The organism is Glycomyces tenuis DSM 44171, from assembly GCF_000427885.1.
Taxonomy (GTDB): Bacteria; Actinomycetota; Actinomycetes; order Mycobacteriales; family Micromonosporaceae; genus Glycomyces; species Glycomyces tenuis.
Window position 1 is genome coordinate 1 of record NZ_ATYW01000011.1, and the last position, 57,671, is coordinate 57,671.

General features: G+C 70.6%; 44 protein-coding genes, 1 tRNA gene and 2 pseudogenes (1 of these 47 running past the window's edge). 20 read left to right on the forward strand and 27 right to left on the reverse strand.

Annotation, left to right across the window (positions count from 1 at the left end; translation table 11 throughout):
* From YWW_RS30395 to YWW_RS36910, 4 genes are all read left to right on the forward strand, one after another.
* The coding region (locus YWW_RS30395) for a LacI family DNA-binding transcriptional regulator (RefSeq protein WP_035704545.1) at positions 1-1,001 on the forward strand (1,001 nt) is incomplete at its 5' end.
* A 514-nt stretch (positions 1,002-1,515) separates the two neighbouring features.
* Entirely contained in the window at positions 1,516-2,820 is a 1,305-nt protein-coding gene (locus YWW_RS0114045; protein WP_026930617.1) for an RICIN domain-containing protein, read from the forward strand.
* A gap of 124 nt (positions 2,821-2,944) precedes the next feature.
* The gene (locus YWW_RS30400) at positions 2,945-5,287 is read left to right on the forward strand and encodes a rhamnogalacturonan lyase family protein (protein WP_051815839.1); all 2,343 of its coding nucleotides are present in this window, start codon (positions 2,945-2,947) and stop codon (positions 5,285-5,287) included.
* A 249-nt stretch (positions 5,288-5,536) separates the two neighbouring features.
* Positions 5,537-7,345, forward strand: coding sequence for a BNR-4 repeat-containing protein (locus YWW_RS36910; protein WP_081687453.1), 1,809 nt, complete (start codon positions 5,537-5,539; stop codon positions 7,343-7,345).
* A 342-nt stretch (positions 7,346-7,687) separates the two neighbouring features.
* Here YWW_RS36910 and YWW_RS0114065 read toward each other — a convergent pair whose 3' ends face one another.
* The 4 genes from YWW_RS0114065 to YWW_RS37785 all read right to left on the reverse strand — a co-directional run bounded on the left by YWW_RS0114065 (position 7,688) and on the right by YWW_RS37785 (position 11,276).
* Complete coding sequence (locus YWW_RS0114065) at positions 7,688-8,230, reverse strand: rhamnogalacturonan lyase family protein (RefSeq protein ID WP_211228562.1); 543 nt, start codon at positions 8,228-8,230, stop codon at positions 7,688-7,690.
* A gap of 243 nt (positions 8,231-8,473) precedes the next feature.
* The gene (locus YWW_RS0114070) at positions 8,474-10,651 is read right to left on the reverse strand and encodes a family 43 glycosylhydrolase (RefSeq protein ID WP_081687454.1); all 2,178 of its coding nucleotides are present in this window, start codon (positions 10,649-10,651) and stop codon (positions 8,474-8,476) included.
* Between the two features lie 184 nt (positions 10,652-10,835).
* Positions 10,836-11,123 (reverse strand): hypothetical protein, encoded by a 288-nt coding sequence (locus YWW_RS36475; RefSeq protein WP_156037707.1) that lies wholly within the window; start codon positions 11,121-11,123, stop codon positions 10,836-10,838.
* 30 nt (positions 11,124-11,153) lie between these two features.
* Positions 11,154-11,276, reverse strand: a complete 123-nt coding sequence (locus YWW_RS37785; RefSeq protein WP_281171006.1) for a hypothetical protein — start codon at positions 11,274-11,276, stop codon at positions 11,154-11,156.
* A 117-nt stretch (positions 11,277-11,393) separates the two neighbouring features.
* On the opposite strand from YWW_RS37785, the gene YWW_RS0114080 reads away from it, so the two are divergent.
* Positions 11,394-11,777: a hypothetical protein gene (locus YWW_RS0114080; RefSeq protein ID WP_026930620.1), complete on the forward strand. Its 384-nt coding sequence runs from the start codon at positions 11,394-11,396 to the stop codon at positions 11,775-11,777.
* Between the two features lie 1,934 nt (positions 11,778-13,711).
* Here YWW_RS0114080 and YWW_RS0114090 read toward each other — a convergent pair.
* Positions 13,712-15,730: a soluble NSF attachment family protein gene (locus YWW_RS0114090; protein ID WP_026930621.1), complete on the reverse strand. Its 2,019-nt coding sequence runs from the start codon at positions 15,728-15,730 to the stop codon at positions 13,712-13,714.
* 114 nt (positions 15,731-15,844) lie between these two features.
* Positions 15,845-17,128 (reverse strand): annotated as a pseudogene (locus YWW_RS30415) (endonuclease Q family protein); the annotation flags it as partial.
* 147 nt (positions 17,129-17,275) lie between these two features.
* Here YWW_RS30415 and YWW_RS0114100 point away from each other — a divergent pair.
* Positions 17,276-17,884 carry a dihydrofolate reductase family protein gene (locus YWW_RS0114100; RefSeq protein WP_026930622.1) on the forward strand — a complete coding sequence of 203 codons (609 nt, stop codon included), beginning with the start codon at positions 17,276-17,278 and terminating at the stop codon, positions 17,882-17,884.
* A 66-nt stretch (positions 17,885-17,950) separates the two neighbouring features.
* Here YWW_RS0114100 and YWW_RS0114105 read toward each other — a convergent pair whose 3' ends face one another.
* From YWW_RS0114105 to cobA, 9 genes are all read right to left on the reverse strand, one after another.
* The gene (locus YWW_RS0114105; protein WP_051325805.1) at positions 17,951-18,364 is read right to left on the reverse strand and encodes a hypothetical protein; all 414 of its coding nucleotides are present in this window, start codon (positions 18,362-18,364) and stop codon (positions 17,951-17,953) included.
* 103 nt (positions 18,365-18,467) lie between these two features.
* Positions 18,468-18,995, reverse strand: a complete 528-nt coding sequence (locus tag YWW_RS30420) for a hypothetical protein (RefSeq protein ID WP_051325806.1) — start codon at positions 18,993-18,995, stop codon at positions 18,468-18,470.
* Between the two features lie 9 nt (positions 18,996-19,004).
* Positions 19,005-19,220 (reverse strand): DivIVA domain-containing protein, encoded by a 216-nt coding sequence (locus YWW_RS35115; protein WP_035700929.1) that lies wholly within the window; start codon positions 19,218-19,220, stop codon positions 19,005-19,007.
* Positions 19,221-19,313: 93 nt separating this feature from the next.
* Complete coding sequence (locus YWW_RS30425) at positions 19,314-21,443, reverse strand: transglutaminase TgpA family protein (protein WP_051325807.1); 2,130 nt, start codon at positions 21,441-21,443, stop codon at positions 19,314-19,316.
* Positions 21,440-22,615 (reverse strand): DUF58 domain-containing protein, encoded by a 1,176-nt coding sequence (locus tag YWW_RS0114125; protein ID WP_035700921.1) that lies wholly within the window; start codon positions 22,613-22,615, stop codon positions 21,440-21,442. Before YWW_RS0114125 ends, YWW_RS30425 begins: the two co-directional genes overlap by 4 nt.
* Positions 22,612-23,634: an AAA family ATPase gene (locus tag YWW_RS0114130; protein ID WP_051325808.1), complete on the reverse strand. Its 1,023-nt coding sequence runs from the start codon at positions 23,632-23,634 to the stop codon at positions 22,612-22,614. Before YWW_RS0114130 ends, YWW_RS0114125 begins: the two co-directional genes overlap by 4 nt.
* Before the next feature lie 14 nt (positions 23,635-23,648).
* Positions 23,649-26,270 (reverse strand): fibronectin type III domain-containing protein, encoded by a 2,622-nt coding sequence (locus tag YWW_RS34135; RefSeq protein WP_155830179.1) that lies wholly within the window; start codon positions 26,268-26,270, stop codon positions 23,649-23,651.
* Between the two features lie 230 nt (positions 26,271-26,500).
* Positions 26,501-27,589 (reverse strand): DUF1611 domain-containing protein, encoded by a 1,089-nt coding sequence (locus YWW_RS30435; protein WP_051325810.1) that lies wholly within the window; start codon positions 27,587-27,589, stop codon positions 26,501-26,503.
* A 227-nt stretch (positions 27,590-27,816) separates the two neighbouring features.
* Positions 27,817-29,013: a uroporphyrinogen-III C-methyltransferase gene (gene cobA, locus YWW_RS0114145; RefSeq protein ID WP_245595428.1), complete on the reverse strand. Its 1,197-nt coding sequence runs from the start codon at positions 29,011-29,013 to the stop codon at positions 27,817-27,819.
* Positions 29,014-29,230: 217 nt separating this feature from the next.
* Between cobA and YWW_RS0114150 the strand changes: the two genes are divergently transcribed.
* Positions 29,231-31,399, forward strand: a complete 2,169-nt coding sequence (locus tag YWW_RS0114150; RefSeq protein WP_081687455.1) for a transglycosylase domain-containing protein — start codon at positions 29,231-29,233, stop codon at positions 31,397-31,399.
* 129 nt (positions 31,400-31,528) lie between these two features.
* Here the strand turns inward: YWW_RS0114150 and YWW_RS0114155 are convergent, their stop codons facing one another.
* Complete coding sequence (locus YWW_RS0114155; RefSeq protein WP_026930628.1) at positions 31,529-32,683, reverse strand: RNA-guided endonuclease InsQ/TnpB family protein; 1,155 nt, start codon at positions 32,681-32,683, stop codon at positions 31,529-31,531.
* 93 nt (positions 32,684-32,776) lie between these two features.
* Entirely contained in the window at positions 32,777-33,544 is a 768-nt protein-coding gene (locus YWW_RS30440) for an SURF1 family cytochrome oxidase biogenesis protein (protein ID WP_081687456.1), read from the reverse strand.
* Positions 33,545-33,580: 36 nt separating this feature from the next.
* Between YWW_RS30440 and YWW_RS0114165 the strand changes: the two genes are divergently transcribed.
* A complete protein-coding gene (locus YWW_RS0114165; RefSeq protein WP_026930629.1) occupies positions 33,581-34,921 on the forward strand; it encodes a dipeptidase in 1,341 nt (446 codons plus the stop codon).
* Positions 34,922-34,970: 49 nt separating this feature from the next.
* Here YWW_RS0114165 and YWW_RS0114170 read toward each other — a convergent pair whose 3' ends face one another.
* Positions 34,971-35,981, reverse strand: coding sequence for a M48 family metallopeptidase (locus YWW_RS0114170; protein ID WP_051325813.1), 1,011 nt, complete (start codon positions 35,979-35,981; stop codon positions 34,971-34,973).
* A gap of 398 nt (positions 35,982-36,379) precedes the next feature.
* On the opposite strand from YWW_RS0114170, the gene YWW_RS0114175 reads away from it, so the two are divergent.
* From YWW_RS0114175 to YWW_RS34140, 3 genes are all read left to right on the forward strand, one after another.
* Positions 36,380-36,453 (forward strand) — tRNA-Arg (locus tag YWW_RS0114175).
* A gap of 355 nt (positions 36,454-36,808) precedes the next feature.
* Positions 36,809-37,612, forward strand: a complete 804-nt coding sequence (locus YWW_RS0114180) for an alpha/beta fold hydrolase (protein ID WP_026930631.1) — start codon at positions 36,809-36,811, stop codon at positions 37,610-37,612.
* Positions 37,613-37,700: 88 nt separating this feature from the next.
* Positions 37,701-38,465 carry a DUF7019 family protein gene (locus YWW_RS34140; protein ID WP_051325814.1) on the forward strand — a complete coding sequence of 255 codons (765 nt, stop codon included), beginning with the start codon at positions 37,701-37,703 and terminating at the stop codon, positions 38,463-38,465.
* A 6-nt stretch (positions 38,466-38,471) separates the two neighbouring features.
* Here the strand turns inward: YWW_RS34140 and YWW_RS0114190 are convergent, their stop codons facing one another.
* From YWW_RS0114190 to mshB, 3 genes are all read right to left on the reverse strand, one after another.
* Positions 38,472-39,137 carry an MgtC/SapB family protein gene (locus YWW_RS0114190; protein ID WP_026930632.1) on the reverse strand — a complete coding sequence of 222 codons (666 nt, stop codon included), beginning with the start codon at positions 39,135-39,137 and terminating at the stop codon, positions 38,472-38,474.
* Between the two features lie 40 nt (positions 39,138-39,177).
* Positions 39,178-40,968, reverse strand: coding sequence for a thiamine pyrophosphate-requiring protein (locus YWW_RS0114195; protein WP_026930633.1), 1,791 nt, complete (start codon positions 40,966-40,968; stop codon positions 39,178-39,180).
* A 73-nt stretch (positions 40,969-41,041) separates the two neighbouring features.
* A complete protein-coding gene (mshB, locus tag YWW_RS0114200; RefSeq protein ID WP_026930634.1) occupies positions 41,042-41,923 on the reverse strand; it encodes an N-acetyl-1-D-myo-inositol-2-amino-2-deoxy-alpha-D-glucopyranoside deacetylase in 882 nt (293 codons plus the stop codon).
* Between the two features lie 208 nt (positions 41,924-42,131).
* Between mshB and YWW_RS0114205 the strand changes: the two genes are divergently transcribed.
* The 3 genes and pseudogenes from YWW_RS0114205 to YWW_RS0114215 form a co-directional block, all read left to right on the forward strand.
* Positions 42,132-42,938: a hypothetical protein gene (locus YWW_RS0114205; protein ID WP_026930635.1), complete on the forward strand. Its 807-nt coding sequence runs from the start codon at positions 42,132-42,134 to the stop codon at positions 42,936-42,938.
* 14 nt (positions 42,939-42,952) lie between these two features.
* A complete protein-coding gene (locus tag YWW_RS30450) occupies positions 42,953-44,875 on the forward strand; it encodes a fumarate reductase/succinate dehydrogenase flavoprotein subunit (RefSeq protein ID WP_035700899.1) in 1,923 nt (640 codons plus the stop codon).
* Positions 44,872-45,621 (forward strand): annotated as a pseudogene (locus YWW_RS0114215) (succinate dehydrogenase/fumarate reductase iron-sulfur subunit); the annotation flags it as partial. The gene YWW_RS30450 and the pseudogene YWW_RS0114215, both read left to right, overlap by 4 nt.
* A 445-nt stretch (positions 45,622-46,066) precedes the next feature.
* Here the strand turns inward: YWW_RS0114215 and YWW_RS0114220 are convergent.
* Both YWW_RS0114220 and YWW_RS0114225 read right to left on the reverse strand, forming a co-directional pair.
* Positions 46,067-46,336, reverse strand: coding sequence for a type II toxin-antitoxin system Phd/YefM family antitoxin (locus YWW_RS0114220; RefSeq protein WP_026930637.1), 270 nt, complete (start codon positions 46,334-46,336; stop codon positions 46,067-46,069).
* A 42-nt stretch (positions 46,337-46,378) separates the two neighbouring features.
* Complete coding sequence (locus tag YWW_RS0114225) at positions 46,379-46,936, reverse strand: TetR/AcrR family transcriptional regulator (RefSeq protein WP_211228563.1); 558 nt, start codon at positions 46,934-46,936, stop codon at positions 46,379-46,381.
* 85 nt (positions 46,937-47,021) lie between these two features.
* Here YWW_RS0114225 and YWW_RS0114230 point away from each other — a divergent pair, with 85 nt between their 5' ends.
* The 3 genes from YWW_RS0114230 (at position 47,022) to YWW_RS0114240 (ending at position 49,369) form a co-directional block, all read left to right on the forward strand.
* Complete coding sequence (locus YWW_RS0114230) at positions 47,022-47,432, forward strand: hypothetical protein (RefSeq protein WP_026930639.1); 411 nt, start codon at positions 47,022-47,024, stop codon at positions 47,430-47,432.
* Between the two features lie 47 nt (positions 47,433-47,479).
* On the forward strand, positions 47,480-48,553 hold the full coding sequence (ychF, locus tag YWW_RS0114235; protein WP_026930640.1) for a redox-regulated ATPase YchF: 1,074 nt from the start codon (positions 47,480-47,482) through the stop codon (positions 48,551-48,553).
* Positions 48,554-48,655: 102 nt separating this feature from the next.
* Positions 48,656-49,369 carry a hypothetical protein gene (locus YWW_RS0114240; protein ID WP_026930641.1) on the forward strand — a complete coding sequence of 238 codons (714 nt, stop codon included), beginning with the start codon at positions 48,656-48,658 and terminating at the stop codon, positions 49,367-49,369.
* A 19-nt stretch (positions 49,370-49,388) separates the two neighbouring features.
* Here the strand turns inward: YWW_RS0114240 and YWW_RS30455 are convergent, their stop codons facing one another.
* On the reverse strand, positions 49,389-49,748 hold the full coding sequence (locus tag YWW_RS30455; RefSeq protein ID WP_051815829.1) for a 4a-hydroxytetrahydrobiopterin dehydratase: 360 nt from the start codon (positions 49,746-49,748) through the stop codon (positions 49,389-49,391).
* Between the two features lie 447 nt (positions 49,749-50,195).
* Here YWW_RS30455 and YWW_RS0114250 point away from each other — a divergent pair, with 447 nt between their 5' ends.
* A complete protein-coding gene (locus YWW_RS0114250; RefSeq protein ID WP_245595429.1) occupies positions 50,196-50,585 on the forward strand; it encodes a (deoxy)nucleoside triphosphate pyrophosphohydrolase in 390 nt (129 codons plus the stop codon).
* Here the strand turns inward: YWW_RS0114250 and YWW_RS0114255 are convergent.
* Entirely contained in the window at positions 50,582-51,754 is a 1,173-nt protein-coding gene (locus YWW_RS0114255) for an alanine racemase (RefSeq protein ID WP_051325816.1), read from the reverse strand. The two genes, YWW_RS0114250 and YWW_RS0114255, sit on opposite strands and share 4 nt — an antisense overlap.
* 36 nt (positions 51,755-51,790) lie before the next feature.
* Between YWW_RS0114255 and YWW_RS0114260 the strand changes: the two genes are divergently transcribed.
* Both YWW_RS0114260 and YWW_RS0114265 read left to right on the forward strand, forming a co-directional pair.
* Positions 51,791-52,198, forward strand: a complete 408-nt coding sequence (locus YWW_RS0114260) for a RidA family protein (protein ID WP_026930644.1) — start codon at positions 51,791-51,793, stop codon at positions 52,196-52,198.
* 28 nt (positions 52,199-52,226) lie between these two features.
* Positions 52,227-53,819: an N-acyl-D-amino-acid deacylase family protein gene (locus YWW_RS0114265; RefSeq protein WP_026930645.1), complete on the forward strand. Its 1,593-nt coding sequence runs from the start codon at positions 52,227-52,229 to the stop codon at positions 53,817-53,819.
* Positions 53,820-53,884: 65 nt separating this feature from the next.
* Here YWW_RS0114265 and YWW_RS30460 read toward each other — a convergent pair whose 3' ends face one another.
* Positions 53,885-56,608, reverse strand: coding sequence for a S8 family serine peptidase (locus YWW_RS30460; protein WP_051325817.1), 2,724 nt, complete (start codon positions 56,606-56,608; stop codon positions 53,885-53,887).
* A gap of 248 nt (positions 56,609-56,856) precedes the next feature.
* Positions 56,857-57,671, reverse strand: partial view of a S8 family serine peptidase gene (locus YWW_RS30465; protein ID WP_051325818.1) — the 3' end only. 2,521 nt of this gene lie beyond the right edge of the window; 815 of the gene's 3,336 nt are visible here — the last part of the coding sequence; its start codon lies off the right edge, out of view — the gene reads right to left on this strand; its stop codon occupies positions 56,857-56,859.

Consider the following 57,671-nt stretch of genomic DNA (forward strand, 5'->3'; position numbering starts at 1 on the left):
TGGCACGGAAACGACCGACGATCAACGATGTCGCGGCGGCCTCGGGTGTCTCGCGCGGCACGGTCTCGCGCGTCCTCAACGAGAAGGGGAACGTCTCGCTGGCGGCCGAGACGGCGGTGCGCAGGGCCGTGGCCGAGACCGGCTACGTCGTCAACCGCGCCGCCCGCAGCCTCAAGACCAACCGCACCGGCTCGATCGTCATGGTCCTGTCCGAACCGCAGGAGCGGCTGTTCGAGGACCCGAACTTCAGCGTGCTCATGCGCGTGGCCACGAACCAACTGGCCGAGCGCGACATGTCGCTGGTGCTCATGGTCGCCGGCGACGACGGCGGCCGCGACCGCGTGGCCCGCTACCTGCGCGGCGGCCACGCCGACGGCGCCCTGCTCATCTCGACTCACTCCGGCGACCCGCTCCTGGAGGCCATCGAGCGCTCGGACGTGCCCGCCGTCGCCTGCGGCGCCGTGCTGGGCCGCGAATCGGTCATCCCCTACGCCGCGGCCGACGACCGCGGCGGCGCCCGCGCCATGACCGAATACCTGGTGGCGCGGGGGCGCCGCAGGATCGGCATGATCACCGGCCCGCTCGACACGCCCGGCGGCTCGCTCCGCCTCGAAGGCTTCACCAGCGTCCTGGGCCGCAGGGCCACCAAGCAGATGGTCGTCCACAGCGATTACAGCCAAGCCGGCGGCGAGGCGGCCATGCGGCGGCTGCTGGAGACCGTCCCCGACCTCGACGCGGTCTTCGTCGCCTCGGACCTCATGGCCGCCGGAGCGCTCCAGGTCCTCCACACCGCGGGCCGCCGGGTGCCCGACGACGTGGCCGTGGGCGGCTTCGACGACTCGGCCGTCGCCACCGCCACCAGGCCGATGCTGACGACGGTGCGCCAGCCGCTGGCGACGGTCGCCGAGGAGACGGTCCGGCTCCTCACCGCCCTGCTCGACGACGAGCCGGTCGAGCCCGTCGTCCTGCCGACCGAACTGATCATCCGCGAGTCCGCCTGAACAGGCGGCGCCTCCGACGATAATCGTTCACAGCCTCGCGAGAAGCCGAGGCGGAACATCTTGACTGTATATTGACGTATGGCTATACTTCATTTTAATGGGATCGTTCACAGCCGGAGCCGAACACAGCCGACGGGAAGGAAGGGCGCCGACCGGCCTCCGGACCCGCGATCCAGTGGCCCGACCGCCAGCGCCCTGAAGCCCGGCACGCGATTTCCGCGGGGCTGAGGCACAGGCGAACCCGCCGATGGGACGACACTCCCAGGCGCGTGAATGCCGCCGTCGGCCCTACAGGACGGGCGTGCGGCGCCAACGGCCACTTCGCCGCAAGCGCGGATGCGGCACCGGTCCATGCGGCTTCACGGCCGCGCGGGAGCCCCTCCGGGCTGGGATCGATTTCAAGGCTGGGACGGCCCGCCGCTCGATCCGAAGGCCACTCGACGAGTTCACCACCGTGAGCCGCCTGTCATACGAACGGTTCACACCTCTCACGTCTCTTACACAAGGAGCCACCATGTCAATGCAACGACGGACCTTCCTCGGCCTCGGTGCGGCCGGCGCGCTGGGAGTGGGCGCCTCCCTGCTCGGCGCCGGCCAGGCCCTCGCCGACCCCGCCCCAGCCGACCCCTTCGCCGTGGGCGTGCGCCGGTATGACTGGTACCGGGGCTCGCGCCCGTGCACCACCTACGTCTACTACCCGGCCACCGGATCCCCCGGCGGGAACCCGGTCACCGACGCCCCGGTCGCCGACGGCGTCTTCCCCGTCTACAACTACACCCACGGCTGGGGCAGCAGCCCCCAGAACTCCCTGTTCTTCATCCGACCACTGGCCGCGGCGGGCTTCATCGTCCCCGCCCCCCACTTCAGCTACGACGGCGCCGGCGAAGTCTACAGCGGCGAGCCGTCGAAGGACGTCTCCGAGATCATCACGCAGACCCTCGCCCTCAACGCGAGCGGACCGCTCGCCGGGCACATCGACACCGAGATCGGCGTGGGCGTCTCGGGCCACTCCCTGGGCGGCATGACCACCCACGGCCTGCTGACGGCCTGGCCCGACAGCCGCATCGTCTCGGCCAACCCGCAGTCGTGCGAGGACATGGGCACCCCCGCCACCTCGATCACGGCCAAGGTCGTGTTCGTCCACGGCGACCGCGACGACCTCACGCAGTACGACTCGGCCCGCCAGGCCTACAACGAGATCACCTGGCCCAAGGCGTTCCTCACCTTCGTCGGCGGCAGCCACACCAGCTTCTGGGGCGACGACCGCTTCCCCAACACGGTCGTGGACTGGGCGCGCTGGAGCATGTACGGCGACACCGCCGCCCGCGACCGCCTCCCGGCCGACGCCGCCGGTTCGAACACCCGATGGGAGGCCGAACTGGGCGAAGGACCATCCGAACCCACCGGCCTCTACCGCCTGACCGCCCGGCACAGCGGCAAGTACGCCGACATCGACGCGATCTCCACCGCGGCCGGGGCGGGGCTGATCCAGTGGTCACCGACCAGCCGGACCAACCAGCAGTTCGAGTTCATCGACGTCGGCGACGACCACTACCGGATCAAAGCCCGCCACTCCGGCATGGTCCTGCAGGTGGCGAGCAACACCAGCGGCGCCGACATCACCCAGCAGCCCGAATCCGACGCCGCGAGCCAGCAATGGCGCATCGTCGAGCACGGCGGCGGCACCGTCAGCCTCATCAACAGAGCCTCGGGTCTGGCCATGGACGTGTGGGAGCACTCGACCGCAGACGGCGCCCGGATCTCCCAATACACCTACACCGGCAACGACAACCAGCGCTTCACACGGCAAGCCGTCTGACCCGCGACCACGTCGCTACAACGATTCAATCCCATCCGGCGACGGCGGCGCACGGCCTCCCGGCATCCAGTGCCGACGCCGTCACGGTCGGGCGATCCATAACCCACTACGCATGGAGCGATCAATGCGCCTTTCCCCCACCCGACGGCTGCACACGCTGTCGGCCCTAGCAGCGGCCCTCGTGGTGGCCGTGACCTTCCTCTTCTTCTCACCGTTCGGCGCCTCGGCCGCCCCCGACACCACCGCCTGGTATGTCATCCAGTCGCGTTCCTCGGGCCTGGTCTTCGAGATCGAAGGCGCCTCTGCCAGCACCGGTGCCGAGCTCGTCCAGTCCGACCGCACGGACGCGCACAGCCAGCAGTTCCGGTTCCTCGACGCCGGCGGCGGCTACTACCGCATCCAGGCACGGCACTCGAACCTGGTGCTCGACGTCTGGGAGCAGAACCCCGACAACGGCGCCACCATCGCGCAGTACACCGACCAGAACGGCACCAACCAGCAATGGGAGGTCCAGGAGTCGGGCGGCTACGCCACGTTCGTGAGCCGCTTCTCCGGCAAGGCGCTCGACGTGTGGGAGAAGTCGACCACCGCGGGCACCCGGATCAGCCAGTACACGCCCAACGGCGGCACGAACCAGCAGTTCCAGCTCATCCGCGTCGACGGCGGCGACCCCACCGATCCCCCGACCACCGGCGATCCCGGCGACCCCGGTGAAGGCGGCGACGGCCGCTACGAGGCCGAGGCGCTGACGCGCGGCGTGACCGTGGTGCCTTCGGGCGAAGGCAACCTCGTCAGCTGGCGCCTGCTGGGCACCGACGATCCGGACACGGCCTTCAACGTCTACAAGGACGGTGCTCTGCTCAACGGCTCGCCGATCACCGGCGCCACCAACTACCTCGACACCGGCGGGTCCGCGGGCTCGCAGTACACCGTCCGGGCCGTCACCGACGGAAACGAAGGAGCCGAGGCGGGCACCGAGGCGCGGTTCAACTCCAGCGGCTACTTCGACGTCCCGATCCAGCGCCCCGCCGGCGGCAGCAATCCCTCGGGGTCGTACAGCTACGAGGCCAACGACACCTCCGCGGCCGACCTCGACGGCGACGGCACCTACGAGCTGATCGTCAAGTGGGACCCGACCAACGCGCACGACAACGTCCACGAGGGCTACACCGGGAACGTCTACCTCGACGCCTACCGCCTCAACGGCGAACGGCTGTGGCGCATCGACCTGGGCCGCAACATCCGGGCCGGGGCGCACTACACGCAATACCAGGTGTACGACTACGACGGCGACGGCGCCGCCGAACTCGCGGTCAAGACCGCCGACGGCACCCGCGACGCCAACGGCACGGTCATCGGCGATGCGAACGCCGACTACCGCGACTCGAACGGCCGCATCCTCGCCGGCCCGGAGTTCCTGACCATCTTCAACGGGCCCACCGGCGCCGCGATGGACACCGTGAACTACCAGCCGGCCCGCGGCAGGGTCTCGGACTGGGGCGACGACTACGGCAACCGCGTCGACCGGTTCCTCGCCGGCACGGCCTACCTCGACGGGGAGACCCCCTCGATGATCTTCGCGCGCGGCTACTACACGCGAAGCGTGATCTGGGCCGTGGACTGGAACGGCACCGACCTGACCACCCGCTGGGTCTTCGACTCCGACGACGAGGGCAGCCAGTACGAGGGCCAGGGCAATCACAATCTCTCGATCGCCGACCTGGACGGCGACGGCCGCCAGGACATCGTCTACGGCGCCATGGCCGTCGGCTCGGACGGGCAGCCGCTGTGGAACACCCGCATGGGCCACGGCGACGCGCTGCACGTGACCGACCACGTGCCCGGCAACCCCGGACAGGAGGTCTTCATGCCCGGCGAGTGGCCCAGCATGCCCTCGACCCGCCTGGTCGACGGCGACACCGGGTCGATCATCATGCAGACCCCCGTGGCCGACGACGACAACGGCCGCGGCGTGGGCGCCAACGTCTACGCGGGCAACTCGGGTTCGGAGTACTGGTCATCCCTGGTCAGCGGCCTGCGGAACGCCTCGGGCTCGAACATCGGGTCGAAGCCGAGCTCGACCAACTTCCTGTGCTGGTGGGACGGCGACGGGGAGCGCGAGCTGCTCGACGGCACCCGCATCAGCAACTACTCCCCCGCCCAGACGCTCCTGGACGGCTCGGGAGTGACCTCGAACAACGGCTCCAAGTCGACGCCGGCGCTGTCGGTCGACCTGTTCGGCGACTGGCGCGAGGAAGTCATCTGGAAGACCTCGAACTCCTCGGCCCTGCGGATCTACGCCACGCCGTACGAGACCGATCTGCGCATCCCGACGCTGATGCACGACATCCAGTACCGGGTCGCGATCGCGTGGCAGAACACCGGCTACAACCAGCCGCCGCATCCGAGCTTCTACATCGGCTCGGACGTCACCGACTACCCCTGGCCCGACATCCACACCCCATGACCACCCACAGGCCCAGGTGCATGTGCCGGTGCGCCGGGGGTCCTGCGGTGGAGCGAGGCGGAGCCGTCAGGGTCCGCCTCGCACTCCGCACTTCCGCACCGCACTCGCGGAGAAGCCCGCGACCACGACGCTGAACCGCAACCGCAGGACCGTCGACGGCACCCGGCCCCGGCTGAGGACCGCTCAAGCGGCGAGAACCAACGCCGCGCGAATCACGCATCGAGGAACAGATCGACAAGGAGGTCTACAATGGATCGAATCAGAGTCTTGCACGGGATGCTCGTCGCCGCGTTGACGGCATTGCTCGCCTTCGTCGCGGTTCCCGCGTCGGCGGCCGCTCCGTCGCTCGGACCGCCGAGCGTCACCACGCTCACCACCGACGGTCGCACGGCGTTGACGTACACCGGCTACATGAACGGCGAATCGTTCCAACAGGACGGCATCACCACATTCGACGACTGGCAGTACACGGCCTGGTGGGACCAGGACGGCTACGTCAACCTGGCCCGCCGCGCGGTCACGGCGAACTCGTGGCAGACCGTGCGCCTGACCGACTACCGGACCACCTCGACCGACTCGCACAACACGATCTCGATCGGCATCTCCGGTCAGGACGGCACGATCCACCTCTCCTTCGACATGCACAACTCGGCCTTGAAGTACCGCAAGTCGATCGCGGGGATGGCGACCTCACCGTCGACCGCGGACTGGTCGGCGGCGAGCTTCGGCGCCGTGTCGAACAGCCTTGCCGGACAGCGCCTGTCGCAGGCGACCTACCCGCGGTTCTTCCGCTCCCCGGACGGCGTGCTGCAGATGAGCATCCGCACGGGCGCCAGCGGCTCGGGCGACCTGGTGCTCTTCGAGTACCGGAACGGCGCCTGGACGTACCTGGGCGAGTTCCTCAACGGGACCGACGCCGACAACAACGCCTATCTCTTCGGCATCGAATACGACGACACCGGGCTCGACGACAGCGACCTGCTGCACGCCACCTGGACGGTGCGCGAGACGCCGAACGCCAGCACCAACCACGACATCTACTACGCCTACAGCAAGGACCAGGGCCGCACCTGGCGCGACAACGACGGCAACGTGGTGGCGACGACCGGCTCGGATCCGCTCATCGCCGACGACTCCGGACTGCGCGTCGTCGACATCGGACAGAACCGGGGGCTCATGAACCAGGAGTCGCAAGTGGTCGACAGCGCGGGCAACGTCCATGTGCTCGCCTCGCACATGCCGCCCTCGTCGTCGAACGACGGCGACTTCGACAACGCGCGGAGGAAGTCCGTGCTGGTCCACTACTGGCGCGACAAGCCCAGCAAGGAGTGGAACCGCCAAGTGCTGACGTATACGGGTGTCATGACCCGCGCCGACATCGGCGTCGACTCCGGCGACAATCTGTACATCGCCAGTGGCAACTCGGCCACCAGGAGACTGAGCGTCTACACCGCCTCGCAGTCGTCCGGTTGGACCGATTGGGCCATCCGCTACACCTCGAGCGTGGAGTACTACTCCGACCCGCTGCTCGACCACACCCGGCTCGCCGTCCACGACGTCGTCTCGGTCTTCGCCCCCCGATACGGCGGCAGCCGGATCGAGGTGCTGGACTGGGCGACAGGACAAGGCGGCGGGAGCCGGGTCTCGGACATCGCGAACCGGAATTCGGGCAGATGCATGGACGTGGTCGGCGGCTCGACCGAGAACGGGGCCGAGATCATCCAGTGGGACTGCCACGGCGGACCCAACCAGCAATGGGAGCTCCGCGACGTCGGCGGCGGCCACGTCCAGATCGTCTCCCGGCATTCCGGCAGGTGCCTCGACGTCGACGGCGCCTCGACGGCCGACGACGCCAGGGTCATCCAGTGGACGTGCAACGGCGGCACCAACCAGCAGTGGGAGCTTCGAGACGTCGGCGGCGGCCATATCCAGCTCGTGGCGCGGCACTCGGGCAAGTGCCTCGACGTGATCGACTCCTCGACCGCGAACGGCACCCGGCTGCGGCAACACGACTGCTCGAGCGGCACCAGCCAACAGTGGAGCCTGCAGACCCTCTAGAAACCGATTCCGCACTTGGAGCGATCATGCGAACATCTGGAAATCGACGGCTCACGAGCCTGACGAGCACTCCGATCAGGCACCGCGGTCGTGCGCGCAGCGCAGTGGCAGGCGCCGGATGTGGCGCTCGACCGACGGCGGCTCGTCGTGGCGGCGGGTCCGGGACTTCGCGGAGGCCGACGCCGTGGGCTTCGGCAAGGGCCATGGACGGCGCGGCCATCCGGTGGTCTGCGCCTCGGCGAAGGACGGGCCGGCCCCGCGGCCGGATGCCTTCGTCGGGCGCGGCGAGCTTGGCGGACCCGCCGCGCCGTCATGTCCCCGTGCCGTTCCGGTCCTAGTCGATCAGTAGGTGATGTCCGGTCTGGCGGGGGTGTCCATGTCATGGCCGAGGAAGTAGTCGACGTGGTGGGACTGCATGTAGCCCTTGACGGTCATGTCGTTGCGGTAGGCGGGGTTGTGCGCCAGGGTGTACAACCTGATGTCGGTCGGCCGGTCGGTGGTGAACACGATCAGCTCGTCGTACTCCCCGTTCGGCAGCACGACCTCCTCGCGCCACTCGCCGAAGACGTCGCCGCCGTCGAAGCCCCAGGCCGTCATCATGAGGTTGAAGCCGCCGTCGCCGAAGGTGACGCCGTCGGCGATCCTGACCGCGACCTCGGCGAAGCCGTCACTGTCGAAGTCGTAGACGGTGACCCCGTCGTTGTGGCCCACGTCGATCGTGGACGAGCCGCCCTCGATGTTGTTCTGGTTCGTGCTGTTGTGGCCCATGTCGACCTCCCGTAGGAATTCGCCGTCGCTCGAGTAGGCCTCGATCGACTGCGGGGAGGTCTGGCGGTCCACCACGTAGTCGTAGGCGCCGTCGCCGTCGAGGTCGCCGACCCACACGAACTGGATCGTGCCGCCGTCGCGCAACGGAATGCGGACGGCCGGAAGGCCTCGGACACGAGGACTCGCATCGCCTCGGATGACATGTACTCGATGTACCTGCCGATGGCCGTTTCACTGAACGACATGGACGAAACAGCGGCGGGCGCGATGTTGGAGAGCTCTGGGAAGATTCGACCGGTTGATCCCGGAGGCTGCGGTGAGGCGGAGGCGAATCCACCTCACCGCAGTCTCCGGTGGCGGCTAGCCGCTCGCCTGTTCGACATCGAGGTAATCGATATTGGGCAGGCCGTTCGCGGTGGTCGGGTCCAATCGGATGGTGTTGGCGCCCGCGTCCAGTTGGACGGTGACGGTCTGAGTGGTCCAGCCCGTCCACGAACCGGTGGTCGGGAGCGAGGCCGTCTCCACCGTGGATCCGTTCACGATCACGTCGGCCGGCCTCGCAGCGCTGCTGCCGTTGGCGAACCGAAGGTCCAGCGTCGCCGTCCCGGCGGCCGACGCCTGCACGGTGAACTCGGCATAGGCGTTGTCGGCGTTGTCACCGTTGCAGAACCCGCTGCCGGAGAAGCCCGCGTGGTCGGCGTCGATGGTGCCCGAGCAGACCGCCGGAGAGCTCTCGGCCTCATAGCGCGTCGAGTCCCCCGGATCGGGATCCTCTCCGCCCTGCCTGACGAGCGAGAACTGGTCGGCGGTGAGGTTGCCGCTCCCGCCGTCGACGGTGACGGTCGCGGTCCCTGCCGGCAGCTCGATGCCGGTGAGTTCGCGCTCAGTCCAGCCGCTCGAGGACGGGACGTTGAGGACGTGCGCCCGGCCGTCGGCGCCGGTGACGGTCACCTGGCCGGAGCCCTTGGTGTACAGGCCGAGTGTGTAGGTGCCCGCGGGCACCTCCATCTCCTGCCGGGCGCCGGATCCGTTGTTCACGTGCAGCGCGAACCGACTCCCGTTCGCCCCGCCCTCGACGTTGCCCACCCCGCCCGAACCGGTCCTGGACCACCCGACCACGTTCGAGACGATGATCCGGTCGGCCTGGACGTCGGGATTGAGGATGTAGTTGTTGTCGGGCCCGACGCGCCATTCACCGGTCGTGGCGTTGAACTCCCACTGGCTCACCGAGTGGAACTGCGGCCCGTCGCCCTCGTCGGTGATCGGCACCCACTGGTTGTAGCCGATGCCGTTCCATGCGAAGTCGGCCCAGCGGTCCCCGGCGTAGAGCACCGTGTCCTGCTCGGTCCCTTCGACGGTCACGAAGAACCCGGTCTGGGTCACGTGGCTGTAGTCCATCTCCGTGCCCGGCATCGTGAAGTAGTCCGAGTAGTCGCCCTGGACGCTGCCCTGAGTGGACTCGAGGCAGTAGTTGACCGAGGTGTTCCAGCCGTGCAGGTCCGAGGCGCACATGAAGTACTCGCCGTCGAGCTTGAACATGGCGTTGCCCTCGCGGCCGTCACCGTGGCGGCCGATCTCGACCGCCGGCTCCGCGTAGAGCGAGTCGGACGAGCGGAGCTTGGAGACGAACGCGCGGGAGCGGCCCTCGCGGTTGGAGAAGATCAGGTAGTCCTGGCCGTCCTCGTCGGTGAAGACGGTCTGGTCACCGGTGCCCGTCGTCGGCGAGTTCACGACCTGGCGCTGGAAGTTGCCGAAAGTGAAATCGCCGGTGGGCGAGTCGCCTTGCAGGAACAGCACGCCGTGGTCGTGCGTGGGGTGCCACATCTGCACCGGGAGGACGTACTTGCCGGTGTTCTCGTTGTACGCGACGCCGAGGCGCCCCACCCATCCGGCGGAGCCGAGGTTGCCGCCCAGGCTTCCGAGGCTCGTCGAGGTCGTGGCGACCTCGTTCTCGAACGTCCAGTTCACCAGGTCCTGTGAGGAGTAGACGGGGATCGAGACGAACCTGACGTCGCCGTCGTACTTCCGCGTCGGATTGTCCCGGTAGTACTCGGCACCGGTGTAGTGCACGCCGTACCAGTAGTAGGTGTCGCCGAACTTGAAGACCCCGCCGCCTTGCGAGTAGATGGGGTTGCCGTCGGTGTCGTTCCAGAAGGTGTCGTTGGTGATCGTCGCGAACGTCGACTGGAGCGGCTCCAACCCGGAGGCGGCGGTCTGCAGCTCGGTCTTCGCGTCCGCGACCTCGGCCTCGGTCGCCGCATCGTCCTCGGAGACGTCGGCCGCGGTGGTCAGAGCTTCGGCGAAGGGCGTCCAGGAGTCAGTGGTGTACTCCGTGGGGACACGCGTCTCGTAGTCCGAGACCATCGCCTCGAGGCCGTCGGCGATGGTCGAGTCGGCGGCGACTCGGGGCTCCGTCTGCGCCGAGTCGTCCACGGCGGCGGATCCGGGAGACGCGGGCGCGGCCAAGGCCAACGCGAACAACGCCGTGGCGACGAGTGGTCCCCATCGGCGCGGCGATCTGCGGGCGGTGAATGTCATGGTCTTGCCTCTCACTCGATGTCGCCCGGCAGCAGGGCAGGCGGAGGCAGCACTGTCACCGCCGCCGGGTTATGAACACGGACGTCCCCGGTCGCCGGGGCTCCTTTCAGGAGCACCGGTAACCGGGGACGCGCCAGTCGTTCACGATCGCAGTGCCGGGTGGGATCGTGAGGCGGTCGCGTCGTCAATCGGAGCCGTGGGATTCGGACATTTTCGGACGACTCGAATGACTTGCAGTCGACCCTACGGGCGCTTGACATGCCTGTCCATGGTCATTTCGCTGGTAGACATGGACAAAAGCTCGGTCATGGACGGCCTCGGCATGGTCCGGGACGGTTTCGCTGTGCAGCATGCCGTGGGGGAAACGGTCCCGGCGGCGGCAGGCGGCCACGCCGACCAGGGCACTCTTGCCGGTGTGCTCAGGTCCCTTGATGACCAGTGGATCGGGTTCGGGCAGCGTCATCCATTCCATGAGGTCCTCGAGCCGTTCGGCCCGGTCGGTTCAATAGGAAGGATCGCCGAACAGATCGAGTGGGACCGGTTGATGCTGCTCGATGGTGATCGTGCCCTGAAAGAGGGTCCCACCGCCGCGGATGTCGTTGTGGAACATCGGACTGTTGTTCATCGGCGCTCCCGAGCCAACTCGGTTCGGACACCGATCTTCCCACGCGGCCTCGCCTCTCGGGTGCCCCATCGTCGAGGCCCACCGGCCTAAGCTGTATACGGACTACAAGGAGGACTCGTGGACCCAGTCATCACCGCCATCGCCACCGCAGCGGCGGGGAAACTCGCCGGGGAGACCGCGGGCGGCATCGTCGCGGCCGGCAAGTACGTCAAGGACTACTTCAGCAGACGCGCCGAGCGGAAAGCGATCCTCGAGCGCGCCGAGACCAGGCCGGACACGGCCGAGGTCGAGGACCTCGCCAAGGCGATCGCCGCGGTCTGCGCCGACGACACGGCGTTCCGCGAGCAGCTCACCCGGCTCGCGGGTCAGCCGATCACGCTCACCCAGGTCAATCAGGCGCAGCAGCACGTCATGTTCCAGAACAACTTCCACGGACAGGGGCCCGGCAAGGTCTACCAGGCGGAGACGATGAACTTCCGGGAGCTTCCCGATCACGACTGACACGGCGGCATGATCGGTCCGTGTGCCGGGCCGCGGACCGATCCGACGCCAGCAGTGGGAATCCGGGTCCGCTCGGACCATTGTGTTCCATAGTGGATCTGCTTGGCGGCGGATCGCAGGCGCGGTGAGCGGGCGGGCACCGTTGCCTCCCAGCGCGGCCTCGAAAGGCGCACGGGCTCGTCGTCTTCGTCGAGGTACGGCTGCCGCACCGTTCACGGCAGGCTTTCGACGTTCGCTGTTCCGAGCGCTAGGATCGTTGCTCGACACACCGCCAGCCTCACCCGCTACGCCGCCCAACAGGAATATAATGCGCCAAGGAACCCGGAACCCGGAACCCGGAACCCGGAACCCGGAACCCGGAACCCGGAACCCGGAACCCGGAACCCGGTGNCCGGTCGACGACCGCACTTCCGCGTTCGAACGCCGGATCGTCTTCGCCGGCGGCAGCCTCCAAGCCCTCAACCGGCTCTATTACGACCTCGAACCCCTCCTCGCCGCCGACCGCCGCCTCCTGATCAGGTACGCCCTGTTCCAAACCGACCGCCAGACCGGTGGCAGGCGCTTCAGCCGCCAGCGCGACATCGACTGGCTAGGCTGGGAGACCGTCACCGCCGACCCGCCCGAGCTGCTGGTCTCCTCCGGTGCGACCCGCACTCTTCACGAGGCCCGCTGCGATGTCGCGCTGATCCCCCACGGCGCGGGCCACAACCGCCTCACTCCCCATTTCGAGGGCGTCGCCGGGCTCGCCCGCGGCCAGCTCCGCGACGAGACCGGGCGCCTGCCCGCCTATCTCGCGCTGCCCGGACCGGCCTCGGTCGAGCGGCTCCGCGTCGACTGCCCCGAGGCGCTCCCGTTCGCCGAGGTCACCGGCGACCTGTGCTTCGAGCGGCTCAGGCTCAGCGCCCGCATGCGCCGCGAGTACCGCCGCGCCCTCGGCGTCGGCCCGCGGCGGCGGCTGGTGCTGGTCTCCTCGACGTGGCGGGAGCACTCCCTGTTCGCCCACCACCCGTCGCTGCCCGAGCGGCTGCTCGCCGCGCTGCCGATGGACGACTACGCGGTGGCGTTCGTCCCCCACCCGAACATCCTCGCCGTCCACGGCGGCATGGAGAGCCTCTTCAGGCGCCAGCTGGAGAACGGCCTGATCATGGTCGACCCGGGCGAGGGCTGGCGCGCCGCCCTGCTGGCCGCGGACTGCGTCATCGGGGACCACGGCTCGCTCGGCTTCTACGGCGCCGCCCTCGGCATCCCGACCGCCGTGGCGTCCTTCGGCTTCGAGGAGATGCCGCGCGAATCCCCGCTGGCGGTCTTCGGTTCCATCGCGCCGCCGTTCGACCCCGCGGGCGATCTGCTCGGGCAGGTGGAGCGGCTGTGCGAGTCGGAGCCGCTGCTCGACGAGTGCTTCTCGCGGGCGCTGGCGGATCCGGAACCGGGCCCGGCTCAGCGGATCAGGGCCGGCCTGTATCGGACGCTGCGGCTCGACGAGCGCCCGGGCCCCGGCCCGCGCATGTTCGCCCCGCCGGTGCCGGTGCCGTATTGGCACCCGACCTCGTCCTGGCGCAGCGAGGTCGCCTTCGAGGGCGACGCGGCGACCTGCCGGCGCTTCCCGGCCGACGACGGTCGCCCGGGCCCCAGGCGCCTGGTCGCGGAGGTGCGCTGCCTGGACCCCGACGCCCGCGACCAGGCCGACATCATCGTCCGCCACCACGGGACGCTGCCCGAATCGGAGGCGTGGGAAGAGGGGCTGAAACTGCTGAAGGAGCATCCCCTGGCGTCGCTCGCGAGCGTGCGAACAACATCCGGGCTGATATGGACCTGCGCGGACGGCCGGAGGCTGCACGCCTCGTGCGCGCCGGAGTCGGCCGACGCGGCGGTGTCGGTGTGGGCGGAGGCCGGTCGGCCCGATTCGGGCGACTGGCGACTGGGCGGCGGCGCCCTCAGTGTCCGTCCGCTTCGCTGATCCCGAAAGCGATGCGAACCCGCTCCGCGCCGATCACGTCGCCGTGGGCGGTGAACAAGTGCAGCGCCAGCTTCGCCCGGTCGAGATGCGGCTCGCCCCGCTCGACGAGGACCGCCGCCACCCGCTCGTGGGTCTCGGCGACCGTCTGCCACAGACTCTCCTTGACGAGGTCTTCCAGCAGCTCGTCGACCCGGGCGAGGGCGCCTGCGTCGCCGCGGCGGAACCGGAGCATGGCGATGTCGAGCAGGGTTCCGAGGCGGTTGCGCCGGTCGCCGTCCGTCTCGAACCACGTCGCGGCGAGTTCCCAAGTCGTGACGGCGAGGTCGAGTTCGCCCCGCTCCTCGTAGATCTCCGCCACGACCCGCAGCCGGATGCCGACGGCCTTGGGCCGCCCGATCGCCTCCATGAACTCGGCAGACCGGCGGAGCGCCTCGACGGCCTCGTCGAATCGGCGCTGGTGTTTCCGCAGTCTCCCCAAGGCCTCGGTGACAAGGCCCTTGAGCGCCATGCAGGTCCGGTCCGGAACTTCGGGCGACCGCTCCGCGGCGGCCACGGCGTCCCAGCCGTCGTCCACCGCCAGCTCCGCTTCGGTTTCGTTGCCGCACTTGGTCAGGCACATCGCCAGCATCGAGTTCAGCTGCGCCCTCGCCACCGGGTCGGCCGTGATGCCGAGGACGGCTTCATACTGCTTCGCCGCTTCGTGGTCAAGGGCGGCGTTGGCATAGTACGCCCACAGCGCTTCGGCCAGTGCCCAGGCGAGGTCGGGCCAGTGCTGTTCGGTCGCCACTTTGAGAAAATCGCACAGCGCGGGGTAGAGGGTCCGGTACCACTCCATCGCCTCGGGGCGTCCGTTGAACTCCCGAGCCGTGATGTGCCCGGGCAGCGGCGGAGCGAACCGCAAAGGCGCCTCCATGACAGTGCGGTCGGCGAGCTGAGCGCGGCGCACATGCCAGATCAGGGAGTCGCGGGCTGCGCTGAACAGGTCGAGGGGCACCGGCTCGGTGGGCCCGGGCCGCTCGAACGCCTCGGTGGTCTCGATCCGGTGCCAGCCTTCCCGGTGCTCGACCACGAGCCGGGCCGTCCGCAGCTCGGTGAAGGCGCCCAGGACGCCTTCGTGGTCCCAGCCCTTCGCCCCGTGGAGGATGCCGACGACTTCCCGCTCGAACTCCCGGTTGGGAATGGCGCCGAGCAGGCGGTAGAGCCAGCGGGCGGACCTGCTGAGGCCGTTGTAGACGCCGGTGAACAGATCGCCCTCGCCCACCACCTCGCGGACCTCGACGAGTTCCACCAGCGAGCGGTGGGCGATGAGCCCGGCGAGCAGGTTGAGATCGGCGGGCTTCGACCCGAAGACCTGGACCAGGCGCGGCGGCAGGTCCTCGGCGAGGTTCGGGCAGACGTCCCGCAGGAACCCGGCCGCGTCCTCGACGGCGAGCGGCTCCAACGGGATCGACCGGTAGTCCTGATCGGGCAGCGGGACACGGCTCGCGACCACATACCCCGATGTCGGCGACGCGGGCCGGAACAGCGCCGCCTCGCGCTCTCCGACCACACCGTCGACGGCCACGAGCAACGCCTGGTCACGCGTGACCGAGTGGTACAGCGACAGGCATCCCTCCTGGCTGGACGGTATCTGCGAGGGACTGACATTGAGCCTGAGCAGGACCGACTGCAGCACCCCCTGGACCTTCTCGCCGTCGAGGACGATGTAGAGCTGCCCGCGGGGGTACCGGTCGCGGTAGCGGTCGATCGCCATGGCCGCCAAAGCGGTCTTGCCGATGCCCGCGTCACCGACGACCGCCACCGGCCGCCCTTCCGCCAGCGAGGCGCCGATGGAGGCGAGCTCGCTCTCCCGGCCTGTCCACTCAGGCCTGACCCGCGGCCCTTCGCGGGGCACGATCATCTGGGGTCCGTTGTGCACATTCACGGTGCCGCCCTGGATCACATTCCCGACCTCGCCGTCGAAGGCGTTGCGAACGGTGAACGACTCCTCGGACATCCAGACTCCCAACAGATCGGGTGCTCCGACCATGCTCCCACAGCACCCGCGAAGCGGGCAACGGCAGAGCAGGCCGGATCGTCCGCGCGGGCGCCTTCGCTCCGGCGGTGTTCACTCGAACAGGGTCGGGGCGCCCCCGGCGGTGCGGCGGTCGACCTCGCCGGGCTCGAAGAGCCGGATCGTCCCGTACTCGCCGTCATAGCCGGCCTCGCGGATCACCTTCCCCTCGCGCAGACGGGCGACGGCCTCGGCCAGGAGCGGCGAGCGGGACTCGATGTCGGCGACGGGCACCCGCTCCAGGATCGCCAGCTCCGGCCCCAGTTCGGCGGTCAGCCGGTCGACCTCGGCGCGGACCCGCTTGGTCTTCGGGCCGGTGCCGACGATCTCGCTCACGATCTGCGGCAGCGGCACCAGGTGCTCGACGTCCGCCACGGGCGCCTCCGTCCCTTCGGGGCGGTCGGCCAGGTCCTCCACGCGGCTGAGCACGCCGACGGTGAGGGGCCTGCCGCACACCGGGCACCGGCCGCCGCGCTCGCGGGTCTCCTCGGGCTCCAGGCGCACGCCGCACTTGCGGTGGCCGTCGAGGTGGTACTTGCCGCCTTCGGGGAAGAACTCGACCGAGCCCAGATGCCCTTCGCCGGTCTCCAGGGCCCCGCGGACGGCGTGGTAGTCGAGTTCGGTGTCGAACACGGTGGTCTCGCGGGCCAGCATCGGCGGGGAGTGGGCGTCGGAGTAGCTGACCATGCGGTAGCGGTCCAGAGCGGAGACCCGCCGGTTCATCTCGGGGTCGCTCGACAGGCCGGTCTCCAGGGCGAAGATGCGGTCCGACAGCTCGCCGTAGCACTCCTCCACGCTGTCGAAGCCGGACTTGGAGCCCAGCAGCCCGAACCACGGCGTCCACACGTGCGCGGGGACGAGGTAGGCGCCCTCACCGCTGTCCAGAGTGGCCTCCAGAAGGTCGCGGGCGTCCATGGAGAGGGTGGGGCGGCCGTCGGAGGAGAGGTCGGCGACGCGGCCCAGTCTGCCGTTGGACTCCGCCGCGGACTCGAAGTCGGGCATGTAGACCAGGTGGTGGATCTTGCGGGTGCGGCCGCCGCGCCTGTAGACGGTGGAGACCTCCACCGACAGCATGAACCGCACCGGCGCGGACGCCACGTTCTCGGGCAGCTCGCCGACGATGTCGGCCTCGAGGTCCTCTTGCAGCCGGAACAGGCCCGGCTCGGCCGCCACGAGCGACTCCCGGAGGCGCTCGAACCACACCGGGTGGGTGAAGTCCCCGGTGCCCATGAGCGTGACGCCCTTGCGCTTGGCCCACCGGGTCAGGTGCTCGAGATCGGCGTCCTTGCTGCACGCGCGGGAATGCTTGGAGTGGAGGTGCAGATCGGCATGGAAACGCATGCGAGGCATGTTTCCACAACCGGCCTCGGTCGGATGCGGCATCGGGGGTGAGAAAATCGTCGGGAATTTCCGCGTTCGGGTGTCGAATCGGCGCCGCCCCGATCGACTGAGGGGTGTCAGCGCACGACCACGACCGAAGGAATCGTCATGAAACTCACCGTGCACACGTTCCTCACCCTCGACGGCGTCATGCAGGCCCCCGGCGCGCCCGACGAGGACTCTGAGGGCGGCTTCGACCTCGGCGGCTGGCAGCCGCCCCTCTTCGACGAGGAGACCGGCCGGATCATCGACGGCTGGTTCGACGGAGCCGAGGCGTTCCTGCTGGGCCGCAGGACCTACGACATCTTCGCCTCCTACTGGCCCACCTCGTCCGCGCCCGAGGGCTTGATCGCCTCCAAGCTCAACGAGCTGCCCAAGTACGTCGCCTCCCGCAGCACGCCGCATCTGGAGTGGCACAACTCGCACCTGCTCGCCTCCGACACGGTCGCGGCGGTCCGCGAGCTCAAGGAGCGCCCGGGCGGCGATCTCCACGTGTGGGGCAGCTCGGAGCTGGTCCAGATGCTCCTGGGGGCCGACCTCGTCGACGAGCTGCGGCTGCTGAGCTACCCGCTGGTGCTCGGCAAGGGGCGGCGGCTGTTCGCGGAGGGCCTGAACGCCTCCTCTTGGAAACTGGTCGAGCACACCGCCACACGGTCGGGCGCCGTCTTGGGCGTCTATCGCTTCAACGGCCGGCCCGTGTTCGGCAGTTTCTCGTAGGCGGCGGAACCGGCGGGTCCCGGTCGGCGGGCGGGCGCGAGCCCGCCGCGCCGCGGCAGGCGGCGATCAGCGGTCCAGGAGCCTGACCCCTTCGGCGACGGCCTTGACCTCGGCGGTGCCTTGGCGGCCGAACGGGTCGCGGACCTCGAAGGCCAGGCGCGGCTCGATGAGCGAGGACACTTCGCGTTCGGTGCTGAAGCCGCTGTCGCCGAACGGCTCGGTGGCCCAGTCCTCGTCCTGTTCGTGGTACTCGATCAGGAAGCCGCGCATGGCGTCCTTGTCGCTCAGGCGCGCGCCGCGCATCGTCTGCACCTGGAGGTCGACGCGCCACACCCCGTCCTCGACCTCGGACTCCCACACCCGCTGGGTGAACCGCACGCCGCCCCACTCGAACTCGAAGTCCGAGGAGTCGCCGAGGCCGGCGGGCAGGTAGGTGATGGCGAGGCCGTCGATGACGGCGTCCTGCTGTCTGATGGTCATGTCGGCATTGTACGTTCCGGCACCGAACGAGTCGTTGTTCCGCGAGATCGTGTATGACCGGGAAGATCCGCATTCGCGCCGATATGCCGCTCGGGGCGCGGTCTCAGATGGAGGCCAGGCTGATCAGGGCCGTCAGCGCCGCCAGTGAGGAGGCCACGATGCCGAGGATCACGCCGGTGGTGGCGAGCCCCGAGCCCGAGACGCCGCCTCCCGCCTGCTTGATCTGGCGTTTCGCGTAGCTTCCCAGCAGCAGCGAGCCGACGCCGAGCAGTGCCGCCATCATGAAGAACGTCAGGCCCGTCCACGGGCTGAACGCGCTGAACAGCAGGCCCGGGAGCGCGCCGAGGATCCCGCCGATGCCCGCGATCAGCGAGCCGATCGCCTGCCCCGAGGGGATCGGCTTGAGCCGCGGCTGCATCAGGTAGAAGCCGTCGACCATGGCGGGCGCCGGGACCGCCACCGGCGGCCACCGGACCGAGTACGGCGGGTAGCCGGGCGCCGGCTGGTACGCGAATCCGGGATACGGGTGGAACCGGGGCCCCGCCGGGGGGTAGGGCTGCTGGGGCTGCTGCTCGGGCGGCCCGGGCGCCGGCGGCTGCATCTGGGGCTGGTACGGGTCCTGAGCGGTCACGCCCCCAGCCTATCCATTGCGCAGCGAACGTGCGACTTCTTCAAAGTAGTCGTCGACCTCGCGGGGGTCGTAGCCGCGCATGGTCATCTGGAAGCCGAGATCGATCAGCGAGTCGGGGTGCGGGGGCACGCCGGTCTCCATCGCCCGCCGGATGCGGGCGACGGCTCGGTCGACTTGGGCTCGGTCGTATCCGCGAAACCGGACAGAGAAGAAGGGGTTCTCCATGGGTCACAGTCTGCCAGGCGGGCACCACGGCCCGAGATCGGGCCGCCGATTGCGTCACCACTCGTTCACATACCGACCACTAACGGACACAAGCTATGTCAAGAAACGCCTCCACCGTCTGACACGCGTGCGGGTGAGGCGTTCGAAACCGGTCGCTATCCGCCCGGCCGCCTCGGCGTCGGCCCCGTCCACCGAGCCGGGCGCGAACGCCGCCTGGTTCACCAGGCCCGGCAGCCCGTCGATCCCGGCCTCGAGCGTCGACACCTGGGCGGCGGCCTCCTCGGCGGTGGCGTGCGGCCCGACCTTCACGCCCGCGCGGGCGGCGGCGCCGAGCACCTCGGCCCACGCCCCGGCCACCCGCTCGGCGGGCGTCCCCCGCTGGAGCCTGCGCCGCCGCCTGAGGCGACGGCGGACCTTGAGGGCCGGCGGGACGCAGGCGAGGGCGATCGCGCCGAGGACCCACCACACCCAGGCGGGAATGCCCTCGTCCGCGACGGCGGCCTCGGTGTCGAAGTCCCCGTCCTCGTTCTCCAGCGCCGGATCGTTGTAGTCCTCGGCCTCGCCCGCGCCCTGGGACTCCTCCGGCTCCTCGGTGGGCTCCTCCTCGAGCTGCTCGAGGGTCTCCTGCGGCGGGACCGGCGCGACGCCCGCGGCGGGCATCGGGTCGAACGGGACCCAGCCGACCCCTTCGAAGGCGACCTCCGGCCAGGCCCGGCCCTGGGCGGCGGTGACGGTGGAGGCCCCGCCGGGCACGTCGAAGCCGACCACGACGCGGGTCGGCAGCCCGACCAGGCGGGCGAGGACCGCGTACGCGGCGGCGAACTGCTCGCTGGTGCCGCGCTGCCCTCCGGCCTCGACGGAGGCCTCGAGGAAGAACTCGAGAGACGGGTAGTCGTGGCCCGAGGGCGCCTCGGCGTCGAAGGCGTAGTGCTGGGACAGGAAGTCGGCGAGCCCTTGGGCGCGCGCGTGAGGCGTGTCGTAGGTGGTGGTGATGTACTCGGCGATCATCGTCATGATCTCCGGTGTGCCGGGTGGAATGGCCACGCTGACCTGGTCGGACAGGTCGACGCGGGCGTTCTCGGCGCCCGCGGGGTCGACGGTGAGCGGATCGGAGCCGACGGTGTAGCGGTCGCCGGTCGCCAGGCCGTCGGGCGTCAGCAGGCACCTGGTGTCGAGGTTGACGGCGACCTGCATGTCGGTGACGGTGGCCGGGTCGGCGACGGCGGGCACGAGCTTGCCGCCCAGTTCGATGATCTCGACCTCGGCGGAGAAGCCGCCCTCGCCGGAGCCGGGCAGGACCGAGCCGGCGGTGCGGAAGTCGCCGCCGGCCTGCCAGGTGACGCCGTCGTACTCGGTGAGGACGGCCAGGCGCATCGTGGCGTCGCCGTCGAGCTCGGCGAGGAACAGCTCCTGCTCGGGGTATTTGGCCCATTCACCGATGCGGACGAGCGGGTTGAGGTCGATGTCGGTCAGCTGCGGCGGCTCGACCAGCTCCCTGGGGTCGCCGGGGCTCGTGGTGACCAGCCGCGTCGCCATCGGCGCGAGCACGGCCACCGCCACGAGCAGGACGGTCGCGCCGACCACGGAGCCGATGAGCGTCGCGCTGCGCTTGGGAACGCCGCCGTCGACCTGGGCGTCCCTGTCGGGCCGCCGGCTCGGCGGCGCCGAGGTCACCGCCAGCGCGGCCCCGGCGACGACGCAGTAGGCGACGGTGGCGGCGACCGCGGGCCCGGCGTTGGGGCCGACGAGGTAGAGCCCGGCGGCGTACAGCAGCGTCGGCGGCAGGCACCCCAGGAGGGTGCGGCCGTAGCGGATCGCGAGCTCGCAGGCGAGCCCGGCGGCCAGCCAGGTGAGGAAGACCGGGACGCCGACGGTGTCGGGCGCGGGCTCGACGGGGATGAGCGCGGTGAGGGTCCGCGGGACGGCGTTGACGATCGCGTCGACCACGACCTGCGGCAGCGGCTCGGTGCCGTCGCCGGTGAGGGCGAACGAGCCGAGCAGGTAGGCGGCCAGGCCCCAGAAGGAGACGACGGCCGAGAGCCAGGACGGCTTGTTGCGCAGCAGGAAGCCGACGGCGAAGGCCGCGACGGCGGCGCCCGCGACCAGGCCGGTGAGGATCACGCCGTGGTAGACGCGGGCGGCGACGACGCCGGCGAGGACGCACAGGGCCGTCAGGCACACGGCGACGGCGGCGACTCGGAAGCGGTAGCGGCTCAGCCTCATAGGGACGTGCCTCCGCCGTCCCAGGCCGCGGCGAACTGCTCGCCGTCGGCGGCCCTGAGGAACGGCAGGCCGCCGACGAGCGAGGCGGAGGTGGACAGGCCCGGGGCGAGGTGGACGGCGATGACGACGGGGTAGGCGCGCTTGAGGGCCGTCAGGCGCGCGGTGGGCGGCTCGGTGCCGGTGATCCACACGAGCGTGTCGCCGAAGCGGCCGGAGGTGAGGCGGGCGATGTAGGCGTCGAGGGACTCGCTCGCGTCGCAGGCGAGCTCGGCGAGCAGGTCGCCGTAGGCGTCGCGCCCGGCGCCCGAGACGGCGCCGCCGGAGGCGGGCACGAGCGCGGCGTGGTACTCGGCGCGGAAGCAGGCGGTCAGGACCGAGTAGGCGGCCTCGCAGGCCGCCTCGAAGGCGTCCGGGTCCGTCCAGCTGTCGGGGCGGTCGTCGAGGGCGATGACGACGGTCGGCAGCGAGGTGTCCACGTGCTCTTTGACCATGAGCTGGCCGATGCGCGCCGAGGTGCGCCAGTGGACGTGCCGCAGCTCGTCGCCGATGACGTACTCGCGCAGCGAGTGGAACGTCAGCGAGCCCTGCTCGACCTTGTCGGCGGTGCCCTCCAGCGACCGCGCCAGCCCGTCGGGCGTGCGGCCCAGGTTCCACAGCCGGGGGTGGACCCACAGCCGGGCGCTCGGGCCGAAGGACCCGGCGGTGGCCGCGAGCCCGAGGATGTCGCGCTTGCCGATCCCGAGCGGCCCGGCGTCGACGACGCCGCGCCGCTCGGCGGTGATCGGATAGGACGCGTTCGCGGACTTGCCGGGCCGCAGCCGCGCCAGAGGCACCGCGACGCGCCTGGTGGCGTGCGTGGGGCCGCCGTAGGTGTCGACGGCGCGGGCGTTGACCGCCCTGAAGCGCCCGGTGTTCGTCACCCGCAGCGCGACGGTGACGCTCTCCCCGACCGAGACGCGGTCGGGTTCGATGCCGCGCTCGACGTCGAGGCTCGGCCTGGCGGCGATGACGCTGGCCGCGGCGACGCAGGCGAGCGCGGCGGCGGCGCCGATCGCGACCAGTTCGGGGTAGCTCCACCGCCAGCCCGCGAACAGCAGGACCGCGGCGGCGAGGGCCAGGCCGACGCCCCGGGCGGTCACGGGGACGGCCCGGAGGAAGTCCAGCCGGTTCATGCCGCCGAGGCGGGCAGGGGCACGGGGACGGACTCGAACACCTCGGCCACGACCCCGGCGCCGGTGGCGCCGCGCATGGCCGCGTCCGGGGCCAGCTGGATGCGGTGCGAGAACACCGGCTCCGCCAGGGCCTTGACGTCCTCGGGGATGATGTAGGTGCGGCCCTGGGAGAGCGCGAACACCGCGGCGGCCCTGGTCAGCGCGATGAGCCCGCGCGGGCTGACTCCGACCGCGACCTGCGGGTGCGTGCGGGTGGCGTTCGCCAGCTGCACGAGGTAGGCGTAGAGCGGCTCGGCGATGTAGACGTACTTGGCGAGCTCGGCCATCTGCGCGACGGTGTCGGTGTCGACGACGGCCGGGATGTTCTCCGGGGAGCGCTGGTGGGTGCCGCGCAGCACCTCGATCTCGGCGGCCTCCACCGGGTAGCCGACCGACAGCTTCACCAGGAAGCGGTCGAGCTGGGCTTCGGGGAGCCGGTAGGTGCCGTCCATCTCGACCGGGTTCTGGGTGGCCACGACGATGAAGGGGGACGGGACCGGGTGCGGGTGGCCGTCGACGGTCACGCGGCCCTCCTCCATGACCTCGAGCAGCGCCGACTGGGTCTTCGGGCTGGCCCGGTTGATCTCGTCGGCGATGACGATGTTGGCGAAGACCGGGCCGGGGTGGAACTCGAATCCGCCCGAGGCCTGGTTGAAGATCGTGACGCCGGAGACGTCGGAGGGCAGAAGGTCCGGGGTGAACTGGATGCGGCGCCACTGGCCCGAGACCGCCGAGGCGATCGCGCGGGCCAGCGTCGTCTTCCCGGTGCCGGGCACGTCCTCGAGGAGGATGTGGCCCTCGGCGAACATGGCCGTCAGCGCCAGGCGCACCACTTCGGGCTTGCCGAGCACGACGGTGTCCACCGCGGCGGCGAGGCGTTCGAACGTGGCGGCGAACGCCTCGGCCTGCCCGGCGTTGAGCGTGACCTGCTGCTGCACGGCCCTGGGGACCTGCAACGGGTGGGTCTGCTCGGTGTCCATCGTTGTCGCTCCTGCTAACACTTCGGGAGGTCCCCGGTCGAGTTCTTGCCTACGCCGTCGATGTTGAACCAGGCGAAGGGGATGTACGCCTTGGAGGCGTAATCGATCTTGATCCACTTGTTCGTCGCGTTCTTGCCCTTGTGGTAATCGTGGGTGCCGTCGCCCTCCGTGCCGCGAGGGATGATCTCCTTGCCGGTGGTCCAGCAATAGGCCGCGTAGCGGTCACCGGTGTTGGTGGTGGTGAGCGCGTTCCCGCTCTGCTGAGTGTTGTCGTAGATGCCGACGCCGTCGACCGAATCGCAGTAGTCGGTGTTCATCGAGTCGCAGCCGAAGAAGACCTCGCCGTTGATCGTCTTGGTCGAGGCGGCCTTGTTGCTCGTGGTCTCCGAACCGGCGGGGTTCGTGATCTTCACTTGGAAGAAGTACTCGGTCGAGGCCATCAGGTTGGACGCGGTGAGGCTGTCGCACGAGCCCGAGGCCACCTGCCCCTTGCCGCGGTACAGCTCGCAGGTGACGTTGCCGCCGCCGTCGTCGTAGGTCATGTTGACCGTGACCGAGGTGGCCGTCGAGGAGGTGCTCTGGATCTGGACCGTCGGCGCGACCATCGTGTTCGAGGTGGTCGTGGCGGGCTCGGACTCGCCGGCCTCGTTGACCGCCGTCACCGACACGTCGACCTGCTGGCCGTTGGAGAAGCCGTCGATGCTGACGTTCGTCTTGTCGCCCGAGACCTCCTCGGTCTGGCCTCCCGCCTGCACGATGTACTGCTCGATCGGGCGACCGTTGTTGACCGGCTGGCTCCAGGTGACGTCGATGGTGCCGGCCGAGTCCGGGTTGGTCTCGGCCAACAGGTCGGTCGGCGCCTCGGGGGCCTTGAACGGCTTCACCGAGTTCGACAGCTCCGACGGCGCGGACGCCGCCGAGCCGGCCAGGGCCGTGACCGAGAAGGCGTACTGGACGTTGTTGTAGGACAGCTGGTCCTCGGCCACCACGAAGGTGGTGCCGTCGGACTGGCCGACGACCGTCCGCTCGCCGCCGCCGGTGACGGCCTCCACCTGGTAGCCGGTGATGTCGTTGCCCTCACCGTCCGCCTCGTCCCAGGTGACCTTCACGGTCCCGTCGGGCTCGGCGACGGCTTCGACGCCTCCCGGCGCGCCGGGGACCTCGGCCGAGGGCGTGATCGACGGCGAGGTGGCCGTGTCGCCCGCGCCGTGCTCGTTGTGCGCGGTCACGGTGAAGGTGTAGGCCTGGCCGTTCTCGAGCCCGTCGACCTCCAGGACCCGCTGGCCCGGGGAGATCTCCCAGCTGTCGCCGGCGCCTTCGATGACGTACTTGGTGAGCGCCGAGCCGTTGTTCGGGGCGGCGTCCCACGAGAGGTTGATCAGGCCGTCGCCGACGGTGCCGGTCAGGTTGGTGACCGCACCGGGCGGGCCGACCTCCTGGCCGCCCTCGCCGTCGCCTTCCTCGCCCTCGTCGCCGGAGGACTCGCCGTCGTCCTCGGGCGGAGCGTTGCCGCCGAGGATGTCGTCGCGGTCCTTCGGGGCGAGGCGGGCCTCGCCGTCGGAGGAGATGACCACGGCGTTGTTGGTGTTGACGGCGTTGGCGAACAGGGTGTCGCCGGTGTGGTAGAGCTCGATCGGGCCGCCGCCGGCGTCGATCTCGATCTGGTCGATCTCATTGCCGCTCAGGTCGTAGACCCACACGACCCCGGCCGCGCCGTCGGGGACGTACACGCGCTCGTGGAACTCGAGCGAGGCGCCGAGGAGCTGCGAGGAGCCCGCGGCGATGTCGAAGTGGCGGGCGTTGTCGTCGTCGACGGTGATGACCGAGGGCGGGTCGGTGACGGTCACGGCCGCGACGGTACCGGGGCTGGTGTCGGCGGTCTCGGTCGGGCCGAGCAGCTCGACCTCGGTCTCGTGCATGTTGCCGTCGCTGCGCAGCGTCGTCATCTTCTGCGCGGTGGAGTTGAGGACGGCGACGCCGTCGCCGAGGACGGTCAGCGCCAGCTCCTGGCGCGGCTCGGCGACGACCTCGGTGGCGACGGTCTTGGCGCCGACGTCGCGCGGCTCGATCTGGACGATGGTGCCCTCGCGGGGGACGCCGACCCAGAGCTTGCCATCGGAGTCGAAGGCGCCGCCGGTCAGGCCCGCCGGGAAGGACAGGGCCTCGCCGACCTGCGCGAGGGTGACGGGGTCGACCTGGCTGACCAGGCCCTGCGTCTGGTCGATGATGAACGCGCCGTCGTCGTGGAGGGCGACGCGGACGCCTTCGCCGGGGACGGTCTCGGCCGAGCCGGTGAGCGCGAGGGTGGCGAGGTCGATGGCGCTGACCTGGCCGGTGGCGACGTTCCGCAGCAGCAGGTGGGTGTCGGTCTGCTCGATCTGGACGGCGTTGCCGGCGGCGTCCTCGACTTCGAAGCGGGCGTCGGTGGCGGCGGTGAGCCCGTTGACGCGCGCGATCTCGCCGATGGGGGTGGTCCACAGCCACATGCTCGCGTCTTCGCCTTGGTTCTCGCGGCTGAAGGCGCCGGTGCCGAGGAGCGTGGCGACCAGCGCGCCGACGAGCACCACTGGGAGTCCAACCGCGATGAGGAGGCCCTTGACGTTCAATCGCCGGGCATCGGAGTTGAGAGTGGTCATTGAGGCGGTTCCTCTGTGGGATCAGCTATGGTCAGGGCGCTTGAGCGCGGGAGACGACTCCAGGGGGGTCCTGAGTGCTCCGGAGGTGTCAACACACGGAGTCGAGCCTAATTGGCCCGCGCCACCTGTACCAGGCTGACATTGTCACAAGAAGGTCTCGGTGGCGGGTCGCCCGAAGTGGGACCCGCCTTATGCGGGCGGCGCGTCGCACGCGCCGCCCTTGACAGGGTTTATGCGGCTTCGCCGACTTCGAGGACGCCGGCGCGGCGGTTCCGGCGGGCGCCGGCGAGGTGGAGCAGGGACATGGCGACCTCGGGCTGCGCGAGTTCGGCGGGCGTGTACACCGGGGCGTCCATGCCCGCGGCGGCCTCCCTGACCGCCAGGGCGGACTGGGTGAGGCGGCCGCTCGCGGCGATGACGGGCAGTCCCAGACCGCGCAGGTGGTAGGCGCCGTAGCGGGCGCCCGCGGCGTCGGCGGCGGCGAGGACGACGCCGTCGACGAGCTCGCGCAGCACCGGGTACTCCAGCAGGGCGGAGGTCTCGGTCTGGAGGATGCCGTCGGCGATCTCCATGACCACGGCGTCCACTTCGCGGGCGGCGGCGTGGTGGTACAGCGTCTGCGCCAGTTCGGCGAGCTCGGGGATCGGGACTCCGGCGGTGGTGGCGTAGCCGCCGTCGGTGAAGTCGGCGGCCACGGCGGCCCCGGAGTCGCGGAACATCCACGGGTCGCCGCCCGCGCCGGTGCCGGTGACCTTGATGCCGCCGACGCGGTGCCCCGAGCGGTTCAGGCCGCGGATGACCGAGGCGGCGGTGGTGCTCTTCCCGGCGTTCATGGAGGTGCCCACGACGGTGATCACCGGCGGGTGGGCGCCGAGGCCGAAGGGGTTGAGCACGGAGTAGCGGCGCAGGTCGAGCGGGACGCCCTCGCGGTCGGCGAGCAGCCCGATCGCCTCGAGGGCGGTCGGCGGGGCCATGTCGGCGTGGCGGCCGGTGACCTTCCCGGCGACGCCGCCCGCGGCGACCAGGTCGACGGCGGTGAGGTCGGCCGGCACCACGGCCTCGTACTGGTCGGGGGCGTAGCGCTCACCGAAGGCCAGGAGCAGTTCGTCTCCCGGGTAGATGACCGACTTGCGTCCCGATCCGAGTTCGAGCCAGTTGTGGTGCCCGATGGCGTCCACCCGGGCGGCGAGGATGTTGCCGGGGCGGGGCGCGCATCCGTCGACGAGGGTGAGCCCGGGCGCGGCCGGGTCGACGTTGCGGACGGTATAGGCGATCTTCAGTCGGTTCACCAGATCGTGGGGGAATTCGCTAATGCGCATGCACACTCCTCATAGGACTAATAGGGGTCGACTGAAGAGCCCCTGTTCATGGAAGGACACAAACGGCCGGATTTCGAGACCGTGGTGGCAGGCTGCGAGTGCAGCGCTGTTGATGAGCGAATATTACGGTCTGCGGTCGGGCTTTGTAAAGGGCGGATTCGGTGAATGTGCGAAGGCGTCCAGACCACGTCGAAGGAAAGGGCCGAAACGGCGCCGATCCGGGGCGACTACAGTTCCCGGCCGCGTCCGGCGACCGCGCCGATGACGATCACGGCCGGGTGGTGGGCCTCGCTCGAGCCGAGCTCGGCGAGCGTGCAGGCGCGCACGGTCTGGTTCTTCGTCGTCGCGTTCTCGACGACGCGGACCGGGCTGCCCGCATCGCGTCCGCCCGCGATGAGCGCCTCGGCGATCGCGGCGCGGTTCTTGACGGCCATGAGGAGCACGAGCGTGCCGTTGGACTTCGCGAGCGCGTCCCAGTTGACGCGGCTCTTCGCGTCGCCGGGCGGGACGTGCCCGGTGACGACGGTGAAGTCGTGGACGATGCCGCGCTCGGTGACGCTGATGCCCGCGGCGGCGGGCCCGGCGATCGAGGAGGACAGGCCGGGGACGACCTCGACGGGCACCCCGGCCTCGATGCAGGCGTCGAGCTCTTCGGCGCCGCGGCCGAAGACGAAGCCGTCGCCGCCCTTGAGGCGGACGACGAACCTGCCGGCGAGGGCGCGCTCGACCATGACGGCGTTGATCTGCTCCTGCGTGGTGTGGCGGCCGTACGGCAGCTTGGCGGCGTCGACGACCTCGACGTCGTCGGCCAGCAGGTCGAGCAGCGCCTGGGGGGCGAGGCGGTCGGAGACGACGACCTCGGCCTGGCGGAGCAGTTCGAGGCCGCGCAGGGTGATCAGGTCGGCGTCGCCGGGGCCGGCGCCGATGAGGGCGACGCCGGGGGCGTGCCCGCCGCGGGTGCGGGGCGCGTCGATCTCGCCCGAGCGCAGCCGCTCGGCGACGGCGTCGCGGACGGCGGCGGCGCGGCCGGGGTCCCCCGAGGCGGCGACGGCGACGCTGACGCCGTCGAAGGCGGCGCGGGCGAGCGTCCAGGCGCCGGACGCCTCGGCGTCGTCGGCGCGGACGCACCAGATGCGGTCGGCCTCGGCCTCGGCGGCGACGGCGGCGTTGACCGCCGGGTCGTCGGTGGCGGCGAGGACGAACCAGGCGCCGGCGGTGTCGCCGCTCGCCCAGGGCCGCCGTTCCCAGTGGAGTTCGCCGGCCTCGGCGTAGTCGCCGAGGGTGGTGGTGACCTCCGGGGCGACGAGCCTGACGCGCGCGCCGGCCTCGAGCAGGCGGGGGACGCGGCGGGCGGCGATGGTGCCGCCGCCGACGACGAGCACCGCCTTGCCCTCCAGTCGCAGTCCGACCTCGTAGACCGACACGTCTGCCTCCTCCGTCACGTGCAGCTGACGACAAGGGTATGCGGATTTCGTCGCGGCCATCTAACCGGCACGTTGCGAGCCTGTTACGTGATGCGAGGGATTCTCATCTGACGCGAGTGGCGGGCGCTCGCACCGCCATGCGCGCCTTCATGAAAGCGATACCGACGACCGTGAGGTTTTTCACCTTTGAGCCGCCGTTGTGACCTAGGCTTGAGAGATGCGCGATCGATTCCGCCAGCGGCACACGTCCGGCGCCGACTCCGGGGGCACCGACGGTCCGAGCACGCACGCCGAGGGAGCCTACGCCCTCCTGCGCACCAGCCTGCTGTGCGGGCTGGCGGTGGCGGCGCTCGTGTTCCCGCTGGTGGCCATGGCCGGGCTGAGCGCCAAGGCCGGCTTCGACGCGATCGACGTGCTCTCCGAAGAGGTCGCCGAGACCGACCCGCCGCTGACCTCCTACGTGTACGCCGCCGACGGCGAGACGCTCGTGAGCCTGTTCTACGACGAGTTCCGCCGCGAGGTCTCCCTCGACGAGGTCGCGCCGGTGATGCAGCAGGCGATCGTGGCGGCCGAGGACTCCCGGTTCTACGAGCACAACGGCGTCGACTACCGCGGCATCATGCGCGCCGCCGTCGCCAACCAGAGCTCCGGCGGGGTCGAGCAGGGCGCCTCGACGATCACCATGCAGTACGTCAGGGGCGCCCTCCAGCTCAACGCCGAATCGATCGACGAGGTCATCGAGGCCACCGAGCAGACCGCGACGAGGAAGCTGCGCGAGGCCAGGCTCGCGATGGCCGTCGAGGAGCAGCTGAGCAAGGACGAGATCCTCGAGCGCTACCTCAACCAGGTCTACTTCGGCCACAACGCGTACGGGATCTTCGCAGCCTCCCAGGTGTACTTCTCCAAGCATCCTTCGGAGCTGGAGGTCCACGAGGCGGCGATGCTGGCCGCGCTCGTGCAGGCGCCCTCGTCGTACGACCCGATCACCTCGGACCAGTCCGCGGCGCTGACCCGGCGCAACTGGGTGCTCGACCGGATGGTCGAGGTCGACTACCTGTCCAGAGGGGACGCCTCGGAGGTGCGGGGCCTGCCGATCGAGCTCGACACGTCCGACCCGCCGAACTCGTGCATCGGCGTCGAGGGCACCACCAGCGACTACGGCTTCTTCTGCGACTACTTCCGGCGCTGGTGGCGGGCCCAGGACGCCTTCGGCGAGACCCCGGCCGACCGGGAGAAGGAGCTGCGCCAAGGCGGCTACACCGTCATCACCTCGCTCGACCCGGACCTCCAGGAACTGGCCAACGACACGGTCAACGACGCGAAGGGCCAGGACAATCCGCTCGCGCACGGCGCGGTGGTGATGGAGCCGGGCACAGGGCGCATCCAGGCGCTCGGCTTGAACCGGACGTTCTCCTACGACCAGTCCGACAACGGCCCGCACTCCAATCCGAGCTACGACAAGAAGGGCAACTATCCGAACACGGTGAACCCGGTGCTGGGCGGCGGGCCGACCGGCGGCTACCAGGCCGGTTCGACGTTCAAGATCTTCACGATGCTCGCCGCCCTCGACGAGGGCTACACGCTCGACTACGACATATATTCGCCGAACCGGGTCGCCACGAGCTTCGTGTCCTCGACGACGGCGTGCGGCGGGCACTGGTGTCCGAAGAACGGCTCGGCGTCGATGGCGGGCAACCGCGACATGTGGTCGGGCTTCGGCATGTCGGTCAACACCTACTTCGCGCAACTGATCGACAGAGTCGGGGCGGACAAGACCGTGGAGATGGCCGAGCGGATGGGCCTCCAATGGCGCAGCGAGGGCGACGCGTACTACGCCTCGGAGGAGCGGCGCGCCGGCTGGGGGCCGTTCACGCTCGGCGTCTCCGACGTGCAGCCGATCGAGATGACGAACGTGTTCAACACGCTCGCGGCCGAAGGGGAGTATTGCGAGCCGATACCGGTGCTGCGGGTCATCGACCCGAACGGCCAGGAGCTGGACGTGGCCTCGCCGCGCTGCCACCAGGAACTGGACGAGGACATCGCGCGCGCGGCCACCGACGCGGGCCGGTGCGTGACCGAGCAGGCGCGCCGGGGCGCGCAGTGCGGCGAGTGGGGCACGTCCGCGGTGGTCGGGGAGATCGTGGACCGGCCCGTGGCCGGCAAGTCCGGTACGACCGACGGCGACCGGGCCTCGTGGTTCCTGGGCTACACGCCGCAGTTGACGGTCGGCGCGTTCATGGCCGACCCGGACTACACCTTCAACCCGGTGGGGGCGTCGAACTCGGCGGTCTCGAAGGAGACGGTCGGCACGATCCTCAAGGAGGCGCTGGAGGGCGAACCGGTGGAGGAGTTCACGCCGCCGTCGGCGGAGATCCAGGGGAATTGACATCCTCCCCCGCTTGTAGGCAGGGGATTCCCGGCTTGNGGTCCGCGTATGCGGCCCGGCTACGGGTGGGTTCCTGTTTCGACGGACCGCGCCGGGTTTCCCCGGTCTTACCGGCCCTCCACAGGCGTTTCAGGTCTCCGCATGTCCCTCGGCGACCAGCCGCTCGCCTTCGCGGCGGATGTTGATCTCGGCGTTCACGTCCCGGTCATGCTCGGCCCCGCACCCGCACGACCACTGGCGCACTCTGAGGCCGTCCAGACCCTTGGGGCCGGTCAGCGCACCACAGGCTGAGCACAACTGGGTGGACGGAAAGAACCGGTCGACCTTGACGAACGTGCGACCCGCGCGGGCCGCTTTGGATTCCAGCCGCGCCAGAAACATCCCGAACGCGGTATCGTGGACCGACTTCGCGATCCGGCCTTGAGACAGGCCCTTGACATTAAGGTCTTCGACATACACGGCTTGGTTCTCGCCGATGATTATCTTGACCTGCTTGTTGAGCCAGTCGTCCCGCTTCGCCTTGGTCTTCTCATGAATCTTCGCCACGGCGATCCGGGCTTTGGCCCGGTTAGCCGATCCCTTCCGCTTGCGCGACAGCGCCCGCTGTGCTTTCTTGAGTTTTCGCTCCATGGCGCGGAAGAACTTGGGCGAGGCGATGGTCTTGCCACCGCGCAGAACCGCGAAGCTCTTGAGCCCGAGATCGATCCCGGTCTCCGCCTCAGGGATCGCAAGCGGTTCCAGCAAGTCTGCCTCGTCATCGACGGCCACCACGAAAGAGGCGTAGTACCTACCCGCAGCAGTCTTGACGATGGTCACCGAACTGGGCTTGACCGGGAGCTCGCGAGACCAAGCGACCTTGAGGTCGCCGACCTTCGCGATAGAGAGCCGCCCGTTGCCCTTGAGTCGGAAGCCGTTGCGGGTGTACCTGGCGGTCTGGGTGTTCGAGCGGCGCTTGAACCGAGGCGGCCCCACCTTCGTGCCGTTCCGCCTACCGCGCAGCGAGTCGAAGAAGTTCTTGTAGGCGGCATGGCAGTCACGCAGAGCTTGCTGCAACGGCACCGTCGACACTTGCGCAAGCCACGACCGCTCTGGAGTCTGCTTCGCGGCGGTTATGAGCCGCTTGTCCAGCTCGGCAGTGGTCGGGTAGGGCAGGCCCTCACGGTGCGCGGACTTCCTGGCCGCTACCGCATCGTTGTAGACGGTGCGCACACACCCGAACGTCCGCGCGAGCAACTGCCGCTGCGGGCGCGTCGGGTAGACCCGGAAGGCGTACCGAAGATGCACACCAAAACCGTAAAGAACGGGTACGACAATCCTGTCCTCCCAGTCCCGCTTCGCGGGATCACGAGCAGGCAATCGCCCTGCTCCCCCGACTCTCTAAAAGGAAGGGCCCTCTCCAAGCGGGGGAGGAAGTACCTCGTCCTCGTCCGCCTCGGCGTCTTCGCGCAGTTCGCGGCGGACCAGGACGACCCAGCCGACCGGCATCATCACGGCGAACAGCGCCCACTGGACGGCGTAGGAGTAGTTCTGCCAGGCGCGGAACGAGGGCGTCTGGAGCGGCTGGAAGCCCTCGGCCGGTTCGAGCTCGGCGATCCACGCGCCCCGCAGCTCGTAGTCGAGGTGCGCGCCGATCTGCTCGAGGTTGAGGCGCCGCCCCAGCAGGTACTCGTCCTCGGTGGTGACCGCGCCGCCTGAGGGCTCGCTCTCGTAGACGCGGCCGACGACGGTGACCTCGCCCTCGGGCGCCGCGGGGTACGCGGGCACCGAACCGGAGCCGCCGACGAAGCCGCGGTTCACCAGCAGCGCGGTGCCGTCGTCGAGGATCAGGGGGCTGACGATCTCGAAGCCGTTGACGCCGTCGTTGGTGCGGGCCCGCAGGACGATCTCGTTCGCGGTGTCGTAGGTGCCGGTGACCTCGACGAGCGTCCAGCGGTCGTCCTCGTCGAGCCCGGCCCCGGCCGCCAGCACCTCGTCAAGCGGAGCCGGATCGCCGGCCGCCTCGATCCGGGCGTTGGCCTCGGCGCGCTGCTCGGCGCGGCCCCACTGCCACTGGGACAGCAGCGCGCACACCACCACCGCGCAGACCGCGGCCGCGGTGAGCCCCAGCCAGCGAGCGGAGGCCAAGAACCGAAATCGCTCCAACACGCCGCCGAGTCTAGACCCGACCTATCATTACGGCTCATGAGTGATGTCGTGAATGCGGTGCGCGCCGCGATGCCCGGCGTGCGCGCCGACCTGGAGCAGCTGGTGCGGATTCCTGCGATCGCCTTCGACGGCGTCGACCACGAGCCGGTCCGCCGGGGCGCCGACGAGGTGCAGCGGCTCCTGACCGAGGCGGGGGCCGGCGAGGTCAGGCAGATCAGCCGCCCGGGCGGGCAGCCGAGCGTGCTGGCGCACTTCCCGGCGCCGGCCGGGCAGCCGACGGTGCTGCTGTACGCCCACCAGGACGTCCAGCCGGTCGGGGACCCGGCGCTGTGGATCCAGGACGACCCGTTCGAGCCGGTCGAGCGCGACGGGCGCCTGTACGGGCGCGGCGTCGCCGACGACAAGGCGGGCGTCATGGCGCACCTCGCGGCGCTGCGGGCCTACGGCGGGGAGCCGCCGGTGGGCGTGAAGCTCCTCATCGAAGGCGAGGAGGAGTTCGGCTCCCCCACGCTGGAGGCACTGCTGCGCGAGCACCGCGCCGAGCTCGCCGCCGACGTCGTGGTCATCGCCGACTCGACGAACTGGCGCACCGAGGTCCCCGCGCTCACCACGTCCCTGCGCGGGGTGATCAACGTCTACGTGGAGACGGTGCTGCTGCGGGGCGCGGTCCACTCCGGGGTCTACGGCGGGGCGGTGCCCGACGCGCTCACCGCGCTGTGCCGCCTGCTGGCGACGCTCCACGACGAGCACGGCGACGTGGCCGTCGACGGCCTGGTCTCGGGCGAGGCCGCCGAGCTGGACTACGACGAGGTGAAGCTGCGCGCCGAGGCCGGGATGCTGGAGGGCGCCGAGTTCATCGGGACCGGGCGACTGACCGACCGGCTGTGGACGAAGCCGACCGCGACGGTGCTGGGCGTCGACTGCCCGGGCGCGGCCGAAGCGGCGAACGCGCTCCAGCCGACGGCGCGCGCGAAGGTGTCGTTCCGGCTGGCACCCGGCGACAGCGCCGCGAACGCGCTCAAAGCGGTCCGGGCCCATTTCGAGGCGCACGCGCCGTGGGGTGCCGAGGTGCGGATCGTCCCCGAGGCGGGCGTCGGCGACCCGTGCGTGATCGACTCGACCGGGCCGGTGTTCGACGCGGCCCGGGCGGCGTTCGCCGAGGCGTGGGACGGGACCGAGCCGGTCGAGATCGGCATCGGCGGCTCCATCCCGATGATCGCCACGTTCCAGGAGCTGTTCCCCGAGGCGGCGATCCTGGTGACCGGTGTGGAGGATCAGCTGTCGAACCCGCACGGGCCCAACGAGTCGCTGGATCTGGAGATGTTCGAGCGGGTCTGCGTGGCCGAGGCGCTGCTGCTGGAGCGGCTCCGGCGCTGAACGGCGAGGGCTCCGCGGGGCGCTGCGCCGCGGAGCCCGGAGCGTCGGCTCAGAAGCTGTCGCGCAGTTTGCGCAGCAGCTTGGCGAGCGGGTCGCCGGAGGTCTCGAAGACGTCCTTGTAGGACTTGGCCGCGGCCCTGGCCTCTTCGGAGATGGAGGCGTCGGCGTCGCCGTCCCGCCTCGGGTAGTTCCCGGCCAGGTAGTCGCGGTACTCGCCCTCGTCGATCCAGTGCTTGAGGGCGGCGGCGCGGGCCACCGAGAAGTCGTGGCTGCGCTGTTCGAGCAGCATGAGCTTGAGGAAGCTGTCGCGCAGGTCGCCGCCGGTCTCGAACTCCTTGGCCTGCTCCAGGAACGCGGCGGTGTCCACGTCGGACAGGTCGCCGCCGCCGGCCATCTTGGCCATGACGCGGATCGCGGCGGCGGGGTCCTGGACGGCGAGCGTGCCGGCGCGGTCGGCCGAGAGCTCGGACTTGCGGCTCCACTCGGACAGGGCGGCGGTGATGACGCGCAGGCCGACGACGCCGACGGGGATCCACGCGACCGAGGTGGTCAGGCGCAGCAGCACCATCAGCAGCGTGCGGTACAGGCCGTGCCCGGACAGGGCGTGGCCGAGCTCGTGGGCGAGCAGGAACCGCAGCTCGGTCTCGTCGAGGACGTCGAGCGACCCGGAGTTGACGACGATGATCGGCTTGTCGATGCCGATGCACATCCCGCCGAGGTCGGGGTTGCGGGTGATGTAGAGCTCGGGCAGCTCGCCTTCGGCGTCGAGCGTGGCGGCGACGCCGAGATAGGCCTCGTGGACGCGCGCGTACTGGTGGCGGTCGACGCGGATGGCCGAGCCGAGGAAGGTCAGGCGCAGGGCCCGCTCGGAGACCAGGCCGGAGAGCTTGCGGAGCACGATGTCGAAACCGCGCAGTTCGCGGAGGGCGACCAGGGCGCCCCGGTCCGCCGGGTGCTCCCAGGCCCGAGTGGAGATGCCGCGCAAGACCACCGGTTCTCGGGGCGACTCGCGTGGCTCGACTGGACCGCCGCTGGGCGTGGATGGCTGCTGGTCGGACATGCCCGCTCCTCACAGATCGTCTGAGGCCAGTGTGACACAAAGCCCCCACTCGGCGGCCCGCCGCCGCCGAGCCGCCTCACGCCTCAACCGAAGCCGTTGGCGCGAGCGGGGGTCGCGACTCCACCGGTGTGGGACGCGTTCCGGCTCGCCAAGGGCCGCAAGCGGTCGGCAAGCGGTCTCGGACGACTCCCCACTTAGGTCTTGGTAACAACTTGGCGACAACACGCGGCACGGCGCTTGACACTCGCTTGCAGGGGGACTACTCATTGACTTGGGTCAGCAATTCCGGGGCGTCGAGAAGAATCATTTGGGGTGTTCTTCCGACGCCCCGTATCCGTGTGCCTGCTACCGGCAGGTATTCTTGCGCTGGCGTGGCGTCCGAATCACGAGCCCGCCGGGCGCCAGTAGCTCAGCTGGATAGAGCACCGGACTTCTAATCCGACGGTCGCAGGTTCGAATCCTGCCTGGCGCGCCCTGTCTTCCCAGTTCAGAGGCCGTATTCTCGCCACGATGTCCGCGCTCGGCGCGCACTGACGATCAGGACGTCCGACAGGGCCGGCTGCGACCTCTTACATACGCGAATCAGACCGGCAGGTCCCCGGGGAGACCGTCGCTTCGCCGCGACGTGGAACGGCTGCCTCCGGCGTGAGATCGCCGAACGAGCGATCGACGAAGACAAAGCGGGCGGCTCGCAGGCGGTCGTCGAGGCTGAGGGCGGTGCCTGTGGCGGTGTCAGGGTCGTGACAGGGCCGCGTCAGGACCGGGGGCGAGTGTTGTCGTCATGAGCGGGGGACGTCCCCGCGACACGACGATGAAGGAAGCGAACCATGACTGCTCGTACCGCCCCCTGGACCGGCCTGATCCCGACCGAGGACACCGCCCTGGCCTGCACCGACACCGGCGGCGACGGCACCGCGATCATCTACCTCAACGGCCAGTTCGCCACCCAGGGCTACTGGCGCAAGACCATCGCCGAGCTCGGCCCGCAGTGGCGCCACATCACCTTCGACGAGCGCGGCCGCGGCCGCAAGTCCAAGACCTCCTCGGACTATTCCCTGGAGGCCGCGGTCCGCGACGTGGACGCCGTCCTCGCCGCCCGCGGCGTGGAGCGGGCCGTGGTCGTCGGCTGGTCCTACGGCGCGGTCGTCGCCGCCCACTGGACCCACCGCAACCCCGCACGCGCCATCGGCACGGTCCTGGTCGACGGCTGCTTCCCGTACGACTGGATGGACGAGGCCATGGAGCGGCGGATCCGCACGCTGTTCAAGCGGATGCGCCCGGTCATGGCGCTGCTGCGCCCGACCGGCCTGACGCCGCGCCTCAACGCCGAGGAGCAGGCCGAGAGCAACATCGAGCTCGGCTGGCGCTCCCGCGCGGACACGCTCGGCCCGGTCCTGGACGCCATCGGGGTCCCCACCCGGTACGTGGTCGCCTCGGGCACCTCGCTCGGCAGCAAGGGCGAGGAGCAGGAGCGGATCCGCACCAGCCTGGCGGGCGTGACCGCCCGCAACCCGAACATCGAGCTCGCCGCGAAGGTCCCCAGCAACCACGGCGCGATCCTCCGCAAGGACTTCCGCGCCATCGCCGACGCGACCCGCCAGGCCGCCACCGTCGGCGCGAAGCGCGGCTAGGGCGATTCGGCGGCCTCATGGACCCGCCCCGCGGGGGCGCCACCTCCAGTAGCATCGGGTGGCACCCCCGCACGGATCGAGGAGCTGCATGTTCCGCCGTAAGCGCCCCGCACTGCGCTATTACCTGTACATCTCCGACACCAAGCTCGACATGCTGTTCGACCAGATTGATCCGAGGCAGCGGCGCAGACTGAGCGCCGAGGTCGACGTCGACTTGAAGCTCGCCGGCCTGCGACTGCGCGGGGCCGACAACGCCGCACCTGCCAGGACCGCGAAGCTGCGGTTGGTCGAGCGGTTCATCGAGCGGCACCACCGGGTCGGCACCGTCGACTCCCCCGGGGCCGAGTTCTTCCGCGGCACCATCGCGGCGCGATGGGGCTGGTTCCACGACGGCGAGGACTTCGACGGGCCCACGCGAGGCCGCAACACGGTCTTCTTCCGAGGCGAGAGCGGAGGGCACGTCGTAATGCTGGCCGGTTCGCGTCGGCATGTGCTCGGGGAGCAGCCCTCACCGGAGAACACGGATCTGACCGCCCATTCGGCGACGCCGAACATCATGGCGGTCATCTCGCGGCACATGGAGGGCACTCCCGCCGCGTTCCACCGATGGAACGCCCTGCGTTCCGACCCCGGGCCAGTCGGATCCGAGGACCAGGCGGCAGCGCACGACCCGCCCGAGCACGCCCTGCGCCACGCGGCGGACCTCATCGACCCGACCGGACCGGCCGAATGGATCGAGTTCCTGGCGATCCCGCTGGTGACGGACCCCCGCCGTCCCGCGGTGCTGGCGACCCCCTTGTACGTCGCACGGGGCCGTCCCGGGGATCAGGACGCCGCAGGGCCTGCCGGCTGACGACGCTCAGAGCTCTTCGAAGGTGACGCCCACTACTCCGTCCTTCTTGGTCAGCAGGGAGGTCAGGTCGGCCACCGCTCCCCTGCCGCGCAGGGTCAGGGTGGTGCTGCGCTCGCCGTTGTCGTGGTCGCGCTCGGTGCTGATCTCGCTGACGTCGAAGCCCTGCGCGGTGCAGGTGGACAGGGCCTCGGTGAGCGCGCCGGTCGAGGTGTAGACGAGGTGCAGCTTCCCCGAGTGCTGGGCGTGCTTGGCGATGATCCGCTCGACCGGGTTGAGGCTGACGACGACGATCAGCTGCATGGCCGTCACGGCGATCGCGATGGCCGGGAGCCCTGCGGCGCAGGCGATGCCGATGGCGGTGGTCCCCCAGATGGAGGCGGCCGTGGTCATTCCCATCACGAGGTTGCGCTGGATGAAGATCACGCCCGCGCCGAGGAAGCCGACGCCGGCCACCACTTGGGCGGCGATGCGGGCCGGGTCGACGCCGGGGGTGCCCTCGGGGACCTCGGCGAAGCCGAAGCGCCCGGCGGTGACGAACAGGGCCGCGCCGACGGCGATGAGCGCGTGCGTGCGCATGCCCGCGGCCTTGCCCTGGTATTCGCGCTCGGCGCCCACCAGAATGCCCAGGAGCATGGCCAGTGCGAGCAGGCCGAGCTGTTCCCAGAAGCCCATATGTACCTTTCATGCGTCTCGGGCGGGGGTGCCCGTGTCCCTAGCGTCCGCCCGGCATCATCTCACGGGCCTTGGTCTTGGCGCCCTGGATGAACACGTGCCAGGCGTCGGGGTCGCCCTTGAGCAGGGCTTCGGTGGTCGATTTGATCTGCGAGAGGGTGGCGTGCGGCGGGATCGGCGGCACGGACGGGTCGCATCGGACGTCGACGACGACGGGCTTGTCGGCCGCGAAGGCCCGCTCCCAGGCGCCGGCGAGCTCGGCCGGGTCGTCGACGGCGATCCCTTCGAGGCCGACGGCGATCGCGAAGTCCGCGTAGGAGATCTGCGGGAGGGACTGCGACTCCTCGAACTTGGGCGCGCCGCCCATGGCCCGCAGCTCCCAGGTGACCTGGTTGAGGTCGCCGTTGTTGAACACGCACACGACCAGGCGCGGGTCGCCCCACAGCTTCCGGTAGCGGCCGGCGGTGATGAGCTCGGCGAGGCCGTTCATCTGCATGGCGCCGTCGCCGACGAGGGCGACCGCGGGCCGGTCCGGGAAGGCGAACTTGGCGCCGATCGCGTACGGCACGGCGCAGCCCATGGTGGCGAGCGTGCCGGACAGGGACCCGCGCATGGTGCCGCGCATCTTGAGGTTGCGGGCGTACCAGTTGGTCAACGAGCCCGAGTCGGCGGTGACGACGGCGTCCTCGGGGATCTTCAAGGACAGCTCGTGGACGATCCGCATCGGGTTGACCGGTTCGGCGTCGAGCATGGCCTGCTGCTCGAGGGTGTCCCACCAGTCGGCGACGTTCTTCTCGACGTCCTCCCGCCAGCGCCGCCTGGGGCGGCGGTCGAGCTTGGGCAGGAGCGCGGCGAGGGTGGACTTCGCGTCGCCGACGAGGTTGACCTCCGTCGGGTAGCGCATCCCGATCCAGGCGCCGTCGAGGTCGATCTGGACGGCCTTGGCCTGCCCGAACTCGGGCAGGAACTGGCTGTAGGGCATGTTGGAGCCGACGATGAGGAGCGTGTCGCAGTCGCGCATGAGCTCGTAGCTGGGGCGGGTGCCGAGCAGGCCGATCGAGCCGGTGACGTAGGGCAGGTCGTCGGGCAGGACGTCCTTGCCGAGCAGGGCCTTGGCGATGCCCGCGCCGGTGGCCTCGGCGAGGAGCTTGAGCTCCTCGGCGGCGCCCCTGGCTCCTTGACCTGCGAGGACGGCGATCTTCTCGCCGGCGTTGAGGATCTCGGCGGCGCGGTCGAGGTCCGCTTCGTCGGGGTTGACGCGGGCGTGCTCGTGCCCCGGTTCGGAGGAGGGCACCTGCTTGAACTCGTGCCCGGGCGGGTGGTACGGCTCTTCCTGGACGTCGGCGGGGACGATGACGGCGGTCGGGGCCCGGTGGGCCTCGGCGGTGCGGAAGGCCCGGTCGAGCGCGATGGGCAGCTGCTCGGAGACGTTGACCTCGGCGAGGTACTCGGAGGCGACGTCCTTGAACAGGGCCTGGAGGTCGACCTCCTGCTGGTAGCCGCCGCCCATGGCGCTGCGGGAGGTCTGGCCGACGATGGCGACCACGGGCACGTGGTCGAGTTTGGCGTCGTAGAGCCCGTTGAGGAGGTGGATAGCGCCGGGCCCCGAGGTGGCGACGCAGACGCCGGTGCGGCCGGAGAACTTGGCGTAGCCGACGGCCTCGAACGCGGCCATCTCCTCGTGCCGGGACTGGACGAACCTGGGCTGGTTGTCGGCTTTGCCGAAGGAGGCGATGATGCCGTTGATGCCGTCCCCCGGATAGCCGAAGACCTGTTCGACGCCCCATTCGCGGAGCCTCTGGAGGATGTAGTCGCCGACTGTCGCGGCCATGGCGGGCCTCCCTGGATCGCTGCGTGCGGGACGGTCGGTTACCCGCCCGCGGCGCGCTCAATCCTCGTTCGCCTCAGGCGAGGAGGTCGTCCTCCCAGCCGTTGGGGCCGGTGCCCGGGCCTCTCGGGCCCTTGACGAGCCGGTAGTGCTCGGCGCCCGCCGCCTCGGCGCCGAGGCGCTCGCCGAGCACGGTGAGCCAGTCGCCCTCGGCGATCTGGGTGGGGTAGGCGCGCATGGCGGCCATCTTGCGCTCGGCGGCGGCCAGGTCGCCGCTGATGCAGGCGTCGACCTCGTCGTCGGCGGCGCCGAAGGGCAGCTCCTCGACGGAGGCGGCGCCTTCGAAGGGATTGTCGGTGGATCCGGCGAAGGCCTCGAAGTGCTCGACGAGGACGCTCCTGGGCACGGTGGTCCAGTACAGCTTGCGGGCCTCGTGGGCCTCGCCGAGCTCGGGCCGCCAGGCGGGGTCGGCGGCGAGTTCGGCGGCGCGCATGGCGACGCGGTGGGCCTGGATGTGGTCGGGATGGCCGTAGAAGCCGTCGGGGTCGTAGGTGACCAGGACTTCGGGGCGCCGGTCGCGGATGACCGGGACGAGCTGCGCGGCGGCCTCGTCGACGTCGGCGCGCCAGAACGCGCGCGGGTGGTCGTTCGAGGGCAGGCCCATCATGCCCGAGTCCCTCCAGCGGCCGACGCCGCCGAGGAAGACGGTGTCGCTCACGCCGAGGGCCTCGGTGGCGTGGCGGTACTCCCAGTAGCGGAACCCGCCGAGCTGGTCGGCCTCGGCGGCGGCGAGCATGGCGAGCTCGGGGACGCGGACCTCGCCCTCCTCGCCGAGGGTGCAGGTGACGACCGTGACGCGGGCGTCGGGCCGGGCCGCGTAGTGGGCGAGGGTGCCGCCGGTGCCGACGGTCTCGTCGTCGGGGTGGGCGTGGACGAAGAGGATGCCGCGTTCGGTCATGCGCCAAGGGTAGCGGCGCGAGGCGGCATCACGAGGCCACAGGGACCACACGCGCCACAGTGAAACCCATGAACGCTACCGATCGATTGAGAAAGTTGCTCGCTATTGTGATCAACCCCATGTCCTGAGCGTCGAACTATGACGCTATCCTGCGCTGAGCGAGCACTCAAGCCCGCGCTGTCCGGTATTTCCGCGCGAAGGGGCGCCGATGACCACCACCGACGACACGTCCGTCTCCTCACCGCCGCGCGCCGCGATAGCCACGCGCACCTTCAGGACCGACAAGTGGATGCGCGTCCCGGTGCTCACCGTCCTCGGCCTCACCGCGTGGGTCGCCTACGCGACCTTCCGCGTGTTCTACCAGGGCGACTACTGGGTGGCCGACTACCACTACCTGACGCCGTTCTACTCCCCGTGCGTCTCGGAGGGCTGCGTCCCCGAATCGGCCCACTTCGGACGGTTCCTGCCGGACCACCCGCTCATCCCCTACGCGGCGCTGAGCCTGCCGTTCCTGCTGGCGTTCCGGCTGACCTGCTACTACTACCGCAAGGCCTACTACCGCTCGTTCTGGCTCTCCCCGCCCGCCTGCGCCGTCCCCGACGGCCACGCCAAGTACACCGGTGAGACCCGCTTCCCCCTCATCGGGCAGAACCTGCACCGCTACTTCTTCTACGCGGCCTTCCTGATCTCGATCATCAACACCTGGGACGCGATTCTGGCCTTCCACTCCCCCTCGGGATTCGGCTTCGGCCTGGGGAACCTGGTGCTGCTGGCCAACGTGGTCTTCCTGTGGTGCTACACCTTCGGGTGCCACTCGTGCCGCCACATCATGGGCGGGCGGCTGCGGCACTTCTCGAAGCACCCGGTGCGCTACCGGCTGTGGACGGTGGCGAGCACCCTGAACAACCGCCACATGATGTGGGCCTGGATCACCCTCGCCTCGCTGGCGCTGACCGACTTCTACGTCATGGCGGTCGCGGCCGGCTGGATCGACGACCTCCGCTTCATCAACTAGAAGACAGGCAAGCAATGAGCGAAACCGCCAACGAAGTCGAACGCCTCGCCTGCGACGTCCTCATCATCGGCGCCGGCGGCGCCGGCCTGCGGGCCGCCGTCGAGGCCCGCCTGGCGGGCAAGCGCGTCATCGTCATCTCCAAGTCGCTGTTCGGCAAGGCCCACACCGTGATGGCCGAGGGCGGCGCCGCGGCGGCGATGGGCAACGTCAACTCCCGCGACAACTGGCAGGTCCACTTCCGCGACACGCTGCGGGGCGGCAAGTTCCTCAACAACTACCGGATGGCCGAGCTGCACGCCAAGGAGGCGCCCGACCGGATCTGGGAGCTGGAGACCTACGGCGCGCTGTTCGACCGCACCCCCGACGGGAAGATCAGCCAGCGCAACTTCGGCGGCCACGAGTACCCGCGCCTCGCGCACGTGGGCGACCGGACCGGCCTGGAGCTGATCCGCACCCTCCAGCAGAAGCTCGTCTCGCTCCAGCAGGACGACGCCGCCGCGGGCGGCGGCTTCGAGGACGGGCTGCGCGTGATCGACGAGACGACGATCACCGAGCTGTTCGTCTCCGGCGGCGCGGTCCACGGCGCCTTCGGTTACCGCAGGGACACCGGGCGGTTCCTCGCGATCGCATCGCCCGCGGTCGTCCTGGCGACCGGCGGCATCGGCCGCTCCTTCAAGGTCACCTCGAACTCGTGGGAGTACACCGGGGACGGACACGCGCTCGCGCTGCGCGCGGGCGCGGCGCTCATCAACATGGAGTTCATCCAGTTCCACCCCACCGGGATGGTCTGGCCGCCGTCGGTGCGCGGCATCCTCGTCACCGAGTCGGTGCGCGGCGACGGCGGCGTCCTCACCAACTCCGAGGGCAGGCGGTTCATGTTCGACTACATCCCCGAGGTGTTCAAGGCGCAGTACGCCGACAGCGCCGAGGAGGCCGACCGCTGGTACACCGACCCCGACAACAACCGGCGACCGCCCGAGCTCCTGCCGCGCGACGAGGTGGCGCGGGCGATCAACTCGGAGGTCAAGGCCGGTCGGGGCACCGAGCACGGCGGGGTCTACCTCGACATCGCCTCCCGGCGGGACGCCGAGTACATCACCAAGAAGCTGCCGTCCATGCACCACCAGTTCAAGGAGCTCGCCGACGTCGACATCACGAGCGAGCCGATGGAGGTGGGCCCGACCTGCCACTACATCATGGGCGGGGTCGAGGTCGACGCCGACACCGCCGCCTCCGCGGTGGCCGGCCTGTTCGCCGCGGGCGAGGTCTCCGGCGGGATGCACGGCTCGAACCGCCTGGGCGGCAACTCGCTGTCGGACCTCCTCGTCTTCGGCAAGCGGGCCGGGGAGTACGCGGCCGCGCACGCCGAGCGGTCCGAGCCGGCCACGATCGGCGACGACGAGCTCGAGGCCGCCGCGGCGAACGCGCTGCGGCCCTTCGCGGGCGACGGCGAGAACCCGTACGAGCTCCAGGCCGAGCTCCAGGCGGTGAACGGGCGCCTGGTCGGGATCATCAGGCGCGCCGGGGAACTCGAGGAGGCGCTGGTCGAACTCGAGTCGCTGCGCCCCAGGATCGCGAACGTCGCCGCCACCGGCGGCCGGGCCTACAACCCCGGCTGGCATCTGGCGCTGGACCTCCAGAACATGCTGCTGTGCTCCGTGGCCACCGCGAAGGCCGCGCTGGAGCGCGACGAGTCCAGGGGCGGCCACACCCGTGAGGACGCGCCCGGCATGGACCCGCAGTGGCGCAAGACGAACCTGGTCTCCACGCTCGCGGGCGGCGAGGTGCGGCTGCGGCGCCAGGCGGTGCCCGCGATGCCGCCGGAGCTGTTGTCGCTGTTCGAGACCGGCGAGCTGGCCAAGTACATGACCCCCGAGGAATACCAGACCGCGGAGGGCGCCGAGGCGTCCGAGGCGGGCCAGGAGGACGGCGAATGAGCACGCGAACCTTCCGAGTGTGGCGCGGCGACGACGAGGGCGGCGAGCTCGCCGACTTCGACGTCGAGGTGAACGAGGGCGAGGTCGTCCTCGACGTCGTCCACCGCATCCAGGCCGAGCAGGCCCCGGACCTGGCGGTGCGGTGGAACTGCAAGGCGGGCAAGTGCGGCTCGTGCTCGGCCGAGGTGAACGGGATGCCGCGGCTGATGTGCATGACGCGGATGAACCTGTTCGAGGAGGGCGAGACGGTGACGGTGACGCCGCTGCGGACCTTCCCGGTCGTGCGGGACCTCGTGACGGACGTGTCGTTCAACTACCGGAAGGCCCGCGAGACGCCCGCGTTCGCGCCGCCGGCGGACCTGAAGCCCGGCGAGTACCGGATGCAGCAGGTCGACGTGGAGCGCAGCCAGGAGTTCAGGAAGTGCATCGAGTGCTTCCTGTGCCAGAACACCTGCCACGTGGTGCGCGACCACGAGGACAACAAGGAGCCGTTCGCCGGGCCGCGCCTGTTCATCAGGGCCGCCGAGCTGGAGATGCACCCGCTGGACGCGCGGCCGGACCGCCGCGAGCTGGCCCAGGACGAGCAGGGGCTCGGCTACTGCAACATCACCAAGTGCTGCACGGAGGTGTGCCCCGAGCACATCCGCATCACCGACAACGGGATCATCCCGATGAAGGAGCGCGTGGCGGGCGACCGCTACGACCCGCTGGTGTGGCTGGGGCGCAAGATCTTCCGCAAGGGCAGGCAGGAGCGCTGAGCCGGTCCGCGGCGGGGGCCCGCCGCGGACCGGGATAAGACGGCGCGGATCTCCAGCATCGACCAGCGGTTCGAAGTCGCGCGGATTCCTGATGTAGAGCGGCAGTCGGTTCCGGACGGCTATGGCGGCGATCATCATGCCGGCCAGGTCCTTGCGCGGCTTCCGGCCCGATTCCTGGACGAGGAGGTGGACCGAGCCGAAGGTCGGCGCCGACGCCTCGTCGAACGGCAGTGGATTGCGAAAGATCCGTTGGGCCCAGTTGAGCACCTGCCGGCGGCGGGCCTGCTCGACCGGATCGTTCCGGGCGGCATTGGGCCCGGCGTGCAGCTCGGCGAGTGCGACCGCGCCGATCGCCCGGTATTCGGGCAGCGGCGCGTCATCGATCTCCAGGTAGTCGATGACGACGGACGTGTCCAGCAGTCCGAACGCGCTATCACCCATGGAGCTCATACGGGTCGCGGAACTCACCGTCGACAGCTTCCTCCACATCCCTCCGGAAGCGCCGGAAGTCCACCTTCGGCAGCCCTGCGGCGCCGCCGCGCATGACCTCCGCGGAGACGAAGGGCGTCTCGGACTCGATCGGAGACAGGCGGGCAACCGGCGTGCCGTTCCTCGTCACGATGAAGACCTCGCCCCGCTCGGCGGCCCGCAGTATGCGTCCGCTCTCGTTTCGCAGCTCACGCTGGGTGATCGTGTTGTGCATGTCTGAATGACACTCCGTTCGTCGCGACAATGCCACGAATTGCTACAGCCGGAGCCGGGAGCCGATGTCGCGCAGGACGCCTTCGGGATCCTCGGCGACCTCGGGGCCGAAGTTGCCGCCCATGAGGAGCTCGGTGAAGCCGTGCACCAGCGACCAGGCCGCGAGCGCCGAAGCGCGGTAGACGTGCCCGTCGGCGTCGGCCCCGCCCGTGCCGCGGTAGAGCGTCGCGCGGGACCGGGCCTCGGCCCGCGCGAGCTCGGGGTCGCCCTCGTGGAGGAGCTCGGGGCGGAACATGGTCTCGAAGTAGGCCCGGTTGTCGATCGCGAAGCGCATGTAGGCCACTCCCACCTCGGCGAAGTCCCCCGTGGCCTCCCAGACCCGCTCCAGGGCGTCGGCGAAGCGGTCGTGGCCCTCGGCGGCCACGGCGGTCAGCAGGCCGGCCTTGTCGCCGAAGTGGTGGGCCGGGGCCGCGTGGGAGACCCCCGCCCGCTTGGCGACGGCCCGGAGGCTCAGCGTGCTCGGCCCGCCTTCGGCTATGGCCTCGACGGCGGCGTCGATGAGGGCCCTGCGCAGATCTCCGTGGTGGTACGACTCGTTCACGCAGTGAACCATAGCGTAAATCTTGACACTGTCAAGACATGGCGGTATCTTGACAGTGTCAATTTCTATTCGAAAGGCCCGAGCCATGCTCGAACTCAGCGACTCCTCGCGCACGATCGCCGGCATCGTGCTCCTTGCGATCGTCACCGTCGAATTCGGCGGCACCTTCCTGCTCAGGATCGTCGGCGGCAAGGTGCCCATGACCGACTTCCAGCAATCCTTCGCCCGGGCCGGGCACGCCCACGCGGGCGTGCTCGTCACCCTGGGCCTGATCTGCCTGGTCCTGGCCGACGCGAGCGGTCTGAGCGGCTTCGCCGGATGGATCGCCCGCGCGGGCGTCCCCTTCGCGGCGGTCTTCATGTCCGCCGGGTTCTTCCTGTCCTCGGCGGGCAGGGACCGCACCGAGCCGAACGGGCTCATCGCGCTGCTGTGGATCGGCGCGGCCTTCCTCGCCGCCGGGGCGCTGACCTTGGGGGTGGGCCTGCTGACCGCCTGAGAGCGCGCCTGGCCGGGCCCGGGACGCCCCCGCTAGGCTTGGACCCCGTGAAACTCAGCATCGGTATCGTCGGTCTGCCCAACGTCGGCAAGAGCACGCTGTTCAACGCGCTGACTCGCGCGGACATCCTGGCGGCGAACTACCCGTTCGCCACGATCGAGCCCAACGTCGGCGTCGTGGCCGTCCCCGACGAGCGGCTGCCGAAGCTGGCGGCGATCTACGACTCCGAGAAGGTCGTCCCGGCGACGGTGACCTTCGTCGACATCGCCGGGCTCGTCAAGGGCGCCTCCGAGGGCGCCGGCAAGGGCAACCAGTTCCTGTCCAACGTCCGCGAGTGCTCGGCGATCGCCCAGGTCGTGCGCGTCTTCGAGGACGGCAACGTCACCCACGTCGACGGCAAGGTCGCCCCCGCGGACGACATCGAGACGATCAACACCGAGCTGATCCTCGCCGACCTCCAGACCGTCGACAACGTCCTGCCGCGCCTCGAGAAGGAGGCGCGCATGGACAAGTCGAAGCAGCCGAAGGTGAAGGCCGTCCAGGAGGCGCGCGAGGTCCTCGACTCGGGCAGGACCGTCTTCGCCGCCGGGCTCGACACCGAGCTGCTCTACGACCTGCACCTGCTCACCGCCAAGCCCTTCATCTACGTGTTCAACGTGGACGAGGACCAGGTCGCCGACGCCTCGCTCGCGGCCCGGCTGCGCGAGATGGTCGCGCCCGCCCAGGCGGTCGTCCTCGACGCGAAGTTCGAGTCCGAGCTGGTGGACCTGGAGCCCGAGGAGGCGAGGGAGCTGCTCGAGTCCACCGGCCAGACCGAGCCGGGCCTCGACCGGCTCGCCAGCGTCGGCTTCGCGACGCTCGGCCTCCAGACGTACCTGACCGCCGGGCCCAAGGAGAGCCGCGCCTGGACGATCCCGCAGGGCGCCACGGCCCCCGAGGCGGCCGGGGAGATCCACACCGACTTCCAGCGCGGCTTCATCAAGGCCGAGATCGTCTCGTACGACGACCTCATGGAGGCCGGGAGCGTGCCGGCCGCCCGCGCGGCGGGCAAGGTCCGCATGGAGGGCAAGGACTACGTCATGGCCGACGGCGACGTGGTGGAGTTCCGCTTCAACGTCTGATCCGCCGGTCGGCGGCGCACACCGCACCGCTCGTGCGCGTGCGGCGCTTCCGTATCGTCGAGAGCGGCCATGCCCACATCCCGATGCACGGAGGCGAAACCCATGCGCATCAGCACACCCCTCGCAGGAGCCCTCGTCGCGGCCTTGGCGCTCGCCGGCTGCGCCGGCGAGGAGCCTCCGGACGGCGCCGAGACCACCGCGGCGGAGGCCGACGGGGCCTCCCCGACGGCGGAGCCGACCGAGTCCGAGCCGGAGGTCTTCCGGGAGTCCATGGGGCTGTTCCGCGCGACCGACCCCGCCACGGCGGAGCTCGACGCCCTCCTGAGCACCGGCCAGGAGGTCGCGCTCGACCTCACGCTGTCCATCGAGGCCGAGATCATCGAGACCACCGACGGCGCGGCGGGCGGCGTCGACCTCTGGTTCTTCTTCGACGGCGGCGAGGACGAGTTCCTGACCGTCAACGTCCCCGAAGACGCCCTGGCGCTCGGCGGCACCGAGGGGCAGGACTACTTGTCCACCCTGCGGGGAGTGTTCAGCGTCGAAGCCTCGGGCGAGGCGGGCGTCGACTACACCCTCACCTCCACAGGAGACATCGCCGAGTTCGAGGCCCGGGACGAGGAGCGCTGCGGCGAGGAGGACGAGTTCGTGGCGGACGCGGAGACCCTCGCGGACGACCCCGCGGCCTACGAGATGGTCCGCGAGCGCTGGGCCGACAGCCCACGGCTGTGGTGGGCCGTCAAATCGACGGCGCATTCGCTCGCCGAGTACGGCGACGTGGGCGACTTCATGGCCACCGCCTGCTCGATCTACTGGTGAGGCGCCGGGCGGCCCGGGTTCACTGGTTTCGGCGGCGCCAGCGGGCGAAGCGGCCCTTGGCGAGTTCGGCGTGCTCCTGGGCGGCGAGCTCGCCCGCGATGGTGATGTAGGCGCTCTCGACCCGGCCGGCGAACGTCACGTCGGTGAGGCTGACGCCGCCGTCCCGACTGAGGACGATGAGCGTGGCCTGCTCGGATCTGGTCACGTCCGGGCGGACGTTGAGCGTGTCGGCGAAGATCTTGATCTGCTCGGCGAGCGCGGCGTGCTGGGATTCGTCAAGCGGCAGCGTCCGTGCGAGACGGCCGTCGTCCGCTTCCCAACCGTTGAGCTCTCTCAGTGCGTCCAGCAGCACGTTGTCGTCTTGCTCCGTTCTCCCCATATGGCACCGTCGCCATCTGTACAGGCTGCGCGCGAGCGGCCCTGGCGTAACCGGGCGACAGCCGATCAGTAAGGTTGTGCTGATACGGCTCTGCGCGACGCGAGGGACGTTCGTGTCTGAATTGTCGCCGTATCTTTATCATTTCTGAACCGAGTGTTCCCCTTCGCTCAGCTTCTGTCCAGGGCCGCATAGACGACATATCGGGTATCGGGGACTTTTCGCCCCAGCAGAGGCCGCTTTTCGTGCCGCCGGAGACGATTCCTGACTGTTCAGTCCAGCGAACATCCCCCGAACGTATGACCGCGGCTGTGAATATCAACAGCTCACCGAGGGTGACGGCCGCCCGGAACGGCACCGCTTGTCGCCTTCGGCCCACCGCACGGTCGCACGGGGGACGCGATCGGCTCGGCCGGGGCGGCGCGCGGCACCGGGGATAGACTGCCCGGCGTGATCCAACCACAGCTCGTCGTGGGCGCCGCGATCTGCGAGGGCGAGAAGGTCCTCGCCGCCGCCCGCTCCTATCCGCCCGAGCTCGCCGGGCTCTGGGAGTTCCCCGGCGGCAAGGTCGAGCCGGGCGAGAGCGAGGCCGAGGCCCTGCGGCGCGAATGCCGCGAGGAGCTCGGCGTCGAGATCGCGATCGGCGAACGCGTCGGCGGCGACCTGGTCACCGGCGACAGCCGGTTCCTGCTGCGCGTCTACCGCGCCGCCCTGCGCGGCGGCGAGCCCGAGGCCCTCGAGCACGCGGGCCTGCGCTGGCTCGCCGCCGACGAGCTCGACGACGTGCCCTGGCTGCCCGGCAACCGGCCGGTCCTGGCGGCCCTTCGCGAACTGCTCTAGAAGAAGGTGCGCACCGCGTCCACGACGCGGCCGCCGTCGACGACCGGGATCAGGTTCCACTTGTCGAAGGCCGTGCACGGATGCGACAGTCCGAGCTCCACCACCTCGCCGACGCCGAGGGCGGCGACCTCGCCGGTCACGAACAGGTGCTGGTCGCTGATCTGGGAGCACCGGGCGCCCTCGACCCCCAGCGGCAGCGGCAGGTCCTGGTCGAAGGGCACGTCGCGCCTGCCGGCGTCGAGGATCGCCAGCCCCGGCTCGGGCCGCGACAGCACCCTGGCCCGCGCGGTCAGCGCCGGGAGGAACGACGGGCCCGCGCCGCCCCGGGCCGCCGGGGTGAGCCTGGCGTAGAAGCCGTGGTCGTGGACCACGTACGAACCCGAGCGCAGCACCACCTCCGCCCGCCCGGCCAGCGGCCCGAGGACGGCCGCGACGCGGTCGAAGTGGGCGCTGCCGCCCGCGGTGACGACCGGCCGGTCCGATTCGAACTCGAGCGACGCGAACAGCTCGGCCAGCGCCGCGAGGTAGCCGTCGACGTCGTCCACCGCGCCCTCGTAGCCGCCCACGCCCGCCAGGCGCAGGTTCGGGGCCGCGCGCACGGCCGCGGCCACCGCGGCGGCCTCCTCGGCGCTCCGGGCCCCGGCGCGCCCGCCGGCCGCGCCGAGTTCCACGACCACCTCCACGGCCGCGTCGCGGCCGCCGCCCGCCAGGACCGCGACCGCCTCGACCGAGTCGGCGAACACCGCCGCCCGCGCGCCCTCGGCGGCCCACGCCGACAGCCACGCCGCCCCGGCGGGACTGGTGATCTCGTTGGCGACCAGGACCCGCTCGACGCCGAAGGCGCGGGCGACCGCCGCCTGCGGCAGGTTGGCGACGGTGACGCCGACGGCTCCGGCCTCGAGCTGGCGGCGCCACAGCTGCGGCGCCATGGTGGCCTTGCCATGCGGGGCGAGGGCGAGGCCGCGCTCGGCGCACCAGTCGGCCATCGCCGCCAGGTTGTGCTCGAGGGCCCCGGCCGAGAGCGTCACGACCGGCGTGTCGAGCTCGCCGAGGCCGGGCTCCGAGTCCAGCCAGGACGCCAGTGTGAGCCCGTGCGCCGCAGCGGGAACGGCCTTGTGCCGCCAGTCGAGGACCTCGCCTCGCAATTCGTCCAGCCGCGAGTCGTCCACCGCACGCCCCCTCAAATAGGAATGTATCTTTACTATATGACTGCGAAGACCGCCATCCACACCGCCGCCGCACCGGCCCCCGCCCATGCCTTCCCGCAGGGCGTCCGCAAGGGCCCGCTCCTCCAGGTCTCCGGGCAGGGCCCGGTCGACCCCGACACCGGGGAGTACCTCCACCGCGGCAACGTCAAAGCCCAGACGCTGCGCACCCTCGAGAACGTCGAAGCGATCCTCACCGCCGGAGGCGCGAGCTTCGACGACGTGATCATGCTGCGCGTCTACCTCGCCGACCGCGAGGACTTCACGGCCATGAACGAGGCCTACGCCGAGTTCCTCGCCTCCCGCGTCGGCGAGGGGATACCGTTGCCGTGCCGCACCACCGTCATCTGCGGGCTCCCCAGAGAGGAAATGCTGGTGGAGATCGACGCGCTGGCGAGCGTGGCCTGACCGAACGCACCCGAACGAAGGGCCACGCATGGCCGAGCCGGACCTCGTCATCCGCGGCGCCGAGATCGTCGACGGCACCGGCGCCGACCGGTTCCGCGCCGACGTCGCCGTCAAGGGCGGCCGCATCGCCGCCATCGGCGACCGCCTGGACGGGCGGCGGCGCATCGACGCGGGCGGCCTGGTGTGCGCGCCCGGCTTCATCGACATGCACGCCCACTCCGAGCTGGCGATCCTGTCCGACCACGACCACCTCGCCAAGCTCGGCCAGGGCTGCACCCTGGAGGTGCTCGGACAGGACGGGCTCAGCTACGCGCCGGTCGACGAGACGACCGCGCCGCAGATGTGGGAGGCCATCGCCGCCTGGAACGGCCGCCCGGACGACGTGGACTTCACCTGGCGCTCGGTCGGCGAGTACCTCGACCGGATCGACGAGGGGACCCCGACGAACGCCGCCTACCTCGTCCCCCACGGCACCGTCCGGATGCTCGCCATGGGCTGGGACGACCGCCCGCCCACCGCGGCCGAGCTCGAGACCATGCGCTCGCTCGTGGCGGACGGCCTCGAAGCGGGCGCGGTGGGCCTGTCGGCGGGCCTGAGCTACACGCCCGGCATGTACGCCGACACCGCCGAGCTGATCGCACTGTGCGAAGTGGTCGCCCGATACGGCGGCTTCTTCGGGCCGCACCAGCGCAGCTACGGCGCCGGGGCGCTCGAGGGCTACGCCGAGATGATCGCGATCGCCCGCGGCTCGGGCTGCGCCCTGCACCTGGCGCACGCCACCATGAACTACGAGGTGAACGCCGGGCGGGGCGCGGAACTGCTGAAGCTCGTCGACGAGGGCCTGGACGAGGGCCTCGACATCGGCCTGGACACCTACCCGTACCTGCCGGGCATGACGATGCTGGCCGCGCTCCTGCCGAGCTGGTCGGTCGCGGGCGGCTACGGCGCGCTCGCCGAGCGCCTCGCCGACGCGCCGGTGCGCGCCAGGATCGTCCGCGAGCTCGACGAGCTCGGCACCGACGGCGCCAACGGCGTGCCCGTCGACTGGTCGCGGATCGAGATCGCCGGGGTCGCCGAGCCGCGGCTGCGGCACCTGGTCGGCGCCACGGTCGCCGACGCGGCGCGGGCGGCGGGCGCCGAGCCCGCCGAGTTCTATCTGGGCCTGCTGGTCGAGGACGACTTCGCCACCGGCTGCCTGATGCACGTGGGCAACGAGGAGAACGTGCGGCTGATCATGCGCCACCGCACGCACACCGGCTCGACCGACGGCGTCCTGCACGGCGACCGCATCCACCCGCGGGCCTGGGGCGGCTTCGCGCGCTACCTCGGCCACTACTGCCGCGAGCTCGGCCTGTTCTCGCTCGAGGAGTGCGTCGCCCACCTGACCGGCCGCCCGGCGGCCCGGCTCGGCCTGGCCGACCGCGGGATCGTCGCCGAAGGCGCCGCCGCCGACCTGGTGCTGTTCGACCCCGACGCGGTCAAGGCGCGCTCCACCTTCGCCGAACCGCGCCGCCAGGCCGCCGGCATCCCCTACGTGCTCGTCAACGGGCACGTCGCGATCGACGACGGCGAGCGGACCGAGGCGCTCGCCGGGAGGTCGGTGCGCCGCCGCGGGCGGTGACGGACCGAGGAGGGGCCCGCGCCGTGCGGCGCGGGCCCCTCCCGTCTGTTCGGGATCGTCGAGGCTCAGCCGAGGACGATGTCGGCGCCGGTGACGGCGTCGGCCGCGACCTCGACGTCGACGGCCGCGTCGGCGTGGCCCTCAGCCGAGGCCGCGAGCGTGGCCGCCCCGGCGTCGGCGAGCAGCACGTACCGGCCGTCCTCGCCGGTGACGGCCTCGGCGCCGCTCGCCTCGTCGGCCACGACGGCGCCGTCGACCGGCGCGCCGTCCGCGCCGGTGACGACGCCGGTCACCAGGCCGCCGTCCAGGTCCTCGCAGCCGATGGCGACGCTGTCGACCTGCCAGAAGAAGGCCCACATGCCGTGGTCGACGTAGTGGAACCTCAACTGGACGGCGGTCTCCTCGGCCCAGGCGGACAGGTCGACGGACTCGACGCCGCCGCGCTCGGGCTCATCGGTGCGCCAGACCTCTTCCCAGGTCACGCCGCCGTCGACCGAGACCGCGAGGTCGGCCTCGGCGCCGATCTCCTCGTCGAGGAAGTGGCTCGCGAAGCGCAGCGTCGGATCCGGCGCGGCGCTCAGGTCGAACGGCGCGGTGATCATGTCGGTGTCCACCAGCGCCTCGGGCGGGGAGGCGTCCGAGTTGGCCTGCGCGAAGCCGCCCGAGCCGGGCGTGGCGTTGCCGTAGCCGTAGGGGTCGTCGAACACCCACGGCTCGCCGTCGCCGTTGTTGACGACCTCCCAGCCCTCCGGCATCGCCATGGAGTCGAAGTCCTCGTCGAGGACCTCCGAGCCGTAGCCGGGGGCGGCGCAGCTCTCGTCGGTCGCGAGCGCCACCTGCGCCGCGTCGTCGGGATCGACCACTTCGGCCGCGTAACCGGGGTAGAGCGAGGCGACGGTGAGCGGCCACTCCCCCTCCTCGGGGATGGTGAGGCTGAACTCGCCGGTGAGCGGGTCGGTGGCCGCGGACGCCTCACCGCCCGCGGTCGAGACGGCCGCGGCCAGCGGCCAGCCCTGGCCGGAGCCGTCCACGACGGTCCCCTCCACGGTCCGGGCCGGGACGGCGGGCAGCGCGGCGTCGAGCACCGCGTCGCGGTCCCGCTTGACCCTGACGGTGTCGGTCACGGTCTCGTAGAGAAACCGCGAGACGGTGACGTCGTAGGTGCCGGTCGGCATGCGCTCGAAGGCGTAGGCGCCCGCCGCGTCGGTGAAGACCACGCGGTCCACCGGGCCCTCGAACACGAGCTCGGCGCGGGCGATCGGCTCGCCGTCGTCGCCGGTGACGACGCCCGAGAGCGTCCCGAACCTGCCGTCGGGGGCGTCGTGGGCCGCCTCGTAGGCGTCGACGCGGCCCTGGCCGTAGACGTTGTTGGCCTCGCGGTCGCCGTGGCACGAGTCGTCGTCGACTTCGACGGCGTTGTCGGTCAGGTACTCGTAGACGTCCCCGTAGTTCCCCTCGAGCTTCGGCGAGGCCGACATCATGAGCGCGACGACCCCCGCGACGTGCGGTGAGGCCATCGAGGTGCCCGACATCTCGGCGTACTCGTCGCCGGGGACCGAGGAGACGATCGCGTCGCCGGGGGCGACCACGTCGGGCTTGACGAGGCCGTCCATGCCCGGTCCCTTGGAGGACCAGGGGGTGACGTCGCCGTCCGAGTCGGTGGCGCCGACGGCGATGACGTTCTCGTAGACGCCGGGGCTGCCGACGGTCAGGCAGCCGTTCTCGCCGTCGTTGCCCGCGGAGAACACCGGGATGATCCCGGCGGCGTGCCACAGCGCGATGACGTCGGCGTAGAACGGGTCGTAGCCGCCGAAGAAACCCCAGGAGTTGTTGACCACGTGCGGGGCCATCGCCGGGTCGGGGTTGTTCCCGGCCGCGTCGGTGGGGGCGGCGATCCACTGCCCGGAGGACAGGAAGGTCTCCAGGGTCGGGGAGGCGCCGGCGGAGGCGGAGATCCACGTCGCGCCGGGCGCGACGCCGATCTGGTTGCCCGCGCCGTCGTCGCCGACCATGGTGCCCATGGTGTGGGTGCCGTGGCCGAGGTTGTCGCAGGGGTCGCCGTCGCAGTCGGCCGCGGCGTCGAAGAAGTTGTAGTCGTGGGTGAAGGTCCCGTCGCCGTTGTTGCCGCGGTACTGCTCGACGAGCGCGGGGTGGTCGTACTGGACGCCGGAGTCGATCGAGGCGACGACGATGCCCTCGCCGTCGACGCCCTCGGCCCACAGCTCGGGGGCGCGGACGTCCTCGAGGTGCCACGCGGGCCCCTCCTGGCTCGGCTCGGCCTCCTCGGCCCAGAGCGAGCCGGCCTTGCCCTCGCCGTCGGGCGCGACCGGTTCGATGTAGTCGTATTCGGGCGCCTCGACGACGGCCTCGACCTCGTCGAACGCGACGAGCTCCTCCAGGAGGGCGGCGTCGGCGGCGACCTTGACGGTCGCCGAGCCCCAGAACGTCTCGTATTCGGCGCCCGCCGCTTCGAGCGCGTCGACGACGTCGGCCTGGCGCTCCTCGGCGTAGGCGACGGCGGCCTCGACGGCGGCCTCGCCCTTCTCCTCCTTCTCGTCGGCGGCGAGGGCGTCGCTCCAGTCGGGTGCGCCGGTGAAGCGGAGCCACAGCTCGGCCTCGCCGGACCGGTCGATCTGTTCGAGGACTTCGGTGTCGGTCTTCTGCTCGAGGAGCGCTCCGATGTCGGAGCCGGTCTCCTCGGCCCAGGCGCCCGCGGCGGCCGCGGACGGGATGAGCGCGCCCGCGAACGCGGACGCGAGTATGCGGCGGAGCCGCGGTGAAGAGGTCAAGAGGTCTCCTAATAGGGGGATGGCTTCGCGCAGTCGGGGCGGGAAGCGTCAGGGATTGTCGCTGAGATGGCGGTTTGGCGCCAGTGACATGATCTCAGGGACCGCACGGCTTTGCGGCCCCTATATGAGTAGACGCCGCATACGTACCCACCGGTTGCGACTGGACCGCAATTGTCCGCATACGGCACCGGGCTCCCACGGCACCGGGCCCCGGCCGTTCGGCCGGGGCCCGGTGCCGCCTGCGCCGCTCAGCAGTCGAGCCGCGCCAGTGTGAAGGCGAGCTCGTTGGTGGTGCCGCCCTCCACTTCGACCATGTCGAAGTCGGCCGCGTACCCGTCCTTCGAGACGATCACCGTGTAGGTGCCGTCGTCGAGCCAGTACGAGTAGGCGCCGTCCTCATCGGTCACCAGGTGCAGGGTGTCGCCGCCGTACTCGCGGATCTGGACCTGCACCGACTCCAGCGGCGCCTCCTCGCCTTCGCAGTCGGCGCTCGCGACGGTGCCGGAGAGCTCGCCCTGCTCTTGCCGCGGGACGACCAGCATGGACACGTCGACGCTCGGTTGCCCGTGCGGGCTCACCACGTTCAGCGAGAGCGTGGCGGTGTACGTGCCCGGCTGGTCGACGCCGAACTCCTCGCCGGCGGTGGTCGTGACGTTCACCGTCACGGTCTCGCCCGCCGGCACGACCACCGACTCGGCGCCGACGGCCAGCCATGAGGTGTCCGAGGGGTCCTCGTAGCCCATGATGCTGAAGCCGCCCTCGCCGATCTCGAAGGTGACGGTGCCGTCGGCGGTGCCCGAGTTGGTGATCTTCAGCTTGTGCGTCCACGAACTGCCTTGCTGCACATAGGAGTTCAGGGCGGTGGAGCTGACGGAGATCTCGGCGGTGCCGATCGCGAAGTCCGCTGTGGTCACAGCGTCGGGGACGACCTCGACCGTCTCGGCGGCGGTGCCGAAGCCGTCCATGACGGCTTCGAACTCGGACTCGCCCGCGCCGGAGGCGAAGGTCCAGTAGGAGCCGTCCGCGCCGGAGACGCCCGAGTAGCCCGAGGCGGTCTGGGTGA

Excerpts from the sequence above, each read along its gene's own strand:
- YWW_RS0114045 (WP_026930617.1), top strand. The coding sequence starts at position 1,516 with ATGTCAATGCAACGACGGACCTTCCTCGGCCTCGGTGCGGCCGGCGCG.
- YWW_RS30400 (WP_051815839.1), top strand. The coding sequence starts at position 2,945 with ATGCGCCTTTCCCCCACCCGACGGCTGCACACGCTGTCGGCCCTAGCA.
- YWW_RS36910 (WP_081687453.1), top strand. The coding sequence starts at position 5,537 with ATGGATCGAATCAGAGTCTTGCACGGGATGCTCGTCGCCGCGTTGACG.
- YWW_RS0114070 (WP_081687454.1), bottom strand. The coding sequence starts at position 10,651 with ATGACATTCACCGCCCGCAGATCGCCGCGCCGATGGGGACCACTCGTC.
- YWW_RS36475 (WP_156037707.1), bottom strand. The coding sequence starts at position 11,123 with ATGGAATGGATGACGCTGCCCGAACCCGATCCACTGGTCATCAAGGGA.
- YWW_RS37785 (WP_281171006.1), bottom strand. The coding sequence starts at position 11,276 with ATGAACAACAGTCCGATGTTCCACAACGACATCCGCGGCGGTGGGACC.
- YWW_RS0114090 (WP_026930621.1), bottom strand. The coding sequence starts at position 15,730 with ATGTCCGAGGAGTCGTTCACCGTTCGCAACGCCTTCGACGGCGAGGTC.
- YWW_RS0114100 (WP_026930622.1), top strand. The coding sequence starts at position 17,276 with ATGAAACTCACCGTGCACACGTTCCTCACCCTCGACGGCGTCATGCAG.
- YWW_RS0114105 (WP_051325805.1), bottom strand. The coding sequence starts at position 18,364 with ATGACCATCAGACAGCAGGACGCCGTCATCGACGGCCTCGCCATCACC.
- YWW_RS35115 (WP_035700929.1), bottom strand. The coding sequence starts at position 19,220 with ATGGAGAACCCCTTCTTCTCTGTCCGGTTTCGCGGATACGACCGAGCC.
- YWW_RS30425 (WP_051325807.1), bottom strand. The coding sequence starts at position 21,443 with ATGAGGCTGAGCCGCTACCGCTTCCGAGTCGCCGCCGTCGCCGTGTGC.
- YWW_RS0114125 (WP_035700921.1), bottom strand. The coding sequence starts at position 22,615 with ATGAACCGGCTGGACTTCCTCCGGGCCGTCCCCGTGACCGCCCGGGGC.
- YWW_RS0114130 (WP_051325808.1), bottom strand. The coding sequence starts at position 23,634 with ATGGACACCGAGCAGACCCACCCGTTGCAGGTCCCCAGGGCCGTGCAG.
- YWW_RS34135 (WP_155830179.1), bottom strand. The coding sequence starts at position 26,270 with ATGACCACTCTCAACTCCGATGCCCGGCGATTGAACGTCAAGGGCCTC.
- YWW_RS30435 (WP_051325810.1), bottom strand. The coding sequence starts at position 27,589 with ATGCGCATTAGCGAATTCCCCCACGATCTGGTGAACCGACTGAAGATC.
- YWW_RS0114150 (WP_081687455.1), top strand. The coding sequence starts at position 29,231 with ATGCGCGATCGATTCCGCCAGCGGCACACGTCCGGCGCCGACTCCGGG.
- YWW_RS0114165 (WP_026930629.1), top strand. The coding sequence starts at position 33,581 with ATGAGTGATGTCGTGAATGCGGTGCGCGCCGCGATGCCCGGCGTGCGC.
- YWW_RS0114170 (WP_051325813.1), bottom strand. The coding sequence starts at position 35,981 with ATGTCCGACCAGCAGCCATCCACGCCCAGCGGCGGTCCAGTCGAGCCA.
- YWW_RS0114180 (WP_026930631.1), top strand. The coding sequence starts at position 36,809 with ATGACTGCTCGTACCGCCCCCTGGACCGGCCTGATCCCGACCGAGGAC.
- YWW_RS34140 (WP_051325814.1), top strand. The coding sequence starts at position 37,701 with ATGTTCCGCCGTAAGCGCCCCGCACTGCGCTATTACCTGTACATCTCC.
- YWW_RS0114190 (WP_026930632.1), bottom strand. The coding sequence starts at position 39,137 with ATGGGCTTCTGGGAACAGCTCGGCCTGCTCGCACTGGCCATGCTCCTG.
- YWW_RS0114195 (WP_026930633.1), bottom strand. The coding sequence starts at position 40,968 with ATGGCCGCGACAGTCGGCGACTACATCCTCCAGAGGCTCCGCGAATGG.
- mshB (WP_026930634.1), bottom strand. The coding sequence starts at position 41,923 with ATGACCGAACGCGGCATCCTCTTCGTCCACGCCCACCCCGACGACGAG.
- YWW_RS0114205 (WP_026930635.1), top strand. The coding sequence starts at position 42,132 with ATGACCACCACCGACGACACGTCCGTCTCCTCACCGCCGCGCGCCGCG.
- YWW_RS30450 (WP_035700899.1), top strand. The coding sequence starts at position 42,953 with ATGAGCGAAACCGCCAACGAAGTCGAACGCCTCGCCTGCGACGTCCTC.
- YWW_RS0114220 (WP_026930637.1), bottom strand. The coding sequence starts at position 46,336 with ATGCACAACACGATCACCCAGCGTGAGCTGCGAAACGAGAGCGGACGC.
- YWW_RS0114230 (WP_026930639.1), top strand. The coding sequence starts at position 47,022 with ATGCTCGAACTCAGCGACTCCTCGCGCACGATCGCCGGCATCGTGCTC.
- YWW_RS0114240 (WP_026930641.1), top strand. The coding sequence starts at position 48,656 with ATGCGCATCAGCACACCCCTCGCAGGAGCCCTCGTCGCGGCCTTGGCG.
- YWW_RS30455 (WP_051815829.1), bottom strand. The coding sequence starts at position 49,748 with ATGGGGAGAACGGAGCAAGACGACAACGTGCTGCTGGACGCACTGAGA.
- YWW_RS0114260 (WP_026930644.1), top strand. The coding sequence starts at position 51,791 with ATGACTGCGAAGACCGCCATCCACACCGCCGCCGCACCGGCCCCCGCC.
- YWW_RS0114265 (WP_026930645.1), top strand. The coding sequence starts at position 52,227 with ATGGCCGAGCCGGACCTCGTCATCCGCGGCGCCGAGATCGTCGACGGC.